The 56691-nt window shown below is 49.4% G+C and carries 58 protein-coding genes, 3 tRNA genes and 1 pseudogene (1 of these 62 only partly in view); 29 read left to right on the top strand and 33 right to left on the bottom strand.

The annotated features are described in order from the left end of the window. The 12 genes from QUF18_RS16830 to QUF18_RS16775 form a co-directional block, all read right to left on the bottom strand. Window positions 1-1553: the 5' portion of a phage terminase large subunit family protein gene (locus tag QUF18_RS16830; RefSeq protein WP_289388437.1), read on the bottom strand. The gene continues 247 nt to the left of window position 1, outside the view; only the first 1553 of its 1800 coding nucleotides appear in the window; it begins with the start codon at window positions 1551-1553; its stop codon lies off the left edge, out of view. Next, window positions 1471-2202 (bottom strand): helix-turn-helix domain-containing protein, encoded by a 732-nt coding sequence (locus QUF18_RS16825; RefSeq protein WP_289388436.1) that lies wholly within the window; start codon window positions 2200-2202, stop codon window positions 1471-1473. The genes QUF18_RS16830 and QUF18_RS16825 overlap by 83 nt, the downstream gene beginning before the upstream one ends. A 156-nt stretch (window positions 2203-2358) precedes the next feature. Further along, window positions 2359-2928 carry a hypothetical protein gene (locus QUF18_RS16820; RefSeq protein WP_289388435.1) on the bottom strand — a complete coding sequence of 190 codons (570 nt, stop codon included), beginning with the start codon at window positions 2926-2928 and terminating at the stop codon, window positions 2359-2361. Window positions 2929-3146: 218 nt separating this feature from the next. Further along, a complete protein-coding gene (gene nusG, locus QUF18_RS16815) occupies window positions 3147-3806 on the bottom strand; it encodes a transcription termination/antitermination protein NusG (protein WP_289388434.1) in 660 nt (219 codons plus the stop codon). Then, window positions 3803-5017 (bottom strand): helix-turn-helix domain-containing protein, encoded by a 1215-nt coding sequence (locus QUF18_RS16810; RefSeq protein ID WP_289388433.1) that lies wholly within the window; start codon window positions 5015-5017, stop codon window positions 3803-3805. The genes nusG and QUF18_RS16810 overlap by 4 nt, the downstream gene beginning before the upstream one ends. Beyond that, on the bottom strand, window positions 5014-5229 hold the full coding sequence (locus tag QUF18_RS16805) for a DUF3310 domain-containing protein (protein WP_289388432.1): 216 nt from the start codon (window positions 5227-5229) through the stop codon (window positions 5014-5016). Before QUF18_RS16805 ends, QUF18_RS16810 begins: the two co-directional genes overlap by 4 nt. Further along, on the bottom strand, window positions 5226-5744 hold the full coding sequence (locus QUF18_RS16800) for a hypothetical protein (protein WP_289388431.1): 519 nt from the start codon (window positions 5742-5744) through the stop codon (window positions 5226-5228). The genes QUF18_RS16805 and QUF18_RS16800 overlap by 4 nt, the downstream gene beginning before the upstream one ends. After that, the gene (locus QUF18_RS16795; protein ID WP_434547425.1) at window positions 5734-6912 is read right to left on the bottom strand and encodes an MT-A70 family methyltransferase; all 1179 of its coding nucleotides are present in this window, start codon (window positions 6910-6912) and stop codon (window positions 5734-5736) included. The genes QUF18_RS16800 and QUF18_RS16795 overlap by 11 nt, the downstream gene beginning before the upstream one ends. A 172-nt stretch (window positions 6913-7084) precedes the next feature. Next, complete coding sequence (locus tag QUF18_RS16790; RefSeq protein ID WP_289388429.1) at window positions 7085-7348, bottom strand: DUF2312 domain-containing protein; 264 nt, start codon at window positions 7346-7348, stop codon at window positions 7085-7087. Then, window positions 7341-8282, bottom strand: coding sequence for a ParB N-terminal domain-containing protein (locus QUF18_RS16785; protein ID WP_289388428.1), 942 nt, complete (start codon window positions 8280-8282; stop codon window positions 7341-7343). Before QUF18_RS16785 ends, QUF18_RS16790 begins: the two co-directional genes overlap by 8 nt. After that, complete coding sequence (locus QUF18_RS16780) at window positions 8254-8739, bottom strand: phage regulatory CII family protein (RefSeq protein WP_289388427.1); 486 nt, start codon at window positions 8737-8739, stop codon at window positions 8254-8256. Before QUF18_RS16780 ends, QUF18_RS16785 begins: the two co-directional genes overlap by 29 nt. Window positions 8740-8893: 154 nt before the next feature. After that, window positions 8894-9175, bottom strand: a complete 282-nt coding sequence (locus QUF18_RS16775; RefSeq protein WP_289388426.1) for a helix-turn-helix domain-containing protein — start codon at window positions 9173-9175, stop codon at window positions 8894-8896. A 63-nt stretch (window positions 9176-9238) separates the two neighbouring features. On the opposite strand from QUF18_RS16775, the gene QUF18_RS16770 reads away from it, so the two are divergent. Beyond that, a complete protein-coding gene (locus QUF18_RS16770; protein WP_289388425.1) occupies window positions 9239-9601 on the top strand; it encodes an XRE family transcriptional regulator in 363 nt (120 codons plus the stop codon). 308 nt (window positions 9602-9909) lie between these two features. Continuing rightward, window positions 9910-10041, top strand: a complete 132-nt coding sequence (locus QUF18_RS16765; RefSeq protein WP_289388424.1) for a hypothetical protein — start codon at window positions 9910-9912, stop codon at window positions 10039-10041. 92 nt (window positions 10042-10133) lie between these two features. Here QUF18_RS16765 and QUF18_RS16760 read toward each other — a convergent pair whose 3' ends face one another. Beyond that, window positions 10134-10994 (bottom strand): hypothetical protein, encoded by an 861-nt coding sequence (locus QUF18_RS16760; RefSeq protein ID WP_289388423.1) that lies wholly within the window; start codon window positions 10992-10994, stop codon window positions 10134-10136. Between the two features lie 170 nt (window positions 10995-11164). On the opposite strand from QUF18_RS16760, the gene QUF18_RS16755 reads away from it, so the two are divergent. The 4 genes from QUF18_RS16755 to QUF18_RS16740 all read left to right on the top strand — a co-directional run bounded on the left by QUF18_RS16755 (window position 11165) and on the right by QUF18_RS16740 (window position 14523). Continuing rightward, window positions 11165-12082 (top strand): hypothetical protein, encoded by a 918-nt coding sequence (locus tag QUF18_RS16755; RefSeq protein ID WP_289388422.1) that lies wholly within the window; start codon window positions 11165-11167, stop codon window positions 12080-12082. Next, window positions 12079-13872, top strand: coding sequence for a DNA cytosine methyltransferase (locus QUF18_RS16750; RefSeq protein ID WP_289388421.1), 1794 nt, complete (start codon window positions 12079-12081; stop codon window positions 13870-13872). The genes QUF18_RS16755 and QUF18_RS16750 overlap by 4 nt, the downstream gene beginning before the upstream one ends. Continuing rightward, complete coding sequence (locus QUF18_RS16745) at window positions 13869-14060, top strand: hypothetical protein (protein WP_289388420.1); 192 nt, start codon at window positions 13869-13871, stop codon at window positions 14058-14060. The genes QUF18_RS16750 and QUF18_RS16745 overlap by 4 nt, the downstream gene beginning before the upstream one ends. A 256-nt stretch (window positions 14061-14316) precedes the next feature. After that, window positions 14317-14523, top strand: coding sequence for a helix-turn-helix transcriptional regulator (locus tag QUF18_RS16740; protein ID WP_289388419.1), 207 nt, complete (start codon window positions 14317-14319; stop codon window positions 14521-14523). On the opposite strand, the gene QUF18_RS16735 is transcribed toward QUF18_RS16740, so the two are convergent. Both QUF18_RS16735 and QUF18_RS16730 read right to left on the bottom strand, forming a co-directional pair. Next, window positions 14520-15674 carry a tyrosine-type recombinase/integrase gene (locus QUF18_RS16735; RefSeq protein ID WP_289388418.1) on the bottom strand — a complete coding sequence of 385 codons (1155 nt, stop codon included), beginning with the start codon at window positions 15672-15674 and terminating at the stop codon, window positions 14520-14522. The genes QUF18_RS16740 and QUF18_RS16735 overlap by 4 nt on opposite strands. A 96-nt stretch (window positions 15675-15770) precedes the next feature. Next, window positions 15771-15860: transfer RNA gene (locus tag QUF18_RS16730), tRNA-Ser, on the bottom strand. Between the two features lie 223 nt (window positions 15861-16083). On the opposite strand from QUF18_RS16730, the gene QUF18_RS16725 reads away from it, so the two are divergent. Together QUF18_RS16725 and rirA are read left to right on the top strand one after the other, a co-directional pair. After that, window positions 16084-16542: a YbaK/EbsC family protein gene (locus QUF18_RS16725; protein ID WP_289388417.1), complete on the top strand. Its 459-nt coding sequence runs from the start codon at window positions 16084-16086 to the stop codon at window positions 16540-16542. Between the two features lie 222 nt (window positions 16543-16764). After that, window positions 16765-17229 (top strand): iron-responsive transcriptional regulator RirA, encoded by a 465-nt coding sequence (rirA, locus tag QUF18_RS16720; RefSeq protein WP_113943063.1) that lies wholly within the window; start codon window positions 16765-16767, stop codon window positions 17227-17229. A gap of 59 nt (window positions 17230-17288) precedes the next feature. Here rirA and QUF18_RS16715 read toward each other — a convergent pair whose 3' ends face one another. The 4 genes from QUF18_RS16715 to QUF18_RS16700 form a co-directional block, all read right to left on the bottom strand. Then, complete coding sequence (locus tag QUF18_RS16715; RefSeq protein WP_289388416.1) at window positions 17289-18077, bottom strand: heme ABC transporter ATP-binding protein; 789 nt, start codon at window positions 18075-18077, stop codon at window positions 17289-17291. Window positions 18078-18079: 2 nt separating this feature from the next. Then, window positions 18080-19216 (bottom strand): FecCD family ABC transporter permease, encoded by a 1137-nt coding sequence (locus QUF18_RS16710; protein WP_374807195.1) that lies wholly within the window; start codon window positions 19214-19216, stop codon window positions 18080-18082. Between the two features lie 141 nt (window positions 19217-19357). Next, window positions 19358-20302 (bottom strand): heme/hemin ABC transporter substrate-binding protein, encoded by a 945-nt coding sequence (locus QUF18_RS16705; protein WP_289388414.1) that lies wholly within the window; start codon window positions 20300-20302, stop codon window positions 19358-19360. A 164-nt stretch (window positions 20303-20466) separates the two neighbouring features. Beyond that, entirely contained in the window at window positions 20467-21537 is a 1071-nt protein-coding gene (locus QUF18_RS16700; RefSeq protein WP_289388413.1) for a hemin-degrading factor, read from the bottom strand. Window positions 21538-21969: 432 nt separating this feature from the next. Between QUF18_RS16700 and QUF18_RS16695 the strand changes: the two genes are divergently transcribed. The 4 genes from QUF18_RS16695 to QUF18_RS16680 all read left to right on the top strand — a co-directional run bounded on the left by QUF18_RS16695 (window position 21970) and on the right by QUF18_RS16680 (window position 25874). Then, window positions 21970-23997 (top strand): TonB-dependent receptor domain-containing protein, encoded by a 2028-nt coding sequence (locus QUF18_RS16695; RefSeq protein ID WP_289388412.1) that lies wholly within the window; start codon window positions 21970-21972, stop codon window positions 23995-23997. A 491-nt stretch (window positions 23998-24488) separates the two neighbouring features. Further along, window positions 24489-24800, top strand: a complete 312-nt coding sequence (locus tag QUF18_RS16690; protein ID WP_289388411.1) for a (2Fe-2S)-binding protein — start codon at window positions 24489-24491, stop codon at window positions 24798-24800. After that, entirely contained in the window at window positions 24766-25251 is a 486-nt protein-coding gene (gene bfr, locus QUF18_RS16685) for a bacterioferritin (protein WP_289388410.1), read from the top strand. The genes QUF18_RS16690 and bfr overlap by 35 nt, the downstream gene beginning before the upstream one ends. 158 nt (window positions 25252-25409) lie before the next feature. Next, the gene (locus tag QUF18_RS16680) at window positions 25410-25874 is read left to right on the top strand and encodes a DUF1203 domain-containing protein (RefSeq protein WP_289388409.1); all 465 of its coding nucleotides are present in this window, start codon (window positions 25410-25412) and stop codon (window positions 25872-25874) included. A gap of 50 nt (window positions 25875-25924) precedes the next feature. Here QUF18_RS16680 and QUF18_RS16675 read toward each other — a convergent pair whose 3' ends face one another. From QUF18_RS16675 to pcsA, 6 genes are all read right to left on the bottom strand, one after another. Further along, window positions 25925-26992 carry a BMP family ABC transporter substrate-binding protein gene (locus QUF18_RS16675; protein ID WP_289388408.1) on the bottom strand — a complete coding sequence of 356 codons (1068 nt, stop codon included), beginning with the start codon at window positions 26990-26992 and terminating at the stop codon, window positions 25925-25927. Window positions 26993-27049: 57 nt separating this feature from the next. Further along, the gene (locus QUF18_RS16670) at window positions 27050-27970 is read right to left on the bottom strand and encodes an ABC transporter permease (protein WP_289388407.1); all 921 of its coding nucleotides are present in this window, start codon (window positions 27968-27970) and stop codon (window positions 27050-27052) included. A 3-nt stretch (window positions 27971-27973) separates the two neighbouring features. Beyond that, window positions 27974-29065 (bottom strand): ABC transporter permease, encoded by a 1092-nt coding sequence (locus QUF18_RS16665; protein ID WP_289388406.1) that lies wholly within the window; start codon window positions 29063-29065, stop codon window positions 27974-27976. After that, window positions 29065-30609 carry an ABC transporter ATP-binding protein gene (locus QUF18_RS16660; RefSeq protein ID WP_289388405.1) on the bottom strand — a complete coding sequence of 515 codons (1545 nt, stop codon included), beginning with the start codon at window positions 30607-30609 and terminating at the stop codon, window positions 29065-29067. Before QUF18_RS16660 ends, QUF18_RS16665 begins: the two co-directional genes overlap by 1 nt. Before the next feature lie 176 nt (window positions 30610-30785). Then, window positions 30786-31760 (bottom strand): quinone oxidoreductase family protein, encoded by a 975-nt coding sequence (locus QUF18_RS16655; RefSeq protein ID WP_289388404.1) that lies wholly within the window; start codon window positions 31758-31760, stop codon window positions 30786-30788. Window positions 31761-31775: 15 nt separating this feature from the next. Next, window positions 31776-32528 carry a phosphatidylcholine synthase gene (gene pcsA / locus QUF18_RS16650; RefSeq protein WP_289388403.1) on the bottom strand — a complete coding sequence of 251 codons (753 nt, stop codon included), beginning with the start codon at window positions 32526-32528 and terminating at the stop codon, window positions 31776-31778. 276 nt (window positions 32529-32804) lie between these two features. On the opposite strand from pcsA, the gene QUF18_RS16645 reads away from it, so the two are divergent. Both QUF18_RS16645 and hspQ read left to right on the top strand, forming a co-directional pair. After that, window positions 32805-34088, top strand: coding sequence for a UbiH/UbiF family hydroxylase (locus QUF18_RS16645; RefSeq protein WP_289388402.1), 1284 nt, complete (start codon window positions 32805-32807; stop codon window positions 34086-34088). Then, the gene (gene hspQ / locus QUF18_RS16640) at window positions 34085-34423 is read left to right on the top strand and encodes a heat shock protein HspQ (protein ID WP_289388401.1); all 339 of its coding nucleotides are present in this window, start codon (window positions 34085-34087) and stop codon (window positions 34421-34423) included. The genes QUF18_RS16645 and hspQ overlap by 4 nt, the downstream gene beginning before the upstream one ends. A 1-nt stretch (window position 34424) precedes the next feature. Here hspQ and QUF18_RS16635 read toward each other — a convergent pair whose 3' ends face one another. The 4 genes from QUF18_RS16635 to QUF18_RS16620 form a co-directional block, all read right to left on the bottom strand. Further along, the gene (locus QUF18_RS16635) at window positions 34425-34991 is read right to left on the bottom strand and encodes a DUF3885 domain-containing protein (RefSeq protein ID WP_289388400.1); all 567 of its coding nucleotides are present in this window, start codon (window positions 34989-34991) and stop codon (window positions 34425-34427) included. A 61-nt stretch (window positions 34992-35052) separates the two neighbouring features. Then, window positions 35053-37020, bottom strand: a complete 1968-nt coding sequence (gene thrS / locus QUF18_RS16630) for a threonine--tRNA ligase (protein ID WP_289388399.1) — start codon at window positions 37018-37020, stop codon at window positions 35053-35055. 246 nt (window positions 37021-37266) lie between these two features. Next, a complete protein-coding gene (yidD, locus tag QUF18_RS16625) occupies window positions 37267-37632 on the bottom strand; it encodes a membrane protein insertion efficiency factor YidD (RefSeq protein ID WP_289388398.1) in 366 nt (121 codons plus the stop codon). Between the two features lies 1 nt (window position 37633). After that, window positions 37634-38074, bottom strand: coding sequence for an iron-sulfur cluster assembly scaffold protein (locus tag QUF18_RS16620; protein ID WP_289388397.1), 441 nt, complete (start codon window positions 38072-38074; stop codon window positions 37634-37636). A 369-nt stretch (window positions 38075-38443) separates the two neighbouring features. Between QUF18_RS16620 and folE the strand changes: the two genes are divergently transcribed. Together folE and hisI are read left to right on the top strand one after the other, a co-directional pair. Then, entirely contained in the window at window positions 38444-39055 is a 612-nt protein-coding gene (gene folE / locus QUF18_RS16615; protein ID WP_289388396.1) for a GTP cyclohydrolase I FolE, read from the top strand. Further along, window positions 39052-39462: a phosphoribosyl-AMP cyclohydrolase gene (gene hisI / locus QUF18_RS16610; protein ID WP_289388395.1), complete on the top strand. Its 411-nt coding sequence runs from the start codon at window positions 39052-39054 to the stop codon at window positions 39460-39462. The genes folE and hisI overlap by 4 nt, the downstream gene beginning before the upstream one ends. A 165-nt stretch (window positions 39463-39627) precedes the next feature. Here the strand turns inward: hisI and QUF18_RS16605 are convergent, their stop codons facing one another. Beyond that, on the bottom strand, window positions 39628-40305 hold the full coding sequence (locus QUF18_RS16605) for an outer membrane protein (RefSeq protein WP_289388394.1): 678 nt from the start codon (window positions 40303-40305) through the stop codon (window positions 39628-39630). A gap of 397 nt (window positions 40306-40702) precedes the next feature. On the opposite strand from QUF18_RS16605, the gene QUF18_RS16600 reads away from it, so the two are divergent. Both QUF18_RS16600 and QUF18_RS16595 read left to right on the top strand, forming a co-directional pair. Next, entirely contained in the window at window positions 40703-41611 is a 909-nt protein-coding gene (locus QUF18_RS16600; protein ID WP_374807194.1) for a patatin-like phospholipase family protein, read from the top strand. 216 nt (window positions 41612-41827) lie between these two features. Next, window positions 41828-41912, top strand: a tRNA-Leu gene (locus QUF18_RS16595). Window positions 41913-42021: 109 nt separating this feature from the next. Here the strand turns inward: QUF18_RS16595 and QUF18_RS16590 are convergent. Continuing rightward, window positions 42022-42831: a metallophosphoesterase gene (locus tag QUF18_RS16590; RefSeq protein WP_289388392.1), complete on the bottom strand. Its 810-nt coding sequence runs from the start codon at window positions 42829-42831 to the stop codon at window positions 42022-42024. A gap of 351 nt (window positions 42832-43182) precedes the next feature. Between QUF18_RS16590 and QUF18_RS16585 the strand changes: the two genes are divergently transcribed. The 4 genes from QUF18_RS16585 to QUF18_RS16570 all read left to right on the top strand — a co-directional run bounded on the left by QUF18_RS16585 (window position 43183) and on the right by QUF18_RS16570 (window position 48575). After that, window positions 43183-43686: an RNA polymerase sigma factor gene (locus tag QUF18_RS16585; RefSeq protein WP_289388391.1), complete on the top strand. Its 504-nt coding sequence runs from the start codon at window positions 43183-43185 to the stop codon at window positions 43684-43686. Between the two features lie 73 nt (window positions 43687-43759). Continuing rightward, window positions 43760-44722 (top strand): FecR family protein, encoded by a 963-nt coding sequence (locus tag QUF18_RS16580; RefSeq protein ID WP_289388390.1) that lies wholly within the window; start codon window positions 43760-43762, stop codon window positions 44720-44722. 132 nt (window positions 44723-44854) lie between these two features. Then, a complete protein-coding gene (locus QUF18_RS16575) occupies window positions 44855-47572 on the top strand; it encodes a TonB-dependent receptor (protein ID WP_289388389.1) in 2718 nt (905 codons plus the stop codon). A 262-nt stretch (window positions 47573-47834) separates the two neighbouring features. Further along, window positions 47835-48575 (top strand): YrbL family protein, encoded by a 741-nt coding sequence (locus QUF18_RS16570; protein WP_289388388.1) that lies wholly within the window; start codon window positions 47835-47837, stop codon window positions 48573-48575. Between the two features lie 105 nt (window positions 48576-48680). Here the strand turns inward: QUF18_RS16570 and QUF18_RS16565 are convergent, their stop codons facing one another. Beyond that, window positions 48681-49142 (bottom strand): hypothetical protein, encoded by a 462-nt coding sequence (locus tag QUF18_RS16565; RefSeq protein WP_289388387.1) that lies wholly within the window; start codon window positions 49140-49142, stop codon window positions 48681-48683. 241 nt (window positions 49143-49383) lie between these two features. On the opposite strand from QUF18_RS16565, the gene QUF18_RS16560 reads away from it, so the two are divergent. The 6 genes from QUF18_RS16560 (at window position 49384) to QUF18_RS20520 (ending at window position 55197) form a co-directional block, all read left to right on the top strand. Then, window positions 49384-50622 (top strand): aminopeptidase P family protein, encoded by a 1239-nt coding sequence (locus tag QUF18_RS16560; RefSeq protein WP_289388386.1) that lies wholly within the window; start codon window positions 49384-49386, stop codon window positions 50620-50622. A gap of 106 nt (window positions 50623-50728) precedes the next feature. After that, window positions 50729-52078, top strand: coding sequence for an MFS transporter (locus QUF18_RS16555; RefSeq protein ID WP_289388385.1), 1350 nt, complete (start codon window positions 50729-50731; stop codon window positions 52076-52078). 167 nt (window positions 52079-52245) lie between these two features. Next, a complete protein-coding gene (locus tag QUF18_RS16550) occupies window positions 52246-53121 on the top strand; it encodes a LysR substrate-binding domain-containing protein (RefSeq protein ID WP_289388384.1) in 876 nt (291 codons plus the stop codon). A 217-nt stretch (window positions 53122-53338) separates the two neighbouring features. Continuing rightward, window positions 53339-54475, top strand: coding sequence for a hypothetical protein (locus QUF18_RS16545; RefSeq protein WP_289388383.1), 1137 nt, complete (start codon window positions 53339-53341; stop codon window positions 54473-54475). A 251-nt stretch (window positions 54476-54726) separates the two neighbouring features. Then, a tRNA-Leu gene (locus QUF18_RS16540) sits at window positions 54727-54811 on the top strand. A gap of 74 nt (window positions 54812-54885) precedes the next feature. Next, window positions 54886-55197: a hypothetical protein gene (locus QUF18_RS20520; protein ID WP_377700390.1), complete on the top strand. Its 312-nt coding sequence runs from the start codon at window positions 54886-54888 to the stop codon at window positions 55195-55197. Window positions 55198-55255: 58 nt separating this feature from the next. Here the strand turns inward: QUF18_RS20520 and QUF18_RS16530 are convergent. Continuing rightward, window positions 55256-55419 (bottom strand): annotated as a pseudogene (locus QUF18_RS16530) (IS3 family transposase); the annotation flags it as partial. Window positions 55420-55483: 64 nt separating this feature from the next. On the opposite strand from QUF18_RS16530, the gene QUF18_RS16525 reads away from it, so the two are divergent. After that, window positions 55484-56673 (top strand): IS3 family transposase gene (locus QUF18_RS16525; protein ID WP_289386482.1). Its coding sequence is split into 2 segments (ribosomal slippage): window positions 55484-55736 and window positions 55736-56673, totalling 1191 coding nucleotides; the frame shifts between segments, so codons are not numbered across the junction. Window positions 56674-56691: the final 18 nt, after the last annotated feature.

The following is a 56691-nucleotide window of genomic DNA, read 5'->3' as shown; positions in this document are numbered from 1 at the left end:
GGCAAGGCCTTCGAAAACCGCATTGAGTTCGCCCGTGCAAGACGTCCGAAAATATGACTTTTGATCCCGTCAACACCGACGATGAAAAGCTTGCCGCCCTTCACTGTTGATTTGGATTTCTCAATCCATGGCCGGTTACCGCCAACACCTTTGATTGCATAAATGCGTCTGCGGAAGCGTGGGAAAGCGAAACGATAGACCGTTTCCATCGTTTCACCGTCCGAACTGTCGATGCAGGTGGCTTCAACTTTAATCTTGCCGCCAAGCGGATGATCCCACTCGGTATTGAGCGTGACGTGAAGCTCTGACCACGTTGTATGATCATCGTAACGTCCCCAGATCACTGATTGTCCTAGAGCATAGGGAATACCCTCTTTATCCCAACCGATGAAGGTGACTTCTAAACGATCATCCTGAACGTCAACGCCTGCCGTAATTATGAGAACCTGAATCGGGATACCAGTCGTACCTAGATCACCATCAATACAAAGACTGAAATCCTCAGCCCGACTTGCAAGCTCGAGATCATCCAGCTCATCCGTGCTTTCCTTCCAGCCTTGGGCAAGGATTGTATTGATAAAGGTCTGTAGTTTCGAAGGATCATTCTTCGCGCCGACAAACTCCTTAGCCAAACGTCCCCATGAAGCATTTGGTAAAAGCGATATCAGGGCATTCATCCTGAAGCCCGCATGATCCTTAATTTCCGGTCGCAAGGCACGCCATCGGCCATTCGCCACCATTTCCGGCTTATGACGCTCATCAATAACGGAGCCACAATCACGGCAGATATAATGCGCTTTTTCTGGCTCACCTTCAGGCCATTGAATATCTGCCCATTGGATCTCATGAAAATGACCGCACTCAGGACAGGGTACCTCATAGATACGTTTATCTGATTGCTCATAAGCCTGCAGCACATGGCTGGTTTCTTCATAGACCGGTGTAGACCCCATGACGATCTTGCGATCTGCAAAAGACAAGGTTCGGCGTTCTGCCAGAAGGATTGGTGACCCTTCTTTTGTTGCCGTCATGCCGTCCGCTTCATCAATAAACAGGATGCGAACATTGTGACGGCGAAGGTTACGCGGTGCTTTCGCAGCAATCACCTTTAGAAAACCACCGGGAAAGCGACGGGAGAGAAGTGTATTTCTACCGCCCTCATCCGTGTCCCCCGTCAACAAACCATGCAGATCCGGTGACGCATCAAAGATCGGTTCAACATCCGAAACCATATAGTCGCGGCAGTCAGCCTCAGTCGGTAACAAAGACAAAATCGGTGACGGATCATTCGAACAGTAACTGGCCATGGCACTGGTCAGCAAAGTGGTAAAGCCGACACGCACAGGCTTGACGAGTGTTACTCGCTCCAATGCTGCATCGCCGATAGCATCCGCTATTTCCCGCTGTGGTGGCCAGAGGCGTACCTTACCTGTCAGAGATGAAACGCCTTCCGGCAAATAAACTGTCTGCTCAATCCAATCCGAGAGCTTCAGTTTCGGCGGCGGTGTCAGGCATTCCCACAGAGCCTTCCGCAATGTCGTCAGCGCTGTCATTGTCTTTTACACCCAGCCCGGTCAGTGCGGCTCTGATTTCCTTGTCGATTAAATCAACATCAAACGTAGTGAGATGCGGCAGCATCTGGCGACAACGGGATGGAACGGACATCATCTCATTGCGCAGTCGCCTGCCTATCGTCACCCATTCATTTCGAACATCTGAGATAGCCACCATCTCACGGCGCAGAACAGCATTTTTCATCGCCACATTATCGGCCTGCTCTGCAGCTAATCGCGCACGCTCCACGGTTAGAGCATCAGCATTGTCGCCGCCGCGCCCTGCTGCGATCCCGCGCAGGTGGTCACAATAGAGATGAACAGACTTTTGTAAGGAAAAGCGATTCCGACCTGTCTTCACGATGATTCCACGCTCAGCAAAATCGGAGATCGACCGCTTTGAGACACCGAACATTTCAGCGAGGTCAGAGGCTGTAATTTCTGCATCCGTAAAGGATGGTTCAGGTTCTACTGCCGGTTCCACCTCAGCTAACAGTGGTATAGCCGCCTGCTCTGAATGCTTTTTGTGCGTTTTCGCCGCGAAGCTCGGACTCACACCAAACTTTTCGGCAGCTTGCCGAACAGTATGCCCCTCATTGATGAAGGCAACAACCTGAAGGCGCAGCTCATCAGAATAGCTTTTAGCCATGTGATTCCGATTCCATTCAAAGGGCGGTGGAATCCCCTTGTAAAATTTCACACAGAGCGAAATCCCGCAGTCGCGCCTACCCGCTAAGGGCAAGGGTCTGAAGAAGGACCCAACCGAGGGGGGCATACTGCCCGCCCTTTCAAAATGGCTTCGGTCTCATGGTACCAGCTTGCGAAGCGCCGCTTCTACACGCTGCTGAAGCAAAGGGGCTGCTGTTCTCTCGAACGCTGCGGAGGTTGCACCAGAAGTCATTTCCTGAGGGATAACGACACCGGAGCGAACAACACTATATTGCCGTCCGCTTGATCTGTTGCGGAACATTACATGCCCTTCAAACTTACCGACATCCTTACGGTTAGGAAACTTGCCACCCATCATAAACGTGCCGCTAAACAGTGTCCGCTTGCCAAAAGGCTTAGCAGAAACACCTTTGCGCGTTTCCTTGGGGTCCAGATACTTCAGACGAACATTGCCGCCCCGTGTCACCATTTCATAGGATAGCTTGCCAAAACGTGCCGCAGATGGATTGCCAATTGCCTCAACAATAGTCTTACGCGGCAAACCGGTCTGTTTCGTCAGATTGCGAACAACTTGCGTTTTTGCCCTGTTGCCAACCTGATTGACGATGCGTGGTAAGACCTTCGGAAAGGTCGTCTTCAACTGATCAATCTTGGTTCCGAACTTAGTCAGATGATTATCAGCCCACTTCACAGAAATGATCGACATGAGCATCTACCCTATACAAATAGAAAGAGCGCCAAATCGGCGCTCAATGAGATTGGTAACTTCAAGACATAGCTTACGCACTGGCTCTGAATCGGTGTCTCATGTTGAGACTTTCAGAGTAAGGGTCCGACCGGCGTACCAACCTCAGAACTTACGTTCCCGCTGTCTAGGCGTTCTCAGAGGCTCACTACAGGATCATCGGATCATCCGTGAGGGCATTACGCACACAAAGGCTCAAGAATAGCAAGGGGCATGATTACAGGTGTCAGACCGCCTAAAAAATGCACTCCCACAACCGCAGTGCCTTTTCCATCACTTCCGCCTGAGATGATCTCTCCCCGAGATCCTGCAAAGATTCCATCTTTGACAACCACCTTCATACCTCTGCGATACACTGCATGAGGAACTTCATAATCAAAATGACCTTCATTGGCTTTCTCATTGAAAGATAAGACATTTCTTGCCGCCACAAGATATGGTTTCTCATATCCACCAAGTATGCCGGTCACATGATTAAAGCCCAATAAAGCCGCCATTGTATCGTTAGAAATAATACAACGTGCAAAGAGGTAACCGATAAAAACAGGCTCCTTACGAGCGGGAGTAACAAAGCGGCGGCGGCGAATTTCCTTGCCCATTTTCATCGGCACAAGAGATTCGACATCCGCTTTTTGCAGCATTTCTCCAACTTCCAACTCACGACCGGTCATCACTTTCAACACAAGCCATGGGGCATCACTCTCAGCACGTACTGAAAGCTTGGCGATTCCACTGTCACGTATCCGGCGCTGTGAAATAATCCGGTCGCTTTTTTTATAGCAGCGGGAAAGATCAATGTGCTCTGCCTGCTCAATAAGTCTCTTATCCAGCATCATCATTTGTCCAATCCTTGCCAAAGTTTCTGTATCTCATTCAGACCGGCAACACCGTTCGGTAACCAGACATGCGTTTGCTTTCCGGGCTTCGGAAACCAAGGCCAGCCCCGTTTGGCATGCTCATCCTGCAATTCATGCCAGACGTCACCACCTACCAACACAGGAACCATAGCGTTAGAAACAGGCTTCAAATCAGCCGTAACAAGCAAACCTCGAAAGGCTGTTGCACGATCAAACAGCATATTCACATTCGGAAAGCCGTATCTTGCTTCTTTGCCGAGCAAGATATGTTCAGCTGAATACCGCCCGTCATCGACAAGTTTTTGATCGTAATTATCCAATGATTGTGGTGCTGTGGCTCCAGCCCAGAGCTCCCGATAGACATTCGCAGCCCACATATTTCCAAACGCTGGAGCTTTCACCCGACCGTCTAAACCATCACCCTGAGATGATTTGAGCAGGCTCTCAGGTACGTCTTTCCAAAGCTTTTCACGGAAATAAGTCTCAGGAACAGGAACATTATCCCGTTTGTTCGTTTTGAGCAGGGCAAGCCAAGCATCCCGCTTTTCAGCAGCTTCTACACGTTCCTCCGGTGTGAGCCGCATCCAAGCTGCCAACCATTTGTCTTTCGGCATGCCCTCGATTTGAGGCCAATCCTTGACGATTTTCCAAAACGAACGCTCAAGGGATTTTCGATCTTCCTGCTTTTCTGAATTCGAATTTTCTTCGCGCACGCCTCTCTCGATTGGACTGGTTATTGGAGTGGTTATTGGACTGGTCTTATCTTGGTGGAGCTGCTCCACCACCTTTGATCCCTCAATTCCACCACCTTCGGGAACCAATTCCACCACCTTATCCATGCAAGGTGGTGGAATTGCTCCACCGCCTTCAATCTGTTCTGCTGGTGCACAGGCAGCAATCAGGTCACGCTCCGGCCAGCAGGCAGCATATTCCTGCCGCTTCCATTTCTGGCCACGATAGCCGTGCTGTGAGACAGCAATCCATCCAGCATCACGGGCAACACCCAGATGCTTCAGGACTGTTTTCTTATCCAAACCGCTATAGCGGCAAATATCCGCAACGGACGGATAACAGCCCTCACCCACCTCATTCATGAACATGCCGAGTGTATGTAAGACATGCTTTGTCGTTGCTGGCAGGCTGGCTGTTGAGAAAGCATGGCGCCATGACCATGCACGAGAGCCACCGCTCATTTCGCTGCCCTCCTTGCACGTAGAGACAGCTCACGCTCAATATACCAACGTGCCTTTTGCAAATCTTCAATCGCGTCATTCTTCTCATCTGCTCGCCAGATGTATTTCATGGCATTCCCAAGGTTAAAACCCATATGCTCAGTAATGGTGATGCACTCCACACCAGACGGATGGCTATTGTAATGCTTTGGATTGTTTACCGGATCACTCATTGCCCCGCCTTTCGCCATGCCTCATAGTCAGCCCGCAACGTGCGCCACCGCTCAGCTGCCGCACTGTCATTGTTCAATTCTTTTCTGGATGTGACGCGCAGTAGCGAGCGTAACTTCTGCGCCGCCCGGTCATCTGTTAATGGCCGCTCCAAGCCGTGCCGTTGCTCTAAAAACACCAGAAACGCAGCCTCACCGCATTTCATGGCAGCCTCTGCCGCATAATTGACGGCCTTGCCCCGCGCCTGTGCCGGTGTCTGTAGCCTGCCCTGTCGCGCCGCCGCTATCGCCCGATCAACAAGCCGCAAGAGAAACGCCACCATGTGCGGAGCATTGGCAAAAAAGTCGATTTCATCCGGTGTCGTAGCGTCATGGAAACGAGCAATTTCTGCTCGCCCCTCAGATGTACGCGCCTCGACGGAGGTAACAACACCATCAGACGATAACAGCCATTCAGCCCCGTTGAGCGCTGCCAGACGGTCTCTGGTTTTCCGTAGTTCTATGGCTTCAGTACTCATGAGACACCGTGCCGTGGGAATCACCTACAGCCCCCGCCTCATAGCCCCAGGCATCCCAACCGGAACGCGCTGAACGACAGAAGATTTCCAACTTCGGGATATCCGGATAAAATTTTTCAATATGTTCCGCGAAATATGCAGGCTTGGCTGAATGCCTACCCTTTTTCTCACAATAAACAGTCTCCGGTTGAGTTCCCATCAATGGCGCGGCCACATCGCCACGCCTGCCAATCAACAGCAGCTCATGTCGGTCGCGCCCCCAATATCCGGTACCGGCGACCTGCTTGTCCCAGATCCAGTGGTGAATATAAGTGAACCCCCATGCCTGCATGACCTGCATAGCCTGTGGCAACATTGGATTGGTTGCCCAGAGAAAAAGCACCGCATCTTGTGAAACCGGATCGCCGATTTTCTCAAACAACGCGCAAATGTCAGCCGTATCCATTGTCGGATAATGATTTTCCGCACTCTTTTCGCGTCCGGTCACCTCTGATCGCACGCCAAATTTCCAAGGCGGATCCGCGTAAATAACAGGATACTTCTGCAAAACCTTATCCGGCGCGGTTTCGCTGCCATGCCGCGCCACGGCTTCCATCTTGATAAGGCGCGCCGCATGGCGCACCCGCTGCTTATGCGTGCGGATTTCCTTTGCCTTCGCGACAATCTGTTTCTGCTCTTGACGAACAATCTTGCACTGTTCTTCGTGCTGCAGCTCAGACAGCGCCTCACCGGCATGGATCGAAACCTTGCCTGCACGAATAGCGTCAATCAACTCCGGTGCACCGTGGTCGCGCACACGCCGCGCCGCACTCACTGCCCGTTCTGAAATAGACAGCTTTGCCGCCGCTGCACGGGTCGGTAAATTTGCAGTCCCTGCAGTATTTTGATTTACACCACGTTCCCAATCGACAATGGAAGCGGCAACCATTGCCCGCTGACTTTCGGTCAGGTGCCGCCGGTGCAAATTTTTGGAAAGCACAAAGTTCAGCGGATCCGCGCCGGTATAATCAGCATAAACCGGCTTCACACCGGCATGGCGGCACGCCCACTGCCGGTTCCGACCGTCGAGTACCATGCCTTCCAACAGCAATATTGGCTCATGCTGACCATGCGCGGCAATATCATCCGCAAGCAAGATTCGTTCCGGCTCATCAATCATCGGAAACATATCAGCCAGCGGATGTGCAGGATAAAACTCCGGCTCAGCAACCACCTTTACTTTAGGCTTAGATTTCAACGCTTTTGAAGTTTTTACCGGTGCCAGCTTGCCCTTAACTGGTCTTTTCGCCTTGGCGGGCGCAGCGGAATATGGATCATTAACATGAGTCATGGCCTGCCCCTCATTCCATGCCGAGCGCGTCCATGTAGAGCTGGATCATGGCCTGCTCTTCTTGGCGCTCATGTGGTTCTTTTTTGCGTAAACGGATGATGGTGCGGACGGCCTTAGTGTCGAAACCACTGGCTTTGAGTTCCGCAAAAACCACCTTGATATCATCGGCAACCGTCTGTTTTTCTTCACTCAGACGCTCAATGCGCTCAATGAATGCGCGTAACTGCCCTACGGCGATTGTCTGCGCACTATCCCCTGAAATATCATCAGCCATGGCGCACACCTGCTGAAACAGGCAAAGCCATGCGTTGCGGGAAAGCCTTATCCAGAGCCGAGCCGATATCAGCGGTCGCAATGTCAAAGCGGCTGATATCGACACTTTCACGCCGCTTGCGCTTGGCAAATTCAGCGGCGTTATCGAGCGCGGAATAGATGTCAAAATCATCCATAAAACCGGTAAGGTCAGTGCCGTTTTTCACCAACCAAGGCCGGTCAACAACCGCTGCAAACAAAGGTTTGAGCACTTCCGTGGCATATGCAGCAGCATCTTTGCCAAACTCTGAGTTGCGCACGCCGCGCAAAGCCAAGGTGACCGAAGCCCGACGCCCTTTATCAACATGAGAGCGGATCAGAGAAATAGTGGTGATTTGTCCGGGCTTTTTGCCCTCACCTGAAACATAAGATGTCATCAACCGGCAGCCAGCATCGGAACAGGCATCCGCACAATCTACAGCCCATGCTTCACCCGCCGCCAATCCGGCGCGGAATATCTGATAAGGTGTGACTTTCGTCGCCATGCCATTAATAGCAGCGAAACTCGCTGCCTGTTGCTTGGCATCCATTTGCACGATCTGACACGGCACAGCCTCAATGCCGCAAAGCGCCGCCGCATGGGTGCGGTGCTGACCGTCGATAATCGCATATTTACCGCCAAGCGATGGCGCTACGAATACCGGCGAAAACCGCGACCAATGAAAATCCCGAGCGATTTTAATAATCGCGCTCCAATTAGCGCGGTTCAGCTCCCGCTGATACTGATCATCAATCACCAGATCGCCAATCGGCAGCCAATTCAGCATTGGCGGCGCACCAAGATCCTGCGGCGGAGTAATCTTGTCTTTCACTGTAATTGTCACTGCACGCATGTCGGTTCCTTTCAGGTTAAGTGACGGCCAGCCGTCATTCGTTGACCAGTCGCAGGCCGCCATCAGCCCGTGCCCCTGCTAAAATTTTGCGAAATTCAGATAATGACCGCTCAACATCCGCTGCTACACGGTCGAGCTGTGTTGCTTCCGCCGGAGTAATCTTGCCATCGGCAAAAGCTTGCGCACCGGCGGACATGAGTTCACCGGATTGGCGCACTGTTTCTGCATAACGAGAGAGAATGTTGCCGGTAGCCTTGCCCATATCATCTGGGTCTTGCAGCCGACGGCCATTGAGCTCAGCCATAACAGTGGTCACGAGCGGCGTGCCGCATTCAGCCTCCAACAGCAGAACTGCCGGTATAGGCATCAGTTCAGGATCTGCTGCATTGTTCCAGCGCCCTACAGTGCTTTTACCAAAGGAGGTAATATCGCCTGCCCGCTCTATGCCACCGCATTGCTTGATCAAGTCACGTTGCGCGGCTTTGAGCCGGTAGAACCATGCATCTGAAATGTCAGCCATGATCAACTCCAATAAAAAAAGACAAAATGTTTCCCGCGCTGGGAAAACCCAGCGGCGTTTCCCGTTGTGGGAAATGTTTCAATGTGAAAAATTCAGACTGTCAGAACAGCCGCACTAGGAACTAAAGGTCATGCCACAAAGCTTCGCCAAAACATCAAATACCCTCCGGATAAATGGCTGTCGGAGCGCAATGATTGTTTTCACAGCATTGCGCTCCGTTTACGTCTGTCGGGGACAATGCAGACGTAGTTGCCATATCGATGGATTCTTGACTTAATCGCATCAGAAAAGCGCGTGCTGGCCCCCTCTTGGGAACCCCACCATTTTCCCACCGCCAAACTGTTGACAAGTTTACACCTGCCATCTCAGCCAACTGAGATTGAGTGAGCCGCAGCACTTTCCGTAGTGATGGAATATCTAAAATCGTTTCGGTCATACTAAATATGTGCGTTAAGCACAATTATTTGTCAAGACGAAACGCACATTGAAAGTGTGCAATATGCAAAACATGACAGACACAAGACCGGATTTTGCCAAACGCTTAGAGCAAGCTCGAATTGCACGTGGCTTTAAAACAGCTAAAAGTGCGTGTGAGTTTTTTGGCTGGAACTACAATTCGTATGCCCAGCACGAACAAGGCAATCGTGGGATTGGGCGCGTATCTACCCAATATGCAAGGGCGTATCGAGTAAGCGAGGCTTGGTTGTTGACAGGCGAAGGAAACCCGCCAACCACCAGTACCGACAGTGAAAACAATGAGTTAGATTTAGAGTTTAATCGGCTTGTTGCTGAAGCAACCGAAGAAGACAAACTTGCAATGCTCCCGCTTTTGAAGGCTTTGATTGCTGCCAGAAAGCGATAAATATTTTCTTTTCCCGTTTTGTTAATCTATTCCATTCTACGATTAACTCAGTAGATATATCCATTTCGCTCCCCGTAATAACTACGTTTGCGTCTAACGCCCTATTGGACGCACTGCAGATTATCGGCAGGCAGGTAATAATCTCTTGCCCATTCCCCATTTGAGTTACTGTTTGATTCGATAGTACCAGTCGATATTACGCACATTAATGAAGCACGAAAATCAATAAATGCGCATTACGCACATTTGCTATTGACACAAATGTGCGTAATGCGCATTTTATCTCCATGTCGTATGGAGATGTAATCATGCTCAAACTGGTAAATAGTCACAGACGTTTGTTTCCGAGCTGGCAGAAACTGTCAGTAGATGAAATGGCCGCGACCATGCAGCGCATGGATGCGGCAGGCGTGCGAACGACGCAAGAAAACCTGCAATAACGCGGGTATTCAAAAGATGATATTAGTCGTTTCGGGCTTAGCGCTGCTCGCCTTGCCCGTCAGCGCAATGCGATAAGTGGGGCGTTGTGATGTTAGCTAAACAACCATTTCGCAACCCAATACAAGCCCAGCAGTATAGCGATAAGCTCAACGGCACTCCAAAACCCGAATTTCTTCTTGGTAGTGGATGCATCTGCCTGCCATCCACTCTGTTGATAGGTGCTTTGCTCAACACTCCGACCGCTATTCAGTTTATTACTAATAGGTTTGGTTTGCAGCTTGAACAAACCGTTACTGCCCAATTGATTAGCAACAAACTTATAAATTTCAGAGTGAGTACCATCACCTTGCAACGAGGTTCCATCGGGAGCCTCAAATATACCGAACCAACGGAAATGCACGCTGGAACTGGTGATCGCTCTCTTCAACGAGGCTACGAGCTTGGCATCCGCAGCAATAAGCGCACCAATCGCAGAAAATCGCATATCCAAAGGATCGCTAACGGCATCACTTTGATCGCGGTCGCAACCACTTCTATAGACACGGTAAGCATACCAGGCACCAAGCCTCTGCATGTCACCTTGCTGTGTCAAGTCAATGAAAATGCTGTAAAAAAGTCTTTTCTTATTTGTGTATTGATTGACATCAACACGCATCTTTCTAGCTACTTCAAAATCTTTCGGCTCAGCAACACTCCGCCTTTCGAAGAAGTTATCCAGCAAGCTAGAAGCTTCGTCTTTGGTTACGCCCGCCGGAATATGGAGCATTTTCGCTCGCATAAGTCCCAACTGCGCCTCAGAGGCAGGCTCATCGGGAATTGTTTCTACATCAAGTGGAACAAGGCCATCTTTAGCGAGCAATTCAACCAATTGCTCCTCATCAAACGCCTTTATAATTCGTTTGATCTTACGACCGCTATTCGGATTTATGATGCGAAACTCAAATGTTGGCATACCGCCCCCTATACACCACTGAGAAATCTAAGCTTCAAAGATCGCTGCCAAGCCCCTGAACTTCATAGCTCCGCCCTTACCTTTAAGAATTGCCCGCGAAGATTCCCGCAGATCATACGCATGACTGCCAGAAGAGCCGACAATTCATTCTATGTAAAGGCGGTGCGAGCATGACCCAAGAATCCAAACTTGAATGGACAGAATACAAGAGCCGTTTTCGCGCTATCACCGCCTATGGCACATATTGGGTAGATACGGCTGCATGCAGCGCAGGCTATCAATTAATCTGTGGCACTAACCCATGCTGTGTGGCGTTCCATAGCCCACAGGAAGCCAAAGACTACGCCCAGACGATCCATGATAGACCAACCAGACGCGATTATTGGTTCAATCTGTCAGATGTTGAGCAGGCACCGTATCATGCGCCGCTCGACCTCTCTGAGTTGCTGCGGACTTATGAAACGCTGCTTGCCGGTGACAACCTGTCGGAACGCATTGCAGTGCAGACTGTGGATCTACGGGCTTTGCTGATTGCCGCCAATCTCCACAGCCAGATGCTTTCAAACGCAGCAGATGCTGACACATCATTTACAACCGCTGTACGCGCAGCTGGCACCGCTTTAATCGAACTGACCAGTATCGTCGAATGGGAAAAGCATAATCATTACTCACAAGTCATCATGAATCTTGCGATAGCTTTAGATTTGTTTGGTGCACCTACTCTGTCTGACCATTGGCATGACATTTCATTACTTGGCGAGCGTGAGCTTGGTCGTCTGATCGTCATCGGTGCTTTTGACGGTAAAGGTAGATGGTGCGCGACGGTTCGGAGAGCACAGCGATTTATTGACCACCATAATGAAAACGCCGGTTCATTAAAAAAAGCCATGCGTCTCAAATGGGAGCCAACCCACTTTATGGAAGTATCTGCACCACACGGCTTAATTTTAGCCGCAGCCCCAGCGCAAAATAACCAGCCACCTGTTTGCTGCACACATTGCAACAGCACGAAGGAAATTCAGCGCCCAGACAGTGAGTTCCTGTCGCCATGCCCTGAGTGCGCCCCCACATTGGAAGCAGGCCAATGATTGCACCTCTTATCGTTGATTCATTTGCTGGCGGTGGCGGTGCTTCGACCGGCATTGAGATGGCTCTCGGTCGGTCACCGGACATTGCGATCAATCATAGTGCTGCAGCGCTTGCGCTTCACGAGGTCAATCATCCTGAAACTCTGCACTTGTCTGAAAACATCTACAAAGTGGATCCGCTCGATTATGTAGCAGGCAAGCATGTCGGGTTGGCATGGTTTTCACCTGACTGCAAACACTTCAGCAAGGCCAAAGGTGGCAAGCCGGTTGAGCGCAATATTCGTGATCTCGCATGGGTAGTTGTGCTCTGGGCAGTACGCGCAAAACCAGATGTTATCATTCTGGAAAACGTGGAAGAGTTTCGCGACTGGGGTCCTCTTGTGGAAACAGATCGTGGTTTAATGCCCTGCCCAAACAGTAAAGGTCATACGTTTGAAAAGTGGTGTAAAGCACTGCGTAAACTCGGCTATAAACTGCAATGGCGCGAGCTGCGCGCCTGCGATTATGGTGCACCGACAATCCGGAAACGGTTCTTTTTGATTGCACGTCGTGATGGCAAGCCGATTACATGGCCTATGCCTACGCACGGCAAACCAACAGAGAAAGACGTGCTCAGTGGCAAAAAACTTCCATGGCGCACAGCTGCGGAGATAATTGACTGGTCACAACCATGCCCTTCAATTTTCGAAACATCCGTTGAAATTCATCAACAGCATAATATCCGCGCCATTAGACCACTGGCAACCAACACATTGGCTAGAATTGCCCGTGGCATGCAGCGTTTCGTGCTGGATGCTCAACGTCCATTTTTAGTCAACCTTACACATGGCGGAAGGATAGAGGTCGCAGATCAGCCACTCAACACCATTACCGGCGCAAACCGAGGCGAGAAGGCCGTTATCTGTCCAATAATGACAGCTGCGCAACACGGTGGCTCATTACGCAGTATTGCGGAACCAGTTCATACCATCACTGCCAGCCGGAAAGACCAGAACTCTGTGGTTGTGCCAACTTTGATACAGATGGGTTATGGCGAAAGAGAAAGCCAAGCACCTCGAGTGCTAGATCTGTCCAAGCCTATCGGAACGGTTACAGCTGGCGGCGGTAAATTCGGCTTAGCTACAGCATTCATATCTCGCCAGTTTGGAACATCAACTGGCCATGAACTTGAACGTCCAGCAGCCACTGTAATGCCTGAGGGACAAGGCAAGTCAGCTTTAGTCACTGCATTCATGGCTCAGCACAACACAATGCCAAATGGAGCCACACACGCAGGTCGAGCATTGAGTGAGCCTCTTTCAACAATCACAGCAAAAGGCACCCAGCAGAACCTTGTTGCACCGTACCTGATGAAATTTTACGGCACCGGTGAAGGCACAACTATGCAGGAACCGTGTCATACCATCACGACCAAAGATCGGTTTGCAGATGTTGAGTGTGATTTAAACACGCAGCCACTATCAGCCGGCCAAATAAAACGCGCCAAACAAGTCGCAGATTTCTTACGCGAACATGGCGCGTGGGATGAGCGTGAAATTGTGACCATTTCAATTGGTGGAGATCTTTACACCATCATTGATATCGGCATGCGCATGCTTACACCGAGAGAACTATTCAACGCACAAGGCTTTCCACCCAGCTATCGGCTGGACTTAGATATCTCAGGCAAACCAATCTCCAAAACCACGCTTGTATCTTGCTGCGGTAATTCCGTCTCTCCAGTAGTTGCAGAGGCATTAGTCGCCGCCAATTGCCAGCATCTTATACATTGGAGGGAGGCTGCGGAATGAGCAATATCTATAATGAATTTGCAGGGCAAGTTGCACATCAAGCCGTAAAGCTTCCAGATCAGGCATTGGCTGCTTCGGCGTTAGTTGGTGCTGCCATGCCACTATTAGGGGCTAAGTTTGGAGCCGTGGCCGCCGCTTCCATCATCACAACCATGATGGAAGAAACCATTAAACGAGGTGATCTATGACACCTTGGAGCTGGTATGCCGGACAGGTTGATGAATTTGCTTATGATCTGGCTTGTGATGAACCGTCACGAGAGGCCGCAATAAGCACCGCAGTTGCACAACTGGAGGTTGGTGATCAATTTCAAATAATTGAAGCTAGATCCAGTGAGGCAAAAAGGCACGAAGATGACGACCGCATAATTCCGTTCCTACGGACGCGCAACCACGAGTTGGTCACGGTGACCACAGCATTGAAATCTCAGACAGGAGGTAAATAATGCAAGGAAATATTGATAACCGCCCGCGCCTCATGTCGCCAAAGGAAGCCTCGGAAGCCACCACCATGTCCAGAGTGCTACTGATGATGATGGCAAAGGAAGGCCAATTCCCCGCTCCGGTAAAAATTGGTGTAAAAAGAATAGCCTACGTGCGTGCCGAAGTAGACAACTGGATTAATGAAAGAATTGCCAATCGCAGTAATTAATCCCGCGACCGGTATAAATAGGTTTCCCATTCATCCATCATCGCGCGGCGCTTAGCTAAAGCAGTGCCGCGCCGGTATGCTGCCTCAGTCTTATCTTTAACTGTATGGGCTAAAGCAGCTTCCGCAACATCACGTGGATAATCCGTTTCATCACCAGCCCAATCACGCAATGACGAACGCAGCCCATGGAGAGTTGCATCACCGGCACCTGCCGCTCGAAATACTTTTACCATTGCAGTATCCGAAATTGGCCTGCCTACGCGCTCACCTTCAAAGACCAGATCACTCGTTCTGACTGCTTCTTGATCCTTTAAAATTTGGATAGCTCGATCCGTCAGTGGAACCTCATGAGCCTTGCCAGCCTTCATTCGTTCAGCAGGTATGGTCCATAGCTTTTCTGTAAAGTCTATTTCCATCCATGTCATTGACCGCGCTTCATTAGATCTTGCTGCAGTTAATGCGATGAATTCAACAGCGCGTGCTGAAACTGCCAGTGACTGCTGCAACTTCACCAAAACTCCAGGAAGCTCTTTATAACTAACAGCAGCGTGATGGCCTCTGGTCAATTTACTACGCGCAGGCAATAGTTCTTTTAATCCACCACGCCAATCAGCTGGGTTGTCGCCTGTATAGAGACCTCTAGCCTTGGCGTGATCAATAACAGCAGCAATGCGTTGACGCGTCCTATCTGCAGTCTCTGGTATTTTTGTCCAGATTGGTTTCAATACTTCGACAACATGATCACGGGTAATATCAGCTATAGGTACCTTATGCAGAGCCGCTGCATACTTTGTCAGTGTCATGACCCACTGGTCTTTGTGCTTATCGTTACGAAAACTTGCCTTTTTAACGTCCAGCACATCATCCATGATATCAGCAAATGTTTTCCGCCGATGTAACTTTTCACCACGCGATAAGCGCTGCCTGATTTCCTCAGCCTTTTCTCTAGCAAGCAACAGTGGCACCGGAGCAGTACCCTGCCCGTATCCACCGAGGCCAATTTCCGTGCGCTGACCATTGCGCTTAAATATGAAAAACCATTGTTTTGATCCACCAGAACGAACGCGCAAAAACAAACCATCGCCATCCGAATATATGCCAGCCTTAGCAAGCGACCGAATTCGTGTTTCTGATAGTTTATTCCGTGCCATTCCGTGCCCTTTTGCCATAACCTCAGTGTTGAAAGTATGGGAAAACAGGCAAAAATCAAGCTGGATGCATAAACAATTTCAATAGCTTAGATTTTATGGCGGAGGGGGTGGGATTCGAACCCACGGTACGGTCTCCCGCACGCCGGTTTTCAAGACCGGTGCCTTAAACCACTCGGCCACCCCTCCTTGCAGGCAAATCAGCCCGAAGCGCGCTATGATGGCGAATGAAGGCTACATACATTCACTCCCCGCGCTTCGTCAATCACTTTGACGTAAATTATTGTGCTTGTTTACAAATAATTGTTGAGAGCCCTCACCTTTCTGTACCATCATGCCATTTCATCCATGTTTTGAAGGCTCGGCCTTTGTAATGGCGTGTCTTAAATGGTGCAGAAATACAGGAAATCCCATGAGTCTAGAAACCGTAAAAGCATTCTTTGCTGAGAAAGCCCCTGACGTGCAGGTTATTGAGCTGGAAACCAGCACTGCGACTGTTATAGAGGCAGCTACAGCACATAATGTAGAGCCTGCACAGATTGCGAAGACACTTTCTCTCAAGCTTGGCGATGATGTGATCCTGCTTGTTGCCCGTGGTGACGCGCGTCTCGATAATCGCAAATTCAAAGACCAATTTCAGAACAAACCAAGGATGCTGGATTTTGATTCTGTATTAGAGGCAACAGGCCACCCTGTTGGTGGTGTCTGTCCGTTTGGTGTTGCTGATGACCTCAAAATTTATTGCGATATATCATTACAAGCCTTTGATGAAGTGCTGCCAGCGGCCGGCGCTACGAATAGTGCCGTACGCATTAACCCACATCGTTTGGCTGAACTAACCAATGCAATTTGGGTCGATGTCTGCCAATAAGGCACTGATTAATCTTGATTTACAGGCGACAAAGAATAGTCGGGATGAACACCTTATTCTGTTTTTTAGCCCTCTCTCAATAAAGGGGCTGGGCAAAATCACTAAAACATGATTAATTTTAGTTACTTTTATGCAAATCAGGACTTCATATTTATTCAGAATAGTTCTAAACTGCACTCATGTTTTTAGCAGTGCTTCGTCGCCTGCGGGAAAGGACCTGAAATGCGTCTTACCAGACAGACCAATTATGCTATTCGTATGCTGATGTATTGTGCAGCAAATGAAGGCAATCTCAGCCGTATTGCTGAAATCGCCAAGGCCTATACGGTCTCAGAATTGTTTTTGTTTAAAATTCTGCAGCCGCTTGTCGAAAATAATATTGTGACGACAGTACGCGGACGCAATGGCGGCGTAAAGCTCGCTCGTCCCGCAGCAGAAATTTCTCTCTTTGACGTGGTTCGCGTCACAGAAGATAATTTTGCGATGGCAGAATGTTTCGATAGCGATAGCGAATGCCCGTTGATCGACAGCTGTGCATTGAATTCTGCACTGCGTGAAGCGCTCAATGCGTTCTTCGCTGTGCTTGGAAAATACAGCATTCAGGATCTGATTGATGCGCGTCCGAATGTACGTATGCTGCTGGGTATTGATGAATTAGCGCCGCGCGCTGTTGCAGCAGCTCATTAATTAAAGCTTCTATTGAAAAAGCCCTAAAACAACTGTTTCAGGGCTTTTTTCATTTTCAATCAAAATACCGAATGCGGCAATATAAATGGCTGTCCTGCAGGAGGTGTAACGCCCACCTGAAGCGGACATTCATAAACCCGCAGCAGGCGTTCATTCGTCAAAGTTTCTGCTATCGTGCCGCTGGCATCAATGCCGCCATTATGCACCATAATAATATGATCAGCGTAAAGGGCTGTCAGATTGAGATCGTGCAGAATGGTGATCACGCCGCCACCTTTTGCAGCAAAATTACGCGCAATGTCCATAACGATAATCTGATGGCGGATATCCAGACTGGAAACAGGTTCATCCAGCAACAGATAGCGCGGCTTACCATCCAGCACCGGCTTCCAGACCTGACACAACACACGGGCTAATTGCGCACGCTGTTGTTCGCCGCCTGACAGCTCCTGATAATAACGGCCACCGAAACCTGTGAGATCAACAAGCTCAAGCGCCTGATCCGGCAAATGCTTTTCTTGCTCTGCGGTTAGTCCTGACCGACCGCCCGTCAGTCCGAGATTAACGATCTCACGGACAGTAAACGGAAAAGACAGAGCGCTGGCTTGCGGCAAGACAGCTCTGCGCTCGGCCATCTGCCAAGGCTTGTAGCTTTCAAAACGCGCACCATCGAGCAGTGCCTGCCCTGTATAAGGCAGATCGCCAGAAAGTGCGCGGATCAGTGTCGTTTTACCGGAGCCGTTCGGCCCGACAATCGCTGTCACCTCACCTGGTTTGGCGGTGATATTGACGTTTTCAAGAATGGTTTTACCGCTAAGCTGAACGGCCAGATTTTTAGTTTCAATCATAATTACAAATCCAGCAAGCCACGGCGGCGCAGCAATATCCAGAGGAAGAACGGTGCGCCGACAAATGCGGTGACAATACCGATCGGAATTTCTGCCGGTGCAACCACTGTGCGGCTCACAGCATCGGCAAGCAGCAACATACTGGCACCTAAAAGTGCCGAAGCCGGCAACAGATAACGATGATCGGGCCCGATAGACAGGCGTAACAAATGCGGCACGACAATGCCGACAAAGCCGATGCCGCCACTCACGGCGACAGATGCACCGGTTGCCGCAGCAACAAGCACAATCGCCGTATTTTTAATCCGCTGAATAGGCAACCCCAAATGATTGGCTGTAGATTCGCCCAGTGCCAGCGCATTGAGCCCGCGTGCCAAAAATGGGGCTGCAACCAATGTTAGCGCAATGATAGGACCTGCTGTGAGAATCTTGATCCATGTGGCGCCAGCCAGCGAGCCCATGCCCCAGAAAGTCAGATCGCGCAACTGTCGGTCATCTGCAATATAAACCAGCACACCACTGAAAGCGCCGGACATGGCACCAAGTGCAATACCCGCCAACAACATGGTCGCAATCGATGTACGACCTCTGCGGGTTGCAACACGGTAGAGGATCAGCGTGGTAGCAAGACCGCCGATGAATGCTGCTAATGGTAGCGTATACATACCAAGCACACTGAGTACCGGCGCGAGAAAGGTACCGCCCAGAACAATAATCATAATCGCACCGAGGCTCGCGCCGGATGAAACACCAACCAGTCCCGGATCAGCCAGCGGATTGCGAAACAAACCCTGCATCACTGCACCGGAAACGGCCAGTGATGCCCCGATCAGGATGCCGAGTACAATACGTGGCAGACGAATATCGAAGATAATGATGTGATCGCGTTGTGCGGCAAGATCGTTCGGATCGACTTGAGAAGAAAATAGCGATTTCAGAACCGACCAACTCGATGCCTGTGAAGCACCTGCTGTCAGACTGAACAGTGCAACAACCACAAGCAGAACAGCCAGCATGGCAATCAGAAATCGAGCCTGTCGGGAACGGTCACCTTGCAGAACGGTTGAGCCGTTTTTGCCATCAGTCACAACAAGCGTCTCTGTTGATCCGTTGCGTTTAGCAAAGTGAGACACAGGCATATCGCCAACAGTATCAGTCAATGTATTTGCTTTCCGTAGCGCGCCGTCACGCCTTACATTTTTTCTACAAGCGTAACTTCAATATTCAAAAAGAAGTCACCGGAACATGCCGCTCCGATGACATATCAGCGATATACAGATTTACTGAGGTGCTTTACCGTAAAGGCTCTCGGAGAGTTCACGTGCAGCCTCAGCTGAACGCGGACCAAAGCCCAGCAGGTAAAGACCATCCATCGTTACAATTGATTTGTTGCGGCCTGCAGGTGTGGCTGCCAAAGCCGGATTGCTTAAAAGCTCCGAATGATCATCCAGCGCTTTATCAACGCCGGTATCCATCAGCAGGATCAAATCCGGTGCAGCTTTATCCAATGCCTCATCGGTGAGTTGTTTATAGCCCTGAAATTCGCCGATCGCATTCACGCCGCCAGCCATCTTGATCATGCCATCTGCGGCAGTGCCCTGCCCGGAAGCCATGATGCGCCCGCCCTGAAGCGAGAGAATAAACAGAATCCGCTTTTTCTCTTTGATTGTGCTTGTTTTGGTTTCAACAGCCTTCAAATCTGCTTCAACCTTTGCGGCCAGCGCAGTCGCTTTTTCCTGTGCGCCAAGCGCTTCACCAACAGCTATAATTTTATCGGCAATGCCTTTCGCTGTAAAAACTTCCGGCACAACGATCATCGGAACAGAGGCGCGTTTCAGCACATCCATTGTTTCAACCGGCCCGCTGCCTTCAATAACCAGCATCGCGGTCGGCGTAACAGACAACACGCCTTCAGCGGATAGCTGGCGCATATAGCCGATATCCGGAAGTTTGGTCACAGATTTTGGATAAACACTGGTGCGATCACGGGCAATGAGCTTACTGTCTTCACCCAAAGCGTAAACGATTTCGGTTAGCGCACCACCAACAGAAACCAGACGCGAGCTGTCTTTGAATGTTTTCAGCTCTTCGGCCTGCGCTACAGCAACAATACCAGATACCGGCGCAAGACTTGCAGTTGCCGCCAACAGGCCACCGGCAAAAGCAGCAGCCAGACGATAAGATTTAATTCGTGATGAAAGATGGTTGCTACGGGCAAAAGACATTCGATTAATCCGAGGCTGTTTCAGCCATCGAAAATCACTGATGACCGTCATTCATGAGTTCAATGCCGTCTCAATCGCAAAGCATTTTATTTTACGACCAGAAAACCGGCGTTTAAAATAGCAATGCAGAGCGGCAAAACCGCTCTGCATTATAATCATATAAATCAGGCAGCTGCTGAACGTGCCAGACGTGGTAATGCTTCAACCAGCTCACGCCAGTCGGTGCGTTCAACTTCACCTTCATGACGCTCACCAAAGAACTGAGCGATCATTTCGCCCTGTGCGTCGTAAGCTTCAAGCGATGTCACATGGCCGTCTTTGGTAGGCTTACGAACAGCCCAAACGCTGTGAATGTGATCGGTGCGCAGATGCATATGGAATGTCGGATCCATCACATTGAGCCAAGGTCCCATCATCTTGATCTCTTTAACAGGACCAGTGTGAATCTGAATGCAGCCATTATTACCGACAAAAACCATGATCGGCTGACCGGTTTCAGAAGCTGTATTCATCATGCTTTCAACCGTACCGGCTTCCAGCTCCCAGGCAAATTCTTCACCGGCGAGTTCTACAGCCTGTTTGCGGCTGACTGCGAAATCACGCAAGAGCATAACGAACTGATGCACATCAGTCAGATTTGTCCAACGGTCACGGAAACCGTCTACATCAACAGTCGCGATATCTGTTGGCTCGCTCTGCTTGGCAGGCTTGGTTTCAACAGTTTGGGTCTGCTCTTCCGAACGCAGCTGAGCGACAAGCGCTTCATAGGCAGCCAGATCAGAATTATCACGCAGGTGGATTTTATGAACGGCATCGCCCTGTCGGTTAAAGAACTGCAGAGAACGGCGAATATTGCCTTCGCTGTCGGTCTTTTCTACTGCAAAGCCGTAAGCCCATGCTTTCGGGAAAATCCGCAGATCAATCTGTTTACCGAGCACGATAGAAGCATGCGGGCCAACGGAAACCTTTTCATAAGGTCCGATTTTTTCATGCACAACGCTTTCATTGCGGGTCAGCGCCATTACTTCGCCGAGTGTTTCTGCGCCATTCAGAATAGCAGCAATATCCACATTCAGGCGAATAGCTGTCGTGCCGACATGCGCAGCAATATAATCTGCTTCAGTAATGCCGTTGGCCTGAGCAAAATCCCGCTCACGCGATTTCGGGTTTTCACTGCGCAGGCGCAGAATGTCTTGCGGTGTCAAAGACGAGGAAACAGTGTGCGTTGCAGTCATTATTATATGCCTATACCGACCGCGCCTTTGGGTGCGATCTATTAGTGCTATGGTCAAATCTGACCAGCCCCCATGGCCGTCAAATCAGCTTATCGGTGCCTTGCGGCGGGTGTTGCATCGAAGCAACCTCCTGTTTATTTTCAGGAAGCTTTCTTGACACAAAATATCATATTAATTATTGGAAGCAATAGTGGACACGCGATGTCATATTAAAAAAATCGTGAATGTCCATAATGTTGTGTGGAAAACAGAATTGCTCTGATGACCGCATCGACCAGAGTTGAGCCAGCAGAAACCTGATCTGGAACGCGCATATCGGCATAGAAATCATGTTGATTATTGCTGCGTTCTATCGTCCGGAGACTTGAGCGTGGTTTCAGAGTGCAAATTTTAATGCTTGCTTGCCCTGCGGCAACGATGCGGAGATGATAAATGCAGCAGTCTTCTAATCTTTCCAGATTTCTCAAAATCGGCCTTGGCAGCACAGCAATCAGCCTCATCGTGATGGCAGGCGCAGCACAGGCTCAGCAAGCTCAGACAACCAAACCGGCAACTGAAAATGCAGCCGGTGAAGTGCAGCTCAATACAATCAATATCAAGTCGGTTAACCCGCAGGAAATTACCTCGCGCCCTGCTCCTGTCAGCACCATTTCCAAAACGGAAATCAAACTGAACGGCCGCGAAAAGCTGGATACCGTTTTGCGTTCCACACCGGGTGTATTCACCTCGATCAACGGCTCCAATCCAGGCGTAGCTGTCAATATTCGTGGTTTTGAAGGTTCCGGCCGCGTCAATATGATGATTGACGGTGCGCCGCAAAACTTCCGTACCACTGCGCATGATGCACAGGGTTACAGCTATATCGACCCCAACCTGTTGTCTTCGGTTGATATTACGCGTGGTGCGATTACGACCGAAGGCGGCAGCGGTCTTGCCGGTAGCGTGAATTTCAAAACACTTGGCGTCGATGACGTCATTATGGACGGTAAGGACAAAGGTGTTCTCGGCCGTGTATCATGGGGCAGCAATGGCGTCGGCTTCTCTGAAATGCTCGCCGGTGCTGCACGTATCAATGAAATCGGTATCGTTGCAGCTCTCAGCCGCCGCGACTCCAATGATTATAAAAATGGCTATGGCGATATCGTTGAAAAGACCGGTCAGGAACTGACGTCAGGCCTGTTCAAGACTGAATTCGGCTTTGCTGAAGATCATAAGCTGACACTTGGCGGCGTGATTTATAACAATAAATACGGCACATGGCAGCCAGGTTATTCCGGCGGCGCCACTGTTTATGATCTGCTTATGCAGAACCGCACCTTTACTGCTAATTATAAATATAATCCTACCGAAAACGATCTGGTCGATCTCGCTGTAAATACTTACTTTAACAGCACAAAACTCAGCTATACAGATGGTAACGGTTCGTTTGTTGGACGCGAGATCAAAACTGAATCTGTTGGCCTCAGTGTATCCAATACATCGCGTTTCTCTGTAAATGATCTATATATCGACTGGAAATACGGCGCTGAATATAATCATGATAATACAGGCGGCGTGAATGTCGGTGTGAATCCGATTGACTCAACATCTGACCGTAGTGCTGTCTTTACCGAAGTTGAGTGGGCTTATAACAACCTGCAGGTACTGACCGGCGTGCGTTATGATTATTACAACCTCGAAAATGATGCCGACAACGTAAAAAACAGTGACGGTCGCCTCAATCCGAAAGTGACTGTTGCGTATAATGTAACTGACTGGCTCCAGCCTTATGTTACCTACGCCCACTCCATGCGCGCACCTACCCTGCAGGAAACACTGCTCGGCGGTATTGCTCATGCCGGTGGCGGACGTATGAAGGGCAATCCAAATCTCGTGCCTGAAAAGCAGCGAGGCTGGGAATTCGGCCTGAACATTGCACAGGATGGCATTCTGAATGCGGAAGATAAACTCCGTATTAAGGCGAATTACTTCACTATGCGCGTTGAGGATTATATCACCGCAGCATTTACGCAGAACCAGTTCGTGAATGTTGAAGGTACATCTGAAGTCCGTGGCTTTGAAGTTGACGCTCGCTATGATGCAGGTTTTGCCTATGGCGGCATTGGCTACACACACAGCAAATCAGATCTTCCGGCACAGCAGGCAGGTCTCGGTTCCGGTCAGTATCTGCCGGAAGATATTGTTTCACTGTCAGCAGGCGCACGTTTTCTGGATCGCAAACTTGAAACCGGCATCCTGTACCAGCACGTCTCATCAGGTCAGGGTGTAGATTATGCAGGAACATACAAATCCCCATCCTATGATCTCGTCGACATTTTCGCGACCTATAAATTCAATGAAAATGTTGATCTGTCCTTCAAAGTGACCAACCTGTTCGACGAGAAATACACTCCTGCCCTGAGTACTTATGGCTCTGGTCAAGGACGGACCTTTGTTGTTGCAACACAGTTCCAGTTCTAAGTTCGTATAACTTCAAAAATCCGGCAGCGCGTCCCACAAGACGCGCTGCTTTTTTATAAAAACCTGTTGAAATCACTCCATAGAACGATATGCGGCAACATGCCGCACAGGTATTATCTTACCATTATCATTGCTTTTAGAAGCACCTTCACGATGAATAGCTCAATTAATATGGATATTTAACTCAAGTTTAAAATCATTCTAAATAGTTGATTTTTAGAACTGTTTTAATCTGCAGTGTTTGACAATTTTCTGAGCATGAAGCATTAGAAAATCAACCAGTTACAGTGCAACTTTAAATGTTTGGCCTTGACCCATCCATTTGGAGGAATAATGAATCAGTATAATTTTTCGATTGTGTCCAAGAATGCGATCACAATAGGCGATTTAGCAGAAAATCATAATATGATTTTCAGTTCCATCGCATCTAATTCAAATAAATTTATCGTAAATTACGGATTTTTAGCCGTTTCAAACATGCATGGTGCAGAATGTTAGTCTGCCATTGCAATATTATTACTGCCAAAGAAATCGAAAATACTATTATTCAGATGCTGGATGAAGATTGCTGGCAATTAATTGTTCCTGCCAAGGTCTACCATGCCATGAAAAAGCGTGGGCGTTGCTGCGGCTGCTTCCCAAATGTCGTTGAAACGATCATAAGAGTCACCGAAGAATATCATCTTCGGCGCGAGCACAATGATTCTGAATTCATTGTCTATATTGATCGCGTTCGGGCGTTACGTGAACAATTCGGGAGTAAATGGAATGAAGGGCGACAAAAAGGTCATCGAGCGGCTTAATGAGGCACTTTTCCTCGAACTCGGTGCTGTAAACCAATATTGGCTGCACTACCGCCTTCTGTCTGACTGGGGCTTTACTCGTCTGGCGAAAAAAGAACGCGAAGAATCCATCGAAGAAATGCAGCATGCAGATCGCATCATTGACCGCATTATCTTCCTTGAAGGTCACCCGAACCTGCAGACTGTTGCACCGCTGCGTATTGGCCAGACAGTAAAGGAAGTTCTGGAAGCTGATCTGGCCGGTGAATATGATGCCCGTGCATCCTATAAGAAATCCCGTGAAATTTGCGATGAAGCCGGTGACTATGTAAGCCGCCAGCTTTTTGATGAATTGCTGAAAGATGAGGAAGGTCACATCGACTTCCTCGAAACCCAGCTTGAACTTCTCGGTAAGATTGGTGAAGAGCGTTATGGCATGCTCAATGCCGCACCTGCCGACGCTGCGGAATAACAGCACTTCTATCTATGATTTAAGGCTCCGCATGCGGAGCCTTTTTTTATTGAAGTAGCTCGCGATTATTCATCTGAAATTAGTTTGAAAATCAGAATTGCAGTGTTTCAGATGTGCTCGTGCGTTTTAGTGCTCCTGTAATTTACAGGAGACTATCAATGGATTTTCGCATTACCGGACTTTCACCAGAACCGTTCCGTCATCTGTTCGGCCAGCCCGATCATGAACTGGCAAAGCATCGTGCAATTCGCGTGATTGCTGATGATGTAAACTATCCTGACCGTATCGGCATGCGTGAGGTCGCAATTGGTGACAGCCTGCTGCTGCTCAATCACGTCTGTCAGCCGGTTGAATCTCCTTATTATGCAACGCATGCAATTTATGTGCATGAGCATGCCTCAGAGGTCTATGACCGGATCAATGAAGTGCCGTCCGTTATGCGCTCCAGATTGCTGTCGCTACGTGCCTACAATGAAAAAGGCACGATTATCGGTGCAGAGGTTGTGCAGGGCACAGAAGTCGAAGGCGCGATTGAACGCCTCTTCAGCAATGAGAGCGCAGTCTATATTCACGCTCATAATGCTGCACGTGGCTGTTACTCCGGCCGTATCGACAGAGTATAAAGAAAAGGCTCCGCATGCGGAGCCTTTTCTTTATCACTTCGACAAACTGCTTATTGCGGCAATTGATCGTCAATGCCCTGAACGTAGAAGTTCATGCCGATGATGGTTGCATCATCCGCAGTTTCACCTTCCTTGAGCCATTCAGAACCATCCTGCTTTTTCAGCGGGCCGGTAAACGGCTTCAGTTCGCCGGAAGCGAGCTTCTTGATGGTTTCTTCGGCCATGGCTTTCACATCGTCAGGCATGTTGGTCATTGGTGCCATTGTCACCAGACCGGTATTCATACCGTCAAATGAGTTTTTCTCTTTCCATGTGCCATCCAGAACAGCCTTGGTGCGCTCGATATAATAAGGCGACCAGTTATAAACTGTAGCTGTCAGCTGAGTTTCAGGGCCAAACTTGATCATATCCGAAGCCTGACCAAATGCCTTGATCCCGCGCTCTGCTGCAACCTGTACAGGTGCAGTGGAGTTGGTGTGCTGCGCCAGAACATCAACGCCTTGATCGATCAGCGCCTTAGCCGCATCGGCTTCACGACCCGGATCAAACCATGCATTCGCCCAGATCACTTTGATCTTGAAATCCGGATTAACCGACTGTGCGCCGAGCATGAATGAGTTGATTGCCTGAACAACTTCCGGCACCGGAACAGAACCGATGAAACCGGCTGTACCATTTTTGGAAATCTTCGCAGCGATCTGTCCCTGCACATAACGGCCTTCATAGAAGCGCGCATTATAGGCGGAAACATTTTCAGCAGTTTTATAGCCGGTTGCGTGCTCAAATTTCACGTCCGGATATTTCTTCGCCACTTTGATTGTCGGATCCATATAGCCGAAAGACGTTGTGAAAATCAGCTTATTACCGGCGCGGGCAAGACGTTCAATCGAACGCTCGGCATCGGCACCTTCCGGCACGCTTTCAAGATAAGTGGTGGTGATCTTATCGCCAAACTCTTTTTCCATCGCCTTACGGGCTTCATCATGCTGGTAAGTCCAGCCGAAATCGCCCGGAGGTCCGATATAGATAAATCCGACTTTGAGCGGCTCTTGTGCAAAGGCGCTGCCCGCCATTGTGATACTTGCTGCTGTAGCAAGGATCGTAAGCGCTTTTTTCATGGTGCCCGTTCTCCTGTTAACGTCCGATGCCGGTATAAGGGGATCGCAAAATTTGTGTCAGCGATCCGGTACAAAAGATTTGCCGAGTGAAGCCGGCGTATTCATCATGGTGAGGCGGCGGTTGCGGGAAATAACAACCAGAACCACAATTGTCGCCAGATAAGGCAGTGCCGACATAAATTGTGACGGCAGGCCGATACCAAAGGCCTGTGCATGCAGCTGGCCAATGGTGACCGCGCCAAACAAATAGGCCCCAATCAACACACGCCATGGCCGCCACGAGGCGAACACCACCAGAGCCAGCGCAATCCAGCCGCGCCCTGCACTCATATTCTCAACCCATTGCGGCACGTAAACAAGCGACAGCTGTGCACCGGCAAGACCGGCACAGGCACCACCAAATACCACGGCCAGATAACGCGTGCGCACGACATTAATGCCAAGCGCATGGGCAGAGCTATGATTATCGCCGATGGAGCGCAGTTGAAGCCCTGCCCTTGTGCGGAACAGGAACCAGCTGACACTGATAACCAGCACCATTGCGATATAGAAAATCACGTCTTGTCCGAACAGTAGTTTACCGATCAGCGGCAGATCACTGAGATAAGGAATATTCAGCGACGGCAGTTTGACACCAGGCAAGCCAACAAAGCTCTCACCGATCACCGCCGATGCGCCAAGACCAAGAATAGTCAGCGCCAGTCCGGTCGCCACCTGATTGGCAACCAATGTCAGCGTCAGGAATGCAAACAGCAAAGCCAGCGCTGCCCCTGCAAGAATTGCAGCGAACATGCCAAGCCATGCATTGCCGGTTGTATAGGCAATGGCAAAGCCGGTGACAGCGCCCATGACCATCATGCCTTCAACACCGAGATTGAGAACGCCGGAGCGCTCTGCAACCAGTTCTCCAAGCGCTGCAATCAGCAGAGGTGTTGCCGCAGTGGCAATGGTCAGCAGAATAGCCTGTGTCATATCCATGGCTCAGGCCTCCCCGCGCAGATCATGCTGACTGCGGCTGACAAAACGAATGCGATAATGAATGAAACTGTCGCAGGCGAGAACAAAGAACAGGATCATACCCTGAAACACCCGCGCTGCTTTCTCGGAGATACCGATAGAAAGCTGAGCGGCCTCACCACCAAGATAGGAAAGCGCCAGAACAAGACCCGCAGCAATAATGCCAAGCGGATTAAGGCGGCCAAGAAATGCAATAATAATTGCTGTAAAGCCGTAGCCCGGCGTGATGGTTGTGCGCAGCTGGCCGATGGCGCCGGAAACTTCGCTGATACCGGCCAGCCCTGCCAATGCGCCGGAGAGCAGAAAGGCAAAAAACGTGATCTTACCGGCACTGAAACCGGCAAAACGGGCAGCACGCGGGCTTTGTCCGACAACTTTAATCTGAAATCCTTGGAGTGTGTTGCGCAACATGAACCACAGAGCAAAAGCCGCAATAATGGCAAATACAAAGCCCCAATGCGCGCGACCTGATGCAGACCAAATTTCCGGCAGAATGGCATAATCATGAAACTGTCGGCTTTCAGGGAAATTCATCCCCGCAGGATTGCGCCACGGGCCGCGCACCAGCCAGTCCAGAAAGAACTGCGCCACATAGACCAACATCAGGCTGGTCAAAATTGTATTGGCGTTAAAACGTACTTTGAGCAGTGCCGGAATAGCCGCATAAAGCGCACCACCAGCCATCCCCATCAGCAGCATAAGCGGCAGAACATACCACCCCTGCACATCAGGAAACACAATCGGCATCATCGAACCGGCAATCGCGCCCATGGTCAGCTGACCTTCGGCACCGATATTCCAGTTATTCGACAAATAACAAACCGACAAACCGACTGCGATCAGGATCAGCGGCGCGGCCTTCACCAGCAATTCGTGGATCGACCAGATATCCAGTAGCGGCTCAATAAAGAATGCATGCAATGCCGCAAAAGGATCTTTACCCATCAGCGCAAACAAAATGGCGCCGCAAATCATTGCAAGCGCCAAGGCGATCAGTGGTGAAAGAGCACTAAACCAACGGGAGGGTTGCGGTCTTTTAATCAGTTCAATACGCATCAGATTGCCCCGCCCATCATCAGGCCGATTTTCTCGGCGGTTACAATATCGCGCGGCAATGCTTCAGACAGTTGCCCATGATGCATCACAGCGATGCGGTCACAGATTTCAAACAATTCATCAAGATCCTGACTGATAACGAGAACGGCTGAACCCTGCCGTGACAAATCCACCAAAGCCTGACGAATACGCATCGCAGCACCGGCATCCACGCCCCATGTCGGCTGATTGACAACCAGCACTGACGGATTGCGATCCAGTTCCCGTCCGATAATGAATTTCTGCAAATTACCGCCGGATAATGCACCCGCCACAGGGTTCTCTGCATTTTTGCGCACATCCATCATCGTATTAATGCGCTTGGCTGCCGATGAGAGTGCTGAACGTGCGATGATTTTCAGAAAGCCGCCTTTAAGAAAGACCTTGGCATCGGTGCGATAACGCGACAAAAACAGGTTATCAGTCAGGGGCAGTTCCGGTACTGCGCCATGTCCGAGACGTTCTTCCGGTACAAAGCCCGCTCCCAGCAGACGGCGGCGGGTAATGCCGGAAAGACCGGCCTCCTGCCCGCGAATACGGATGGCTGCGGCTTTGTCCTGACGCACTTCACCGGAGACGGCTTCAAAAAACTCACTCTGCCCGTTACCGGCGACACCGGCAATGCCGACAACCTCACCGGCGCATACAGACAGGGAAATATCGCGTAATGCCGTTGAGAAAGGCCCGCGCGGTGCCTGAGAAAGCCCGTTAATCTCGAGCAGATTATCATGACCTTGCGGCTGAGCAGCCAGCTTCGGGCGCTCAACAAGGGCAACATCCTCGCCTACCATCATGCGCGCAAGGGATGCGGTTGTTTCCTGAGAAGGTGTGCAATGGGACACGACCTTACCGTGACGCAGCACAGTGGCGCGGTCACAAATCTGCTTCACTTCTTCCAGCCGGTGGCTGATATAGAGAATGGATTTGCCTTCGCTTTTAAGCCTGTTCAGCGTAACAAACAGCTTATCTGCTTCCTGAGGCGTGAGGACGGCTGTCGGCTCGTCCAGAATAATCAGTTCAGGCTCCTGCAACAGGCATCGGATAATCTCAATCCGCTGACGCTCACCAACCGACAGATCACCGACCAAGGCATCTGTATCAACCGGAAGACCATAGGTCTCACCGATTTTTGATGCTTTTTTGGCAACCTCTGCGAGTGACAGGCCAGCATCCAGCGATAGCGCGATATTCTCCGCAGCCGTGAGACTGTCAAATAATGAGAAATGCTGGAACACCATGCCAATGCCGAGCTTACGGGCAAAGGCCGGACTGGTCATACGAACCTTGCGAGCTTTCCAGAAAATCTCGCCTTCAAGCGGCTGTAATGAGCCGAACAGCATTTTGACAAGCGTGGATTTTCCAGCACCATTCTCTCCCAACAGCGCGTGAATTTCACCGCGCTCAATGGTCAGATCAATCTGATCGCAGGCTTTCAGCGCGCCAAACTGCTTTGTCAGGCGCTGTACATCCAGCAATTGTAGAGATGATGCGGAAGGTTCTGTCATGTTTCCCCGAGACATTGCTTCCGCCCACCTTATGCCACAGTAAAAAAAATAGGGAAGACGAAATGTAATTTATAACAATTCTATGAACAATTTTTAGAAGAAAAACAAAACCGCCTCCGGTGAAACTGCTCTTCACCGGAGTTCAACAGGGTTTTAAACGGCAGAGAATGCCGGTTTTACGGAATCAACACTGTTGTTCCGGTGGTCTTGCGGTCTTCGAGATCGCGATGCGCCTGTGCGGCATCACGAAGATCATAGGTTTGATTGAGGTTGATTTTGACAGCACCGCTGGCAACCACATCAAACAGTGCCGCTGCTGCACGCTCAAGTTCTTCCCGCGTTGCAATATAAGCGCCAAGCGACGGACGTGTCATGTATATCGAGCCATATTGATTAAGCAGTGCCAGTTCGAATGGCGGCACCGGCCCCGAGGCATTGCCATAGCTCACAAACAAACCGCGTGGTTGCAGAACCTGCAGCGATGCAGGGAAAGTATCTTTGCCGACACTGTCATAAACCACCGGCAAACCTTTTCCGCCGGTAAATTCCTTCACCTTCTCGACGAAATTATCTTCACGGTAATTGATCACGTGATCATAGCCGAGTGACAGCGCAAGATCGATTTTCTCTTGCGAGCCCGCAGTGCCGATAACTGTCGCACCAAGATGTTTCGCCCACTGACCAGCAATCTGTCCTACGCCGCCGGCAGCCGCATGGATCAGAACTGTATCGCCCTTCTGGATTTTATATGTCAGATTGGTCAGATAATAAGCGGTCATGCCTTTGAGCATCATCGATGCGGCAAGGCGCAGATCCATATTATCCGGCACTTTTACCAGACGATCAGCAGCAATCAGACGCTCATCAGCATAAGCGCCCATAGCACCAGTATAGGCAACGCGATCACCGGTTTTGACATTAGTTACACCCTCGCCGACAGCCACAACAGTTCCCGCACCTTCCTGCCCCGGAATGAAAGGCATTTGCGGTGCTTTATAGAGACCGGTACGGAAATAGACATCGATGAAGTTCAGACCAACCGCTTCATGGCGGATGCGGGCTTCACCGGCTATTGGCTGACCAATTTCAACCTGTTCATATTTCAGAACATCAGCACCACCGGTTTCGCGGATCAGAATGGCATTCGTCATAGTCTGTATTCCCTGTTATTTCGCAGCTGTTTTAAGACCAAGATTAGGCAGGAACTGCATCACAATACCGATGCAGTAGAGATAAATACCGGTTACGGTGATGCCGATACGCACCCAGAGTGGCGCATCCATATGGTAGTAAATACCGGCCACACCGAACACACACCATGCCAGAAAGATGGTGAGGTTGAGCGGACGCAAACGGGCAACGCGCACCGGATGCAAGAAGTTCAGCGGCATGAAAGACAGGATTGCGGAGACGACAACGATACCGAAAGCTGTCCACTCGCCGGGTCCGACGATAAACAGCGTGAATACCACCATGTTCCAGACCACAGGGAAGCCTTTAAAGAAGTTCTCTTTGGTCTTCATACCCGTATCGGCATAGTAGATCGCGCTGCTGATAACGATGATCGCGCCTGAGAGGAACGACAGGCCATGCCCCATAAAGCCGCTCTGATAGAGTGCAAAAGCGGGGATCAGCACATAAGTCACATAATCAATAATATTATCGAGCAACTCGCCCGACCAGTTTGGCAGTACATATTTCACTTCAAGCTTGCGGGCGATTGGCCCGTCAATACCATCGACGAACAGCGCCAGCCCCAGCCAGAGAAACATTGCCGTCCAGTTTTCTTCACTGGCAGCAACCAGTGACAGGAACGCCAGAAACGAACCGGAAGCCGTTAACAGGTGAACAGAAAAAGCCCGAACCTGAGGTACGGTGACTTTTTTTGCTTTCAGTTTTTCTGTCAGTTTCACTTTCAAGGTCTTCGCCGATTCTATTACAAAAAATTAATGAATTACCAGTCCGTACAGCTTTTGTCGAAAATCACTAAAAGTGCAAGAAAAGGAGAGTTGAAAAACAGACAAAATGTCGCTCATCCAAAGAAGTTACCCGCTTGTCGCCACTATCTCCAGTTTAATTATATGTTTTTGGTGTTGAAACGGCTAGTTATGGCCTATTAGATTGAGCTGGCTAATTTGATTATGGCTTTTTAGGATTGAAAGTCTGACTAAAAGCCGGAAAATAAGAGGTGCATCATGTCTGATTCAGATCATCATTCTGATTTCAACGCAACCATACAATCGGCTCGAATTCTTGTCAGCGGCAGCGGCCCTGCAGGGATGATTGCTGCATTGGCAATGGCGCAGGCAGGCTATGATGTTTTGCTGGCAGGCCCTGTCAGTAATCAGGATGACCGCCGCACTACGGCGCTGATGATGCCTGCAATTGAATATCTGGATAGTCTCGGCATATGGCAGACCATCCGTCCTGATACGGCAGCACTCGCCTCAATGCGTATTGTTGACGGCACCCGCAGACTGATCCGCAGTCCTGCAGTGACATTCCGCGCCTCGGAAATTGGCACGGAAGCCTTTGGCTATAATATTCCCAATCTGGTGCTGAACCGCGCACTGCATGAAGCAGTTACAGCGCATCCACGTATTGCCCGTAATTTCAGCAATGCGACAGCCTATCAGCATAGCACAGACAGTATCAGTGTGACTTTCAGCGACGGACAGGTTGTGACCACACCGCTGGTCGTGGCTGCTGATGGCCGCAACAGCTTTGCGCGTGATGCTGCGGGTATTAATACACGCCGCTGGCACTATCCGCAGACCGCTGTGGTGTGCTCTTTCAGCCATAAAGTCCCACATCAGAATATTTCGACTGAATTCCACACTGAAGATGGTCCTTTTACGCAGGTACCGCTGCCCGGAAACCGCTCCAGTCTCGTCTGGGTTGCCAATCCGTTGCGTGCCAAAAATCTGATGGCACTGGATACAGAACAGCTCGCCCGTGAGATTGAAACCAAAATGCAGTCCATGCTGGGTGAAATCACGGTTGATACCAAACAGCAGGCATGGCCGCTCTCCGGTCTTGTACCGCTGAAATTTGCAGTCAAGCGCACAATCCTGATCGGTGAAGCGGCTCATGTGTTCCCGCCGATTGGTGCGCAAGGTCTCAATCTCGGCACCCGTGATGTGGAAACACTGATCTCTGCATTAAGCAAAGACAAGCAGGATGCCGGTTCCGATCGCGTTATCCGCGCCTATGACAGTGGTCGCCGCCCTGATATTCTGGCACGTACCGGCTCTGTCGATGTGCTGAACCGCACACTATTGTCGGATTTCCTCCCTGCGCAGATTATTCGTGGCACAGGTCTGGAAATTCTGCGCGTTGTACCGCCGCTGCGTGCTTTCTTCATGCGTGAGGGCCTGCGTCCAGGTGGTGGCTTCAAAGCTCTGCTGCCATCTTTCTCTGCCGCCAATAAAAAAGTAACAACTCCGGCTGCAATGCCACACCAAGACGGATCAAAATGAGTGCCTTTGAAGTAAAATATGCACGTTTCCAGATCGGACAGGTGGTGCGTCACCGCCTGTTGCCGTTCCGCGGTATCATTTTTGATGTAGATCTGGAATTTGCCAATACAGAAGAATGGTACATGTCCATTCCTGAAGCCTCACGCCCGAAACGTGAGCAGCCGTTCTATCATGTGCTGGCAGAGAATGAAGAAACTGATTACGTGGCCTATGTCTCAGAGCAAAATCTGGAAGAAGATGAAAGCGACGAACCCCTGCGTCATCCGCAACTTGGCGACTATTTCGACATCGACAGTCAGGGTGAATATCGCTTTAAAGCCGCACCTCTGAATTAAATCACAAGCCACTTAAAAGCGGAGAACGCCATTGTTCAAATTGGTGTTTGATGTGATCAAGCTGATTTGCACCTGATAAGATGACATCCATTCCGCCGTCATATGCATAAAAGAGCTGTGCTTTTTGATTTACAAACAGGATGCCTGATATTTTCTCATGGATAGTGAGAGAAAATAAATCATTAAATGCGCCGCTTTTCCAATGATCCTGTTTATAGAAAAAACGGGATTTGCATTTATCTCCGTCAGCATCAGTATAAGATTTTACACCAGTGCTTTTAAAATCCATCGCTAGTAATTTTAAAACATGACGCGTTTCAGATCTATGAACACCAGTGTTAGCAACCAGCCACACAGGTTCATTGTCATCAAAAACAAATCCCGCAACGCTGTTGTAGCGTTTTAAAATCTCTTCCTCTTCGCGTTCATCGAAAGGATAGCGTTTTCCTTCAGGCAGAGAATAAAACCTTACCCATTGGTCTCGTTTTTCTTCGCGTAAAAGATACATCAAAGGCAGCGAGCCTGAGAATCTACTATTCCAAAATTGTGAGAATGAGGTGCTGCGCATTGGTACCTAAATATTGAAGTAAACAAAAAGGCCGGATTGCTCCGGCCTTTTCTTATTTCAGTTATGCGCGGCGAAGATCCGGCGGTGTTGCCTCTTCGCGCAATGAGCTCAGCGCTTCATCCAGCGACATAGGTGTCTGGTCACGGGAGCCGAGGCGGCGAATATTCACTGTGCGCTCCTCTGCTTCACGCTTACCAAGCACCAGAATGGCCGGCACTTTCTGCAGCGAATGCTCACGCACCTTGTAGTTGATCTTCTCGTTGCGGAAGTCGGTTGTAACCTGCAAGCCAGCTTTTTTGAGCAGGCTGGCAACTTCACGACCATAATCATCCGCTTCCGAAGTGATCGTTGCGACCACAACCTGAATTGGTGCGAACCACAGCGGCATATGACCGGCAAAGTTCTCGATCAGAATACCGAGGAAACGCTCCATCGAACCACAGATCGCGCGGTGGATCATTACCGGCTGCTGCTTCTCGGAGTTGTTGTCGATATAGAATGCACCGAAGCGTTCCGGCAGGTTGAAGTCAACCTGCGTTGTACCGCACTGCCATTCACGACCGATTGCATCTTTCAGCGTATATTCGAACTTAGGTCCGTAGAACGCACCCTCACCTGGCAGAATGCCGGTTTTGATACGGCCGCCGGAATTAGCTTCAATTGTCTTGAGCACTTCGCCCATGACGCTTTCCGCACGATCCCAAAGCGCATCATCACCCACGCGCTTTTCAGGACGTGTGGAGAGCTTGACAGTGATCTGATCGAAGCCGAAATCGGCATAAGTCGAGAGAATCAGGTCGTTAATGCGCAGGCATTCATCGGCCATCTGTTCATCTGTACAGAAGATATGCGCATCATCCTGCGTAAAGCCGCGAACGCGCATCAGACCATGCAGCGCACCTGATGGCTCATAACGATGTACATTACCGAATTCCGCCATTTTGATCGGCAGATCGCGGTAGGATTTCAAACCATGTTTGAAAATCTGTACGTGACCCGGGCAGTTCATCGGCTTCAGCGCGAAAACGCGGTCATCTTCAGTGTCATCACCGGCAGTGGTGACCTTGAACATGTTGTCTTTATACCAGCCCCAATGACCGGATGTTTCCCAAAGGGATTTATCCAGCACCTGCGGTGCGTTGACTTCCTGATAGCCATGATCGTCGAGACGACGACGCATGTAGCTGACAAGGCTCTGGAACATGCGCCAGCCCTTAGCATGCCAGAACACAACCCCCGGACCTTCTTCCTGAAAATGGAACAGATCCATTTCACGGCCGAGACGGCGATGGTCGCGCTTTTCAGCTTCTTCCAGCATTGTCAGATATTGCTGCAGATCAGCATCATTCGCGAAAGCTGTACCGTAAATACGTGTCAGCATCGGATTGTTGCTGTCACCGCGCCAATAAGCACCGGCAACTTTCATCAGTTTGAACGCATTGCCGATCTGACCTGTGGACGCCATATGCGGACCGCGGCAAAGATCAAACCAGTCGCCCTGATAATAGATCTTCAGATCCTGACCTGCAGGGATCGCGTCAATCAGCTCAACCTTATAGGATTCACCCTTATCGGAGAAAACCTGTTTGGCTTTTTCGCGTGTCCAGACTTCGCGTGTGAACGACTTGTTGCGAGCAATGATTTCACGCATTTTCTTTTCGATAACCGGCAGGTCATCGGGTGTGAAAGGCTCATTGCGGGCAAAGTCATAATAAAAACCGTTTTCAATAACCGGTCCGATTGTGACCTGCGTGCCAGGGAAAAGCTCCTGCACAGCTTCAGCCAGAACGTGGGCGCAGTCGTGGCGGATCAACTCCAGCGCACGCGGATCTTCACGGGTGAGAATCTCGACTTTGCCTGACGCGCCAAGTGGCTCGGACAAATCACGCACGGTGCCGTCAACCGCATAGGCGACAGACTTCTTAGCCAGTGATTTGGAGATGGATTCGGCAAGCGCCAGACCAGTCATGGCCGGATCATATTCGCGCTGTGAGCCGTCAGGAAATTCGAGAGTAATAAGATTAGACATTGTCATCCTCATCCAGTCCCGCCAACGATTGCGGGTGGGTGTTTAGAGTAAATCCGAGCATTTCCAATCCAATTTGAAACACAGGAAATGCTCTGTTTTGTTTTCGCGTATCTTATCCGAAAACCGGTTCCCACTTTTCGGGATACGCTTCATGCTTCCGGCTCCTGCAAAACGAAGTGCAGATGCATCCGGCAATCTCTCTATAATCAATGTAGCGAGGGAAATAAACCTTGCGCGAAGAAAAGCTTAGTCATTATTGGGTTTTGCAGCCGAAATGTGCCAATAACGCCACGGAAAATACCATTTATAGCGTGGCTCCAGCACTTCCGGCACGCGATCAATGCCGCAGGTGCCAAACGGCCCGCAACGCATAATACGAAACAACCCCATCCAGCCGCCCGTCCACAAACCATAACGGGCGAGAGCCTCATAGGCATATTCAGAACAGGTCGGCATATGCCGGCAGGAATTACCGATAAAGCCCGATAGCGTCAGCTGATAAAGCCGTATAAGTCCGATTCCCAGCAGGCGATCCGGCGTTTTGCGCCATGCACCCTGATAATTACGGCTATAGCGCTTACGCGCTTTCTGCTCGGACTGCGGCGGGCACATATTATTGGGCTACAGCTTTGGCTGCAATTTGATCGAGGCAATCAACAACCGCATCAAAGGTCAGCAAAGTGGAAGCATGACGGGCTTTATAATCGCGCACCGGCTCGAAAAAACGTAAATCCTCAAAGCGCCCTTCCGGAGGTGCGCCGTTTTCTTTCAGCATAGCAGTCATTTGCGCCTGCAAAGCACGTAATTCCGCTTCTGTGGAGCCAATAATATGGCGTGCCATCACCGAAGATGTCGCCTGCCCTAAAGCGCAAGCCTTCACCTCATGGGCAAAATCCGTCACCACGCCGTCTTTCAACTTCAAATCAACTAAGACTGTCGAGCCGCAGAGTTTGGAATGCGCTTTTGCAGTAGCGTCGGGCACCTCAAGGCGGCCAATATGCGGAATATTACCGGCAAATTCCAGAATCCGGGCATTATACATATCATTAATCATCTGGATTCTCCTTGTTCGACACTCAAAATGCTTATTTTGAATACGCTCTATAAATGGCGATATAAATATTTCATTTCAAGCTGCTAAACCCAATACCACAACCTGAATACGACATAAATCGGCACTCTTTGCCCTTTTAATATCTTCTGCTTACTCTATATAGAGCGGGCATTTACTATTCCGGCATATGCGGAACAGCTGATAAAGACAGGCAGATCAGGCTTTTGGCTATAATCTGCAAATGCCGATAATTACCCTGACATAACTGCCAAGCCTTCAGCGGTACAGATTATTTTACTGCCTGAGCAAGCTTCGTAACAGTGTCCGTTTAACTCGTCTCTCCGCTGAGGGAGACTACGGGAGCTCGATATGAACAAGCACATTGCCGACACAAAAAACAATGATGTGATCCGTCCGACGCAGGCTGAAGCCGAAGCTGCGGTTAAAACACTCCTGCTCTGGCTGGGTGAAGATACATCCCGCGAAGGCCTGATTGAAACGCCAAAACGCGTTGCCAAAGCCTATAAAGAACTGTTTTCAGGCTATGGACAATCACCGGAAGAAGAACTGGGCACCGTCTTTGAAGAGGTTGCCGGCTATAAAGACATGGTGCTGATCAAAGATATCAGCTTCTTCTCCCATTGTGAGCATCATATGGTGCCGATTATTGGTAAAGCGCATGTCGGTTATCTGCCAAATGGCTCGGTTGTCGGCCTGTCGAAAATTGCCCGCGTCGTTGATATGTTTGCACATCGCCTGCAAACGCAGGAAAGCATGACGGCACAGATCGCACACAGCATTCAGAACATTCTCAAGCCGCTCGGTGTTGCTGTTTTGATTGAAGCGGAACATATGTGCATGGCCATGCGTGGTATTCGCAAACAAGGCTCAACCACACTAACCACAACCTTTACCGGCGCGTTTGAAACAGATATCGCCAATCAGGTACGGTTCATGACAATGCTACGGAGTGGTTCATGACACATCTCCCGCCAGAATTTCCTGCGCAGACAGACAAGCACAGCACCGAAGAAGGTGCTGTTTTTGCGCCGCGCTTTGACAATGCCGGTCTGATAACAGCTGTTGTCTGCAATGCGGATGATAATGAGCTGCTGATGGTCGCGCATATGAATGCGGAAGCGCTGCGCCTGACACTGGAAACCAGCATCACCCACTACTGGTCACGCTCACGCAAATCGCTTTGGAAAAAAGGCGAAACATCCGGCAATCTGCAAACTGTTGTCGAAATGCGCACAGACTGCGATCAAGATGCGCTTTGGCTTAAAGTCAAAGTTGCTGGCAATGGCCCGACTTGCCATACCGACCGTCATTCCTGCTTTTACCGCGTCGTAAATGTCGACGGCAATCATGTTGTTTTACATAAATAAAACAATACACTAAGTACTTTATTTAATTTTTAATGCACAAACCAGAAAAGCCCTGCGTAATATAAAATTACGCAGGGCTTTTTGTCTGGAGAACCGCTCTTTCGCCTTCACTGAAGGCGGAAGAGCTTATTTCATAAGAGGCGTCCTTCACCTCTCAGCAGATGATTAGAACTTGTAGTTCACACCAACGCGTACAGTGTGGAAGTTTGTTTTAACTTTAGAAACATCAGCTTCGTCACGGAATTTAACTTTGCCGAGGTCTGTGTAAAGGTATTCTGTCTTCAGAGTAACGTTGTCTGTGAAGGCATGCTCAATACCAGCACCGGCAGTCCAGCCAGCGCGGGTCTTGGATGCGCTTTCGTGCAGGCCGAGATCTGCATCGTAGCCTTCAATTTTAACCTTACCATAGGCAAGACCGGCTGTACCATAAAGCATTGTACGCTCAGCAATGTCTGCACCCAGACGACCACGAACAGTACCGAACCACTGGATTTTAGCTTTTACATCGCCTTCGTAAACGCCGAGTTCATCATAGAAAGTCACAGACTTCTTCATGGTAGAACCCTGGAAGTCAGCTTCGATACCAGCAACGATCTGGTCGAACTGCCAGTTGTAACCAGCCTGGATACCACCAACGAAGCCGCGTGGCTTAACGCTTACGCCGTCTTCTTTCATTTTACCGAAGCCGTAGCCAGCATTCACACCGGCATATGCGCCTTCCCAGCTGAATGTGTTTGCAACTGCAACTGGTGCTGGTTCGTTGTAAACGATAGCATCAGCAGCCATTGCTGTACCGGAGAAGAGAACTGCTGCGGAAGCGGCGAGAGCAATTTTGTTAAACATGTCAATCAGACCTTTTAGAAAGAAACTCGTTGACCTTGTTTTACACCACCCAGTCAAAAATGCTGTAACAATATTGCAACACGATACGGAGGAAACATTTATGGTTACTAATATGTAAATTACAGCAAGCCAAGAAATACAAATGCCGATATCTTTATAAAAGTGGCACTCAACTTTGGCAAAACGCATAAATTTAACTAATTAACTGTTTTATATGAAATATTTTGAAAATTCATCGATAATTACGGCAAATTTACTTGCAAAAAAACCTATGAAAGCCATAGTCTGAATATATCAAAAAAACTGCATATTATTCATTTTTACGAGTATATTCAGGAGATATTGCATGCTGCCATGGGTAACCCGCCGCAAAACACCACTTAATAATGCAGCATCAATTCCTGCTGAGATTGCTTCGCCAGCCATTTTAAAGACACCACAACCAATCGCACTTGCCCTTGGCGGCGGATCTGCGCGAGGCTGGGCGCATATTGGTGTGCTTCGCGCACTCAATGAAGCTAATATTAAAATCTCGATGATTGCCGGTACATCTATTGGCGCTTTAGTCGGTGGCAGCTATCTGGCCGGTAAACTTGATGAGCTGGAAGAATTTGCACGCTCTTTAACACGCAGACGTATGTTCAGCCTTATGGATATAACCTTTCGCGGGAGCGGGTTATTCGGCGGCATGAAGCTCGATCGAAAGCTCCACCAGCATCTGGACGGCTTAAATATCGATGATCTGCCCTGCCCCTATGTTGCTGTTGCTACTGAACTACGGACAGGTCACGAGATCTGGCTCTCTACCGGCTCTCTTATAATGGCGATGCGCGCCTCTTATGCATTGCCCGGTGTTTTCGAGCCGATCCGCTACGATCACCGTCTGCTTGTTGACGGCGCTCTGGTTAATCCCGTTCCGGTTTCAGTATGCCGCGCCTATGAGCAACCGCTCGTGCTTGCAGTGAACCTGAACTATGACCAATTCGGTCGTGCAGCCGTGGTTAAATATACCAGCCCTGCCCGTGCCGGACATGAAGACACCATCAACCCCGCACATGCAGGAACAATTGGCCATGAATCACGTCTTGGTATTACCGGCGTTATGATGGATGCTTTTAATATTATACAGGACAGAATCTCACGCGCCCGTATGGCCGGCGATCCGCCGGATATCGCACTCATGCCAAGTATCGGCCATATTGGCCTAACCGAATTTCACAGAGCGGCAGAAACCATTGATATCGGCTATCAGGAAACCCGCAAACAGCTGGAAAACATTGAAAGACTGCAGCATGTTGTCTTTTAATTGCAGTCTTATTGCTTCGCGTCTCCGTTGCGAACGCGCCCAAACAGCTGTTTCATCCCATTGATGACATTGTAAAATCACTGATTTTCACGAAAATAATAGCCTTCTGTGAATTACTTTTAAAAAAATGCAATGAAACGAATAAACCGGCTTGTCACCCCAATAGTGATTTGCTACATCGCCTTCACCGAAGCAATTCGGTTTCTACCACACAGTGCGGTCGTGGCGGAATTGGTAGACGCGCAGCGTTGAGGTCGCTGTGGGGCAACCCGTGGAAGTTCGAGTCTTCTCGACCGCACCATTCTCTCCGCAGTCAGTTGCGCTTATTCCCAATACATTTAATGCTTTCACTCACAGTTATGTTCATCATAAATATGCTGAAACAGCATGCTTGTTCGCATTTGGATGACTTATAGCGTTACAACATAATCCCAACGAAAACTGTTTTCGCGCTCACTTTTAAAACGCCGGTATCCAAACGGATTGCTGATAATGCGGGTTTTGCCGATTTGAATATCGGTTGACTGATGCGTATGTCCGCAAATCCATAGATGCGGCGCATCAGATGAATGCATTAAATTTTCAAATGCCGATGCACCGGATGCATATAGATAGTTAGACGCACTTGTCTGATAGACGTCGGCAGAGGCCGCTTCATGCGGAATGTGATGCGAAATGACGACCTTACGCTTGTCAATGAAGCGCTGACAGGTTTCATGAATAAAATGGCTGGCTATTCTGTGTTGTTGCAACATAAGTGACGGTGAGAAATTTTCACCATCATTCATTTTGATCGCTGTAAAATCACGGATCAAAGACTCCGCCTCTTTCACGCGCCAAGGTAGCTCCGCAAGATCGCTTAACTGATAAAGAAAATCAGTCCAAAGGGTGCTGCCTACGAAAACGATGTCCTGATAAAGCAAAAACTCATTATCCAGAACATGAACACGCTGATTCCAATGCAAGCTCTTCTCAACAATAGAAGCCATAACATGCCGCGATGCCTCAAAAGATAAATCGCACTGGTATTCGTGATTTCCGGCCACAAAAATAATAGGCAAATTGTATCTTTGAATAGCGCTCCGCATCTGATCTTCAAGCTTGTCAGCCGTTGTCCAGTCGCCTGCGCATAAAATGACATCTGCCTGAGCAGGTGCAGCAAGCGGAAACTCAACATATTGCTGCTCCAAATGAAGATCTGACCAAATCCATATATTCAAAAATAGTACCCTGCTTCGCGAATTCGTGGCTCTGTAGAAGATGAATCTTACTGAATATTCCGAATAGCATGAGCACTATGCGTTAAAACAGATTTTATTCCGGATATTCCAATAACCGGGCGTTAAGATCGCGCTTTCGACGGGAAGAACACCACCAAGGCGATATAAGCAGCCCCCCCCCCCTCAATGCATAGCCACTTCGCTGTTCGCATTAACGGTGATCAATTATTTAATATGAGCATCTTGCTCATATTTTATGTTTAATGCTAAATCACCACAAATTGGCATTGTCTGCGGGGTCTGTTTCGATTGTGCAGTCTGAATTCATAAAAAACAGAAAGCTAAGCCGCATTGAGCTGGGATATTCAAAACCTGTTTCGGAGTCACGCAAGGGGTATTGCCAATTCCCTGTGCCGACGTGGATTGAATAATGAAACAGCCGCTGATCTGACACAGGACACATTCGTACGTGTTCTGACAACGCCGCCACCCGCTGCCACCGGAAATTTCAACCCAAAAGCCTATCTGTATAAAATCTCACGCAATCTCGGTACGAATTATCAAAAGCGTGATGCGCTACTGAAAACAGTCCCGATAGATGATGACAGTGTGCCTGAGATCGCCGACCAAGCCCCTTCTCCGGAAGATATTGTGCATTCACGGCAATGTCTGAAGCAGACCTATAATGCGCTGGCTGAATTACCGGAGCGCACCCGTCAGGCCTTTGAGATGCATCGCTTAGGCGAAAGAACAATTGCTGAAATCGGCGAAGAGCTTGGTATATCCACCTCAAGAGCATGGGCACTCATTCGTGATGCCTATAAACACATCCTGTCCCGTGTAGACGCGTTCTGAAACACGGCATAAACAGGATTCACTGAAAACTCGTGCGTTGCCTTCAAAAAATATTGATACGAAATGGACCGGAATGAGCGAACCGCATACAGATCAGAACCAGCTGCTTGATGAGGCGATTGATCTGGTTATCCGGCTCCAGAATGATCCGGATAATACAGTATCCGGCGACATGATCCGGACATGGCGTGCAAGAAGCCCGATCCATGAAAAAATCTGGCTCCGTATTGAGAAGGCTCATGGTGCATCGGGCGCAATTTTGTCTCATCAGCGTCGTGAAGAACGCCGGAAAAATATCGGTCTGTCACGCCGTCAGTTTATGATCGGCGGTCCGGCTTTGCTGGCGGCAGGCGGACTTTCTTATTCCTTTGGTAAAGAGCTGTTGTTACGCGCACAGGCTGATTATATCACTGCCACAGGTGAGATAACCCAGATCACACTTCCGGACGGCAGTCTCGTAACATTAGGGCCGGACAGCGCCCTTCAGCTTGCTTATGGCTCTGATCGCCGCGACATTAAATTATTACGGGGAATGGGCTTTTTTGAAGTCAGCCCTGATAAAAGCAAGCCATTTTCAGTCTTCTCCGACACTGTTCGTGTAACGGCACTCGGCACTGCTTTTGACGTCTCGAATGATGCAGGTGTGATCGCTGTATCTGTGGATCATGGCGTCGTTGAAATGCAATCGCCTGATGCTGTACTGGCGGCAGGCAAACGCCTTGAGCAAGGCCAGTGGATCAGTTTTGATCCATCGACGCAGACCCTCGATCAGGGTGCGCGGGAGGTTGAACAAATCGCGGCATGGCGGGACAAGCTGATTATTGCGGAGAGAGAAACGGTTTCGGCGCTGGTTGACCGTATCGGTCGCTGGATGCCCGGACGCATTATCATGGCCAGCCCGAATACCGGCGCGCAACGGGTCAGCGGCGTATATGATCTGACCGATCCGCTTCGCGCATTGGAGGCCGTGGTGCATCCGACTGGTGCGCAGGTGCGGCAACTATCGTCTTTTGTCACTATTATTACACCGCTTTAAAAAATATGAGTAAAAAAGTAAAAATATCGCAACCCCGATTGTATTACATTCAGGGTCGCATTTCTTCATCGACAGAAAGCACGATCCTTCAGGAAATTTGCCAAGAAATTTGCATTGACGGAGAGTGCGCCGATGGGGCTCGGAACTTACAAAAATATTTTTAAAGACTGCACACGCAGGATGCTGTCTACGACATTCATTCTGACTGCGGGTGTCAGTTTAGCAGGCATCAGCCCGAACGCATTTGCACAAACACAGGCACAAACCAATTTCTCTGTCCCTGCCGGTTCACTCACACAAGCTCTGACCGTTTTTGGCAGACAGTCCGGTTTACAGATCACCTATCTGGCTTCGGTCGCTGCGGGTAAAACATCCAAAGGCGTTTCCGGAAATGTCAGCCGCGAGCAGGCTTTATCCAGTATTTTGCAAGGCTCCGGCCTGACCTTTTCTTTCCCGAATGCGACCACTGTTGCAATCACTCAGCCTAATGAAGCCAGCAGTGGTGCAGCTGCCGCAGATGGCTCGCTGGTGCTCAACACAATCACCATTAGCAGCGGCGGTGTTATTGGCAGCCATGACGATACCTATACCACAGCGGGCTCAGTCAGTTACGTTTCGGCGGAGGAAATTGAACAACGCCGCGGCACATCGGCAGGCGACTTTATTGCAGGCATACCAGGCGTTCTAAACGGCGATACCCGCAACTCCGGTGCTATTGATGTCAATATTCGCGGTTTGCAGGGGCAAGGCCGCGTCCCGGTAGTTATTGACGGCGCCACACAAGAGCAGACAGTCTATCGCGGTTATAATGGTGCACGTTCCGGCAGCTATATTGATCCGGATTTCATCGGTGAAGTCTCTGTAGAAAAAGGTCCGAGTGCTGGCGCAGACGGTTCCGGTGCGATTGGTGGTGTTGTGCGCATGCGTACATTGAATGCCAGCGATATTCTTCTGCCGGATCGCCAATTCGGTGTGCGCATACGCGGTGGTTTCAATACAAACAGCACTACACCACCGGATGTGTTGACACCAGGCGGCATGGCCGGTGGCTCCTATCAGGCCGGAAAACAACCGACCACCCGCGACGGCGGTAATATGGATCGTCCGGGTTTTCTTGATCCGACAGGCGGCAACGGCAGTATCGCTGCAGCTTTCACGACAGACTATATTGATGTCGTGGGTGCTTATGCGAAGCGTAAAAACGGCAACTATTTTGCGGGTAAAAAAGGTGACGGACAGCCCTATTTTGTTGACCGCACCACCGATCCTGATTTCCCGAACATCGGCTATGAAGGACTTTCGCCTTGGAAGGGCGGAGAAGAAGTTCTCAATACGTCGATGGAAAATGAGTCCGTTCTTCTGAAAAGCAATATACGATTTGGCGATGATCACGCGCTTGAACTCAGCTATATGAGCTATAGCAGTGAGTTCGGTGAAATTATGCCAACCCGACTGGGCACACATACCAGTGCTATTGGCGGATTTCAGTCAGAGCCGGATACGCTTGATCTTAAAACCTACAATGCCCGCTATAAATGGACGCCGGATAACGATCTCATCAACCTGAAAGTTAATGCATTTCGTACGGATATGGATCACCGTGCCACAAATCTGCTGACACTGTTTGGTACAACCACGACATCGGTGCATTATGCGCAGACAATTCGTGATGGCATTACCGTATCGAATGAAAGCAAGCTTGATTTTATTCCCGGTGAGTTCCGTTTGGAATATGGTGGCGGCTGGCAGCGTGAAACTGTGGGACTGCCCAAGAATCTGGATGACGAGAAGTGGGTGATTGATCATTTAGAGTTTCCGCCACGATCCGGTAAACGGACGGAGAAAAATCTGTTCGTCAACGGAACATGGGAAATTACACCGGAATGGACCGCAACAGCGGGTCTGCGCTATTCGGATTTCCGCACCTCGGATGATAATTACAGCCTTCGCGCGACGGGCAACTGGCCGAATTTCTCCTATGATCTGATACCAGGGCAAGTGAGCCATGTGACGGGTAATGGCTGGTCAAAAAATGCTTCATTGAGCTGGGAGCCGATCACAGATCTGCAGCTTTACGGTCGTTATTCCAATACGATGCGCATGCCGAGTATTTTTGAAACACTGAAGGGGTTCTCAACGGCCTATCTGCCATTGGATATCAAACCGGAACAGGCACGCACTTTCGAAATCGGTGCCAACAAAACCTTCGAAGATATCACCGGTAATGATGATCGTCTGCGGTTGCACGCAGCTTATTACAACAATCACATTGATGATTATCTGACCCGCTCCAACATCATTTATAAAAATCCGGTTTTCGGTAATGTTTGGGGTCTGGGAATGATCAATCTGGATTATGCCAAGATGACCGGTTTTGAGCTGAGTGCCGACTATCAGATCGGAAACCTCACCGCCAAGCTAGGCTGGAACCATGCTATCACATCGCTGTTCTGCGCTAATCCGGGCTCACTGTGGAAACAGGATGACCTTTGCAGCGAGGGTGGTTTTACCAATAGCTATGCCCTTCAGCATGTGCCGCCTAAAGATACAGTCTCAGCGGAATTCGCCTATAAAATGCTGGAAGACCGCCTGACTTTGGGCACCCGTATTTCCTATTACTCTCATCGCTTTGCCGAAAGCAAAGCCGAGACAACATCGGAAATTCAACCGGGTAAGTGGCGCCCGTATACGCTGGTGGATGTCTATGGCAGCTATGCATTCAATGAGGCAACACGGCTTGATTTTGCAATCGATAACCTGACGGATCAATATTATATGGATGCTCTGAATGCCTCGCTGATGCCGGCACCCGGCCGCACTTTCCGTATGAATATGACGGCAAAGTTCTAAGTAAAAAACAAAGAAGCGAGGTGTATTATCACCACCTCGTTTCAATTTTAAAATATATAAAATAAAACAATCATTCTAAATTGTAAAAAATTTCATAAATTTTTCGCTAATTTAAATAAAAATCTTATATATCAAATCTTAAAAGCTATAAACATCAATAAACATGACGGTAAAAATTTGGTGATAAATTTAAATCAAACTATTTTTCTATCTAAATATAATATATTATTAAAGGTTATGTTTTAAATATTAGAGAAGTGACATGCTTGATTTTAAGAACAAAAATAAAGATTCTGTAACAATCAATTCCATGAAACTTGTCGCAGAAGGGCAGTCGCGTAAGGTCTACACTTCATTTGAACATAAAAACTTACTGATCAAAGTTCAGAAAAATGACTTCTCAGCACGGCGGTTTTTCCAAAAATGGAAAATCCTTGTTAAGCTGCGCACTTTTTATAAGCAGACTGTGCCGTTGCAGCGCGAAATTCGCGAATATACGAAAATCAAATCTGAAGGTCAGTTAACGTCCCAATATTTACAGCGTTTTGTCGGACTCATTCCGACACCGCAAGGCAATGGACTTTTGGTCGAAGCCGCACGCAGAAAAAACGGCCATCTGGCACTAACGCTGAAAGAAGTTGTTGCTGAAGGTCATTTTGATGACAAACTTCACTCGGAACTGCGCAATTTCTTACGCTGGTTTGTAGCAAGCAAGATCGTTGCGACCGATGTTCATCTCGATAATATTGTCTTTGATGAAATCAACAACAGGCTAATACTGATCGACGGCATTGGCGATAAAACACTTATTCCATTGCGCGCGTGGTTTCCGGCGCTCAATCAGATGAATAAAAAACGCATTGCCAAAAATATTTATTCGCAGGTTGCGATAAACTTCATGTCTTCCACCATGAAGAAGAAAGCTTTGATGCTTCTCTGCTTCATTTCATGTGTGGCTTTAGGGATCGATCTGCAGGATGGTGTCCTGTTCAACTGGGTATAAATTGCCCCGCCAAACATAAAACATCTCATGAAGAGCGCTCTTAAAGACGCTCTTCATCGGGAAACTTCGGACATGAACAAATCTTACGCTTAGAGCTGACGCTTCTTAGCGTGTCAGCTTGGTTTGCTTGATGGTTTTGCCATCATAGTCATAGCGAATTTGCTGCGTATCTGAATCCCCGTCATCCATGATAAAGGCCGGAAAACCGTCTGTTTTCTTCAGCTCACCGCCTTCCTGACAGGTTCCGAATTCCTTGCTGGCGTGCAATTCCTTGCCGTCATAGGTCAGCCAGGCATAAGTTGCCGGACAAGCATTGCCGCCCATCGCCAGTTGCAACAGAACACTATTTTCATAGGTTGTCATAACCTCCGGCATATATGCGCTTTCCATCAGCAGCTCTTTATCTCCGCCCGCATGGATAACCAGCCCCTCACCTTCAACCTGATTAATCGCAATTATAACCTCACCATGCGGCAAATCCAGCCTAAGCTCCTCATCATTATCCAGCGCCATGGCTGAAACCGGTAACAGGAAAAAGGCTGATGCAATTAAGAAACGGCGGCGCATGGTGGTCTCCATTTGAAGATCAGAAATATCAGAGGTTACTCTACATTTATCAGTTGCATATTCCGCTGAAAAGCCGATTATTCCAAACGATTATCGTCAAAACTCACAAAAATATACGACCAGCCCCGCCTTCTGCCTGCTTATAAGCAACGCAAATCGAGCCATATGAATTACTCATTGGAAAGCTGATTTTTAAATTCATAACGTCTCTCCCAACATCAGAAATAAAGGGGAAGTCATTATGAATATGCATGTCACGAACACATTAAATGAATTGGCGCGTCTGCAAAAAATGCACAACGGCGATAAGGTCACGCCAACTTTCACCACCGCTGAAATGAACCGCCGCCATGATGGTTTACGCAAGATACTGCAGGAAACCGGCCTCGATGCCGCCCTGCTCACATCCTATCATAATATCTGCTATTTCGCTGATTTCGTTTATTGTTCCTTTGCCAGACGCTATGCCTTCGTTGTGACAGACACGAAAGCTGTTTCAATATCTGCAGGGGTTGATGCCGGTCAGCCGTGGCGCCGGACCTATGGTGATAATATCACCTATACCGACTGGAACCGTGATAATTATTTCTATGCCCTTCAGCAGACATTGCCTAAGGCCAAGCGTGTCGGCATTGAGTTTGACCATATTGATCTGCATTTTCGGGCACTACTGGATGAAGCGTTTCCGGATGTAGAATTTATCGATATCAGCCAGCACATTATGTGGTTCAGAACGGTCAAATCTGAAGAAGAAATCGCACTAATCAAAACAGGCACAGCAACAGCTGATGCTGGTGGTGCAGCGATTTTCAATAGCATTCATGAAAACGTGCCGGAATATGAAGTTGCAATGGCCGGAACACAGGCGATGATCCGCTTTATCGCCGAGCAGCTACCTCATGCCGAGCTGATGGACAGCTGGTCGTGGTTTCAATCGGGCATCAATACCGATGGTGCGCATAATCCGGTGACCAGCCGCCGTGTTCAAAAAGGCGATATCCTGTCGATGAACTGCTTTCCTATGATTGCAGGTTATTACACCGCGCTGGAACGTACCATGTTCTTAGATCATGCCGATGATGCCAGCCTGAAAATCTGGGAGATTAATTGTGCCGTCCATCGTCGCGGATTAGAGCTATTGCAGCCCGGTACCTGCTGTGGCGACATTGCCAAAGAGCTCAATGAAATTTACCGCAGCCACAATCTGCTGGGTTACAGATCCTTCGGATACGGTCATTCCTTTGGTGTGATGTGCCATTACTATGGTCGTGAAGGCGGCGTGGAACTGCGCGAAGATGTCAAAACAGTTCTTCAACCCGGCATGGTCGTTTCAATGGAGCCGATGCTTTCCATTCCGCAAGGTCTGCCCGGTGCAGGCGGTTATCGCGAACACGATATCATGGTGATTGGCGAAAACAGCTCAACCAATATCACCGGATTTCCATTCGGCCCTGAGCATAATATTATCAGCGTAAAGTAACGAAAAGCACCGGTCATCAAGGCCGGTGCTTTTTCATAAAAACATAAGAAAACTATCGGGAACAAGAGAGTAGATGCTGCAATGCAGCACTGCCCAAGGAGGAATTATGTCAGCAGCTTTAAGCCCCGACAGGGGTGACAATGCGATTAAACAATCAGTAACATTCAGCGGCACCGAAAGCGCAGTATCGCAGAAAACACTGAGAAAGGTTTTGATCGCAAGCTCACTCGGCAATTTTGTTGAATGGTTTGACTACGCATCATACGGCTATCTCGCAACGATTATCGCCGTTGTGTTTTTTCCGGATATCGCCCCTTCTGCTGCTTTGATGGCAACATTTGCGGTGTTCGCAATTTCTTTCATTATCCGGCCGATCGGCGGTATCATCTGGGGCAGTATTGGTGACCGGATCGGACGACGTACAGCCCTGTCCTTTTCCATCCTGATCATGTCCGGCGCAACAACATTGATTGCATTCCTGCCCTCCTATACCCAAATTGGCATGATGGCGCCTGCACTATTATTACTATTGCGTATGGTGCAGGGTTTTTCTGCCTCCGGTGAATATGCCGGTGCAACATCCTTTATTGCCGAATATTCTCCGCCTGCAAAACGCGGCCTTTACACCAGCCTTGTGCCTGCCAGCACCGCAGCAGGCCTGCTTGCAGGTTCATTGATGGCAGCTGGCTTGTTTGCATTCCTGACACCTGAAGAAATGCAGTCATACGGCTGGAGGCTACCATTCCTGCTCGCTTTACCTCTCGGTGCCATCGGTATCTATATCCGGCTGAAAATTGAAGACACACCGAAATTCAGAGAATTAGAAAACCAGCATCGTGTTACTGCCACACCTGCCAAAGAAATTTTCACCACCTATCGTCGTGAAGTGCTCATTTCGATTGGTGTGACCAGCCTGAATGCCGTCGGTTTCTATTTGATCCTGAGCTATATGCCGACCTATCTGATTACCGAGCTGAATGTCGGCGAAACAGAAGCCTTTTTAACCGTCAGTATTTCATTGGCGATCTATGTCTTGTCCATTTTTGTTATGGGCGCAATCTCCGACAAAATAGGCCGTAAAGTCGCTCTGATACTCGCGTCCATCCTGTTTATCGCTTTAACCGTTCCGCTATTTGCAATGCTGGATGGCGCAACATTAACGGGTATCATTCTTATTCAGATTGCTTTCGGTATTTTACTGACAGTCAATGACGGTACTTTGCCGTGTTTTCTTACGGAGATTTTCCCGACACGTGTGCGCTATAGCGGCTTCGCTTTTAGCTTCAACACGGCTCAGGCATTTCTCGGTGGCACAGCACCGCTGATCGCTACATTCCTGATTAATATTACCGGCAGCAAACTAGCGCCTGCCTGGTATCTGGTGGCCATCGCCATGGTTTCACTTCTTGCAATGTGCTTTGCACGGGAAACCGCGGGCAAACCACTCGCGGACTAAAGCCGGCCAAACGATGACCTATATGGCACGACATGAGGCACTCTCATGTCGTGCCGGTCTGTTCAGGTCGGGCAAGATTTATCAGCAAACACAAATTCAATACTATAGAGTTTTGCGAGGGGGCGCTGGCATGGATTCTTGCTGGCAAAATTTCAGGTGGGACTGAGATGCGCAATATTCCGACAGATCTGCTCAGGACATTTGTCACTATTATAGACTTGAGAGGCTATGGACGGGCGGGTGAACAACTGGGGCGAACGCAGCCAGCAATCAGCCTGCAAATGAAGCGCTTGCAGGAACTGCTCGGCACTTCACTATTTTCAAAAGACGGCGGTGCCCAGCTCACTGAATATGGCGAGACCGTTGCCAGCTATGCACGACAAATACTGGCTCTCAACGATGAAATGATGCTGAAGCTCTCAAAACGCGAGACGATCGGCAGACTTCGGCTTGGGATACCAAATGATTATGCCGATCATTTTTTACCACAACTGATGGGCAGCCAAAACAGCACAACAGCCAATATGACTTTTGATATCACCTGTGATCTGTCCTACAATCTGTTACGGGGTTTACGCGCAGGGTTGCTGGATATTGTCGTCGCCATGACTGCTGATGGCCCCGCAGAAGGCGTATTCATGACATGGAAAGAAACGCTTTCGTGGGTGGGCGGCAATAGTGATCTCCCCGCTTATATGGACGACAAAGCCAGCAACGATCTGCGTATTGTCTGTTATCCTGAAGGCTGCCTGTACCGCCGCAATATGCTGACCGCTTTGCAGCGCGAAGGAAAAAGCTTCGAAATTGTTTATACCAGCCCCAGCCTGACCGGTATTACGGCTGCATTGCAGGGTGGCTTCGGGATTACTGCCTTAGCAGATCGCGTTATTCCGCCGACGCTGCGGGCAATTACAGCGAATCCCAATCTCCCGCAATTGGGAGATGCCGTTGTCGGAATTTATGTCAGCACCGACAAAAACCGCTCAACAATCGCTAAAAGCTTTGCCGCAACTTTGGCCGATATGTTTGCCACAAAACCTTAAATTACGCTCATTTTGCGTTGGATTTTGCCCTGCACTGAAAGTGGCGCTGCCCCTTTGAAGGTTGACAAAAAGCGGTTGCCAATGGTCAAAGCTATGCTTGACTTGTCCATACGTCACTCAATCAGTTGCCGTTCATTGTGCTTTATCTGCTGACATTCACCAAGCACAATCATGGCGTATCGATATCCGGCAAAGAATGAAATACGGGAGAAAACCAATGCGTTTAAAGGCTATAACACTGTGTCTTATGGCAGGATTTTGCACCTCAGCCAATGCACAGGACAGCACCCAAAAGCTGGAGCTGGCCTTGAAACAGATGCCGCAAGCATTACTCTCTTCCCCGCAAGCGATGCAGGTGTTTTTTCTGGATGTTCAGGCTTGGAAAGGCTTGGAGAAATCAACCCCATCGGTTGAAGCAATGCGCAGGCTTGTTCTGTCTCAGTCACTCCGCCCGCTTGAATCAATAGGCTACGGCGTAGCGGAATGGTCGGATAAAGCGAAAGTCTCGCTTGATGAACTTTCTTATTTTGCAGGATTTGGCCAGTCACCTGCGACTGTAACTTATTGGGGGCTACCAAATGAGCAAGCAGTGCAGTCGCTAACTACTGCACTAAAACAAACTGATTTTGTACCGGTTGAGGGTGGAATTTCAGGGCTGCTCGCGAATGGTGAAGCCAATAAAATCGACTTTACAAAAAGAGATCCACAAAGCCCGTGGCGCGGTGGTACCGGTGCAACGAGTTTCATTTTACCAGTCAATGACGTTGTCATTCAGGCGTCTTCAGACAGCGCGGCCATAGCATCCTCTCAGTCTCAGCCGTCAATTGCTGACAGTGAAGTCATCAGGGCTGCTCTCAGCGGTTTAAAAGACGCTATCCCTTCAAAGGACGGAAACATTATTCAGGCCGCGATTATATCGCCGGTTATGGGGCTCAATGACATTGATCCAATGAAAATCCTGCCTTCTTCACCATCAGATATTGAAACGGCGAAACAAAATTTCAAAGCGAATATAGAAGCAGGAAGACAAGGCATTGCGCCGTATTTTGGCGGTGTGATTGCTGACGTGCAAATGAACAACGCACCGGCAATGGTGATCTCACTATCTTATGCTGATTGTGCAACAGCCAAACAGGCTGCCGAAGGTATCACCGCTGCCTGGCAGAAATCTATGGCTGAAACGGTTGAAGGCAAAACCTCCTATAACACCGTGCAATCAGGAGCGCTTTGCGCTGCCACTTTCAGCATTACTGCTCCGTCAACAGAAAGCTCCGCAAATCCAATCCTGTCGCAGATGATGAACCTCTATCTGCAGCGTAATTTTACAGTGTTGCAGATAGGCTCACCAAACTAAATGCATTTATCCTTATGCCATTACAGTCGCTTAGATAGAACTCAACGGCTGTGATGGCATGATATGCCAGTTAAAATAAACGTACAGATTGGCTCAAAACCTGCTTGTAAAGGATGAAAATGCATCAGTTGTGCGCGTTCATCAAAAAATTACAAGCATATTGATATTATTGATGAATAATTTGGCTTGTCACTGCGATAGTGATTTGCTACATCGCGTTCACCGAAGCAATTCGGTTTCTACCACACAGTGCGGTCGTGGCGGAATTGGTAGACGCGCAGCGTTGAGGTCGCTGTGGGGCAACCCGTGGAAGTTCGAGTCTTCTCGACCGCACCATTTGGCTTTTATTGCCCTTATATTTCAATGAAATAACAGTTTCAGCACTTCTCAGATACACATTTGAGTACACAATGGATTTGTCGCTGAAATACGCAATCCTGACCAATGCTGGCACTTGGCATTATCGCCGTAGGGTTTCTAAGGCAGCTCGGACCACCTTCACTAAAAATGAATTTAAAAGACTATTTGGCGACACTCGACGTGAGGCTCTGCGTAACTGGCCGCATGTCCATGCTGAGTTTGAACCTCTAACCATCAGGCGCAGACGCCCTGCTAAAGAATCACTCATAAAAGAGCAGCATTCAAGCCATGACACCGCGCCATTAGAGCAACGCATTACTCCACCTACACAAGATCCCGCTCACTCAAAAGCATTGAAATAGAGGGTTACGAGCCGACATTAGCAGATGCCTCACCTGCTGCCTGTTTTCGGGCACAAGGTTAAGCTAATCCCACCTTGGCTTCAAAGTCATTGGGACTGAGATAGCCCAGTGTCGAGTGGTGCGCTTAGAATTGTAGAAGCGCTCAATATAATTGAACAGATCCGCTTTTGTATTATTTCTCGTTCGATATATCTTCCGTGCGGTTCTTTCCGTTTTCAACGATTGACCTGCCACTGAGAATTTCCTCCAGAATGGATTAGAGTCCGGCCCGATAAAGGACGGACGAATGAAGAAGCAGCGATTTACGGAAGAGCAGATTATTGCGGTGCTGAAGGAGCAGGAGGCAGGCATGAAGGTGGCCGACCTGTGCCGCAAGTATGGGATTTCGGACGCAACATTTTATAACTGGAAAGCCAAATACGGCGGTATGGAGGTGTCCGAGGCGAAGCGCCTGAAGGCACTCGAAGAAGAGAACGCCAAGCTTAAGAAGCTGTTGGCCGAGCAGATGCTCGATGCCGCCGCACTCCGCGAGCTTCTCGCAAAAAAATGGTAGGGCCTGCCGCCAAGCGTGACGCCGTTGCACATCTGAAGGACATAATGGGTCTTTCGGAGCGGCGGGCCTGCCAGATTGTTTCGGCTGATCGCAAGATGATCCGCTATCGGTCCTGCCGACCGCCGGAGGTCGAATTGCGAGCAAAGTTGCGCGATCTCGCCAACGAGCGACGGCGCTTCGGCTACCGACGGCTGTTCGTCCTGCTCAGGCGGGACGGAGAGCCATCCGGCGTCAACCGCATCTATCGGCTGTATCGCGAGGAAGGGCTTTCGGTTCGCAAGCGGAAGGCTCGACGAAGGGCCGTCGGCACGCGTGCGCCGATCCTGGTCGAGGCGAAAGCAAATGCCCGTTGGTCTCTCGATTTCGTGCACGACCAGTTTGCATGCGGGAGACGGTTCCGGATCCTCAATATCGTTGATGATGTGACACGGGAATGCCTGGCAGCAATCCCGGACACCTCAATCTCCGGCCGCCGTGTCGCCCGAGAACTGACGACGCTGATCGAACGACGCGGCAAGCCCGGAATGATTGTCTCCGATAACGGCACGGAACTCACCTCGAATGCCATCCTGGCCTGGTCGAAGGATCACAAGGTTGAGTGGCACTATATCGCGCCAGGAAAGCCTATGCAGAACGGCTATGTTGAATCCTTCAACGGTCGGATGCGCGACGAATTGCTCAACGAAAGCCTGTTCTTTGGCCTCGATCACGCCCGCAGCGCCATCGCCCAATGGGCCGACGATTACAACAATTTCCGGCCACACTCGTCGCTGGGATACCAAACCCCGGCAGACTATGCTGGATCCATCGCCGCAACCGGCTCCAACGCTGCGCAAGATGAAAGCTTGGCGTTTCCGCCGGTTGCTACCAACACGCCAATTGGCGTAGTCAAAACCGCCGAGGCTCTAATCGCCGTTGGATGAAAGTTCAGTGGCAGGTCA

Source organism: Pseudochrobactrum kiredjianiae (genome assembly GCF_030362795.1).
GTDB lineage: Bacteria > Pseudomonadota > Alphaproteobacteria > Rhizobiales > Rhizobiaceae > Pseudochrobactrum > Pseudochrobactrum kiredjianiae.
Note: the sequence above shows the minus strand (reverse complement) of the source record. Positions and strands in the feature narration are given on the sequence as shown.

Excerpts from the sequence above, each read along its gene's own strand:
- QUF18_RS16690 (WP_289388411.1), top strand. The coding sequence starts at position 24,489 with ATGTTAGTCTGCCATTGCAATATTATTACTGCCAAAGAAATCGAAAAT.
- folE (WP_289388396.1), top strand. The coding sequence starts at position 38,444 with ATGAACAAGCACATTGCCGACACAAAAAACAATGATGTGATCCGTCCG.
- QUF18_RS16760 (WP_289388423.1), bottom strand. The coding sequence starts at position 10,994 with ATGCCAACATTTGAGTTTCGCATCATAAATCCGAATAGCGGTCGTAAG.
- QUF18_RS16550 (WP_289388384.1), top strand. The coding sequence starts at position 52,246 with ATGCGCAATATTCCGACAGATCTGCTCAGGACATTTGTCACTATTATA.
- QUF18_RS16605 (WP_289388394.1), bottom strand. The coding sequence starts at position 40,305 with ATGTTTAACAAAATTGCTCTCGCCGCTTCCGCAGCAGTTCTCTTCTCC.
- rirA (WP_113943063.1), top strand. The coding sequence starts at position 16,765 with ATGCGTCTTACCAGACAGACCAATTATGCTATTCGTATGCTGATGTAT.
- QUF18_RS16580 (WP_289388390.1), top strand. The coding sequence starts at position 43,760 with ATGAGCGAACCGCATACAGATCAGAACCAGCTGCTTGATGAGGCGATT.
- QUF18_RS16790 (WP_289388429.1), bottom strand. The coding sequence starts at position 7,348 with ATGGCTGATGATATTTCAGGGGATAGTGCGCAGACAATCGCCGTAGGG.
- QUF18_RS16820 (WP_289388435.1), bottom strand. The coding sequence starts at position 2,928 with ATGTCGATCATTTCTGTGAAGTGGGCTGATAATCATCTGACTAAGTTC.
- QUF18_RS16810 (WP_289388433.1), bottom strand. The coding sequence starts at position 5,017 with ATGAGCGGTGGCTCTCGTGCATGGTCATGGCGCCATGCTTTCTCAACA.
- QUF18_RS20520 (WP_377700390.1), top strand. The coding sequence starts at position 54,886 with ATGGATTTGTCGCTGAAATACGCAATCCTGACCAATGCTGGCACTTGG.
- QUF18_RS16770 (WP_289388425.1), top strand. The coding sequence starts at position 9,239 with ATGCAAAACATGACAGACACAAGACCGGATTTTGCCAAACGCTTAGAG.
- QUF18_RS16800 (WP_289388431.1), bottom strand. The coding sequence starts at position 5,744 with ATGAGTACTGAAGCCATAGAACTACGGAAAACCAGAGACCGTCTGGCA.
- QUF18_RS16635 (WP_289388400.1), bottom strand. The coding sequence starts at position 34,991 with ATGCGCAGCACCTCATTCTCACAATTTTGGAATAGTAGATTCTCAGGC.
- QUF18_RS16545 (WP_289388383.1), top strand. The coding sequence starts at position 53,339 with ATGCGTTTAAAGGCTATAACACTGTGTCTTATGGCAGGATTTTGCACC.
- QUF18_RS16560 (WP_289388386.1), top strand. The coding sequence starts at position 49,384 with ATGAATATGCATGTCACGAACACATTAAATGAATTGGCGCGTCTGCAA.
- QUF18_RS16795 (WP_434547425.1), bottom strand. The coding sequence starts at position 6,912 with ATGTTTCCGATGATTGATGAGCCGGAACGAATCTTGCTTGCGGATGAT.
- QUF18_RS16715 (WP_289388416.1), bottom strand. The coding sequence starts at position 18,077 with ATGATTGAAACTAAAAATCTGGCCGTTCAGCTTAGCGGTAAAACCATT.
- QUF18_RS16670 (WP_289388407.1), bottom strand. The coding sequence starts at position 27,970 with ATGGATATGACACAGGCTATTCTGCTGACCATTGCCACTGCGGCAACA.
- QUF18_RS16665 (WP_289388406.1), bottom strand. The coding sequence starts at position 29,065 with ATGCGTATTGAACTGATTAAAAGACCGCAACCCTCCCGTTGGTTTAGT.
- nusG (WP_289388434.1), bottom strand. The coding sequence starts at position 3,806 with ATGATGATGCTGGATAAGAGACTTATTGAGCAGGCAGAGCACATTGAT.
- QUF18_RS16575 (WP_289388389.1), top strand. The coding sequence starts at position 44,855 with ATGGGGCTCGGAACTTACAAAAATATTTTTAAAGACTGCACACGCAGG.
- QUF18_RS16675 (WP_289388408.1), bottom strand. The coding sequence starts at position 26,992 with ATGAAAAAAGCGCTTACGATCCTTGCTACAGCAGCAAGTATCACAATG.
- QUF18_RS16660 (WP_289388405.1), bottom strand. The coding sequence starts at position 30,609 with ATGACAGAACCTTCCGCATCATCTCTACAATTGCTGGATGTACAGCGC.
- QUF18_RS16755 (WP_289388422.1), top strand. The coding sequence starts at position 11,165 with ATGACCCAAGAATCCAAACTTGAATGGACAGAATACAAGAGCCGTTTT.
- yidD (WP_289388398.1), bottom strand. The coding sequence starts at position 37,632 with ATGTGCCCGCCGCAGTCCGAGCAGAAAGCGCGTAAGCGCTATAGCCGT.
- QUF18_RS16775 (WP_289388426.1), bottom strand. The coding sequence starts at position 9,175 with ATGACCGAAACGATTTTAGATATTCCATCACTACGGAAAGTGCTGCGG.
- QUF18_RS16745 (WP_289388420.1), top strand. The coding sequence starts at position 13,869 with ATGAGCAATATCTATAATGAATTTGCAGGGCAAGTTGCACATCAAGCC.
- QUF18_RS16805 (WP_289388432.1), bottom strand. The coding sequence starts at position 5,229 with ATGAGTGATCCGGTAAACAATCCAAAGCATTACAATAGCCATCCGTCT.
- QUF18_RS16825 (WP_289388436.1), bottom strand. The coding sequence starts at position 2,202 with ATGGCTAAAAGCTATTCTGATGAGCTGCGCCTTCAGGTTGTTGCCTTC.
- QUF18_RS16705 (WP_289388414.1), bottom strand. The coding sequence starts at position 20,302 with ATGTCTTTTGCCCGTAGCAACCATCTTTCATCACGAATTAAATCTTAT.
- QUF18_RS16725 (WP_289388417.1), top strand. The coding sequence starts at position 16,084 with ATGAGTCTAGAAACCGTAAAAGCATTCTTTGCTGAGAAAGCCCCTGAC.
- QUF18_RS16785 (WP_289388428.1), bottom strand. The coding sequence starts at position 8,282 with ATGGCGGCCTGCGACTGGTCAACGAATGACGGCTGGCCGTCACTTAAC.
- thrS (WP_289388399.1), bottom strand. The coding sequence starts at position 37,020 with ATGTCTAATCTTATTACTCTCGAATTTCCTGACGGCTCACAGCGCGAA.
- QUF18_RS16740 (WP_289388419.1), top strand. The coding sequence starts at position 14,317 with ATGCAAGGAAATATTGATAACCGCCCGCGCCTCATGTCGCCAAAGGAA.
- QUF18_RS16555 (WP_289388385.1), top strand. The coding sequence starts at position 50,729 with ATGTCAGCAGCTTTAAGCCCCGACAGGGGTGACAATGCGATTAAACAA.
- QUF18_RS16565 (WP_289388387.1), bottom strand. The coding sequence starts at position 49,142 with ATGCGCCGCCGTTTCTTAATTGCATCAGCCTTTTTCCTGTTACCGGTT.
- QUF18_RS16680 (WP_289388409.1), top strand. The coding sequence starts at position 25,410 with ATGGATTTTCGCATTACCGGACTTTCACCAGAACCGTTCCGTCATCTG.
- QUF18_RS16570 (WP_289388388.1), top strand. The coding sequence starts at position 47,835 with ATGCTTGATTTTAAGAACAAAAATAAAGATTCTGTAACAATCAATTCC.
- QUF18_RS16700 (WP_289388413.1), bottom strand. The coding sequence starts at position 21,537 with ATGACTGCAACGCACACTGTTTCCTCGTCTTTGACACCGCAAGACATT.
- QUF18_RS16695 (WP_289388412.1), top strand. The coding sequence starts at position 21,970 with ATGCAGCAGTCTTCTAATCTTTCCAGATTTCTCAAAATCGGCCTTGGC.
- hisI (WP_289388395.1), top strand. The coding sequence starts at position 39,052 with ATGACACATCTCCCGCCAGAATTTCCTGCGCAGACAGACAAGCACAGC.
- bfr (WP_289388410.1), top strand. The coding sequence starts at position 24,766 with ATGAAGGGCGACAAAAAGGTCATCGAGCGGCTTAATGAGGCACTTTTC.
- QUF18_RS16645 (WP_289388402.1), top strand. The coding sequence starts at position 32,805 with ATGTCTGATTCAGATCATCATTCTGATTTCAACGCAACCATACAATCG.
- QUF18_RS16655 (WP_289388404.1), bottom strand. The coding sequence starts at position 31,760 with ATGACGAATGCCATTCTGATCCGCGAAACCGGTGGTGCTGATGTTCTG.
- hspQ (WP_289388401.1), top strand. The coding sequence starts at position 34,085 with ATGAGTGCCTTTGAAGTAAAATATGCACGTTTCCAGATCGGACAGGTG.
- QUF18_RS16710 (WP_374807195.1), bottom strand. The coding sequence starts at position 19,216 with ATGCCTGTGTCTCACTTTGCTAAACGCAACGGATCAACAGAGACGCTT.
- QUF18_RS16765 (WP_289388424.1), top strand. The coding sequence starts at position 9,910 with ATGCTCAAACTGGTAAATAGTCACAGACGTTTGTTTCCGAGCTGGCAG.
- QUF18_RS16620 (WP_289388397.1), bottom strand. The coding sequence starts at position 38,074 with ATGATTAATGATATGTATAATGCCCGGATTCTGGAATTTGCCGGTAAT.
- QUF18_RS16735 (WP_289388418.1), bottom strand. The coding sequence starts at position 15,674 with ATGGCACGGAATAAACTATCAGAAACACGAATTCGGTCGCTTGCTAAG.
- QUF18_RS16780 (WP_289388427.1), bottom strand. The coding sequence starts at position 8,739 with ATGGCTGACATTTCAGATGCATGGTTCTACCGGCTCAAAGCCGCGCAA.
- QUF18_RS16750 (WP_289388421.1), top strand. The coding sequence starts at position 12,079 with ATGATTGCACCTCTTATCGTTGATTCATTTGCTGGCGGTGGCGGTGCT.